This window comes from Bacteroides sp. 44_46, assembly GCF_001915465.1.
GTDB classification, from domain to species: Bacteria; Bacteroidota; Bacteroidia; order Bacteroidales; family Bacteroidaceae; genus Bacteroides; species Bacteroides clarus.
Genome location: NZ_MNQO01000016.1, coordinates 57,672 through 115,342, shown reverse-complemented (window position 1 = coordinate 115,342; position 57,671 = coordinate 57,672). Strand labels below are relative to the sequence as shown.

The following is a 57,671-nucleotide window of genomic DNA, read 5'->3' as shown; positions in this document are numbered from 1 at the left end:
CAGGATTTCGTCCACCTGCTCCTGCGTCAGACGGAAAGTATAGGGCGCTTTTTTAGCGCCTTTTTTCTCCTTGAAGAAGTAACCCTGCAATTCTTTCAGATGCTCGGTCACGGCGTCCTCCGCATATTTCTGCATGCGGGAATCAATCGTGGTATAGATTTTCAGCCCGTCCGTATACAGGTTGTATTTGCTTCCGTCTTTCTTCGTATTCTTTTCGCACCAGCCGTACAGAGGGTTTGTTTCCCAGTCGAGCGAATCCTCGTAATACTTCTGCATCTGCCAGCCCCGGTAATCCGATTTGTCGGGTTTCCTGGCATTCAGTACGCCGCGCAGATATTCGCGGAAATACGTTGCAAGCCCCTCGTTATGGTCTACGCGATGATAGGACAGTTTCAGGGGCAAAGCCTGCAAAGAGTCGCGTTCCTCAACGGTGATATATCCGGCCTTGCGCATTTGGTCGAGCACCACATTGCGGCGTCCGCGCGAGCGTTCGTTATAACGTACCGGATTGTAAAGCGACGGATTCTTGCACATACCCACCAGCGTGGCGGCTTCCTCTATCTTTAATTCTTTCGGCTCGCAACCGAAGTAAGTATAAGCGGCGGTTTTTATACCTACCGCATTGTTCAGGAAGTCGAACTTGTTGAGATACATCGTAAGAATCTCCTCTTTGGTATAATAGCGTTCCAGTTTCACGGCGATAACCCATTCGATGGGTTTTTGGAACAGACGCTCCATAATGTTATCGGCGCTCGGAGAATAGAGCTGCTTGGAAAGCTGCTGGCTGATGGTGCTGCCGCCGCCGGCATTCTTCTGCATCAGGATTCCCCGCTTCACCACGGCGCGGAACAGCGCGATGGCGTCAATACCCGAATGTTCGGCGAAACGTACGTCTTCCGTCGCGATCAGCGCATTGATGATATGGGGGGACAAATCGTTATATCCCACAAAAACGCGGTTCTCCTTACTATAAGAATAAGTACCCAGAACTTTTCCGTCTTCCGAGAAGATTTCCGTTGCAAATTTATAATTGGGATTTTCCAGGTCTTCCACAGGCGGCATATAGCCAATCCAACCTTTTGCTATCGAGAAGAAAATAATAACGCATGTCAATGCTATCAGTGCTATGAAAATCCAAAGGACTTTTACGACTCTTTTTATCATGTCCGGTTCTTAAAATTCGTTGGTTCAATATTCAATAATGGGGCAAAGATACGGAAATATATCAAAACAACTCTCACAAATTTGATAGAAAACTCTAAATACTCCCAAAACTGCGGAAGCCCCGGAATCCTGCGGTTTACACAGGCTTCCGGGGCTTCCTTAGCTCATTGCGGGCTTTGAGAATCAGCGAAGAGACATAATTTCCTTTGTCTGCTTATCTGTCAGTCTCACATTCTCTATCCATTTCCTGAAGGTTTCCAGATTATGCAAATCCGTCCCTACCATATTATACATACCTTTTTCCAGTAAGGATTCAGCTTTTTTCATCACCTGTTTTCCATAATAGCCGGAAAGCGAAAGTAAATTTAACTGTAACAGGCAATCCTTGTTCTTAAGCTCGCAATAATCGCTGTACCTCATATAAAGATAACGTTCGGGATGCGCAATCACCGGAGTATATCCGGCAAGCGACACATTGTACAACAACTCGTCCAGGTTATTTGGAGGAGAAAAATAAGACGTCTCTACCAACATACAATCCCCATACAAAGGCTGCACTCCCTTTTCAAGCCTCTTCTGGAAACCGGAATCCAGCATATATTCAGCCCCCAGCTCGAGCGCGATTTCTCCGGTATAACGCCTGCGCAACGTATCGAAAGCCTGCAACACATCCTCCCAATGCTCCACGCCGTTCATCACATGAGGTGTCAACCTCACCTTCTTCACCCCGAGCGAATCGAAGTGCGCCAACACCTCCAAAGACTCCTCTATCGTCTTTATGCCGTCGTCCACCCCCGGAAGGATATGGCTGTGGCTATCCACAAAGCCCCTAAAAAAGCCGGTATCCGCCAGCCGCTTTTTATGCCGTAAGAAAAACATACACTTATCGTTTAAATCCCGAATATCCTCTTGTACAGCGGCTTCTTGTTCTTCCGCTCCTCATCGTTCCCGTAATTGCCGTAACCATACCCGTAACCGTAGCCATAACCCGTCTTTACATAATCTATTCCGTTCAGCAAGAGACTCATATTCTTCATCTTTCCCGAATCATACAGCTCCTGCAATTCCGGTAACATCCGTTTGTCGAATAAGCCTGAGCGCACCACATAAATCGTCTGGTCTGCCAGCCGTCCGCATAACTGCGTATCCGCCACTATGCCATAAGGCGGATTATCCAGCAGGATATAATCATAGTTCTTTTTCAGCTCCTCTATCAGCCGGTCGAGCCTGCCGCTTTTCAGCAATTCCGCAGGATTGGGCGGCAACGCTCCCGAAGTAATGATGTGTAGCCGGCTATCTTCCCCGCAAACCTGTACCAGTTCTTTCACATCATCCACCTTGCCGCTCAAGTAGTTCGATATACCGATCTTTTTCATTCCTATGCCGACACACTTGCTCAAAGAACCTTTCCGTAAGTCCAGATCGAGAATTACCACCCTTACATTAGCCAACGCCATACTCATAGCCAGGTTCAGCGTGATAAAGGTCTTTCCCGAATCGGGATTGGCAGAAGTTACCAGCACCACCTTTCCTGCCGTTTTCTTCTCCGTATCCATAAAGTCCAGGTTATCGCGTACTATCTTGAACGCCTCGCAGATGCTCTCCCTACTGCCCTCCTGCACTACGATATCCTTCTCGTGCTTGCTCTTCTCGAGCGGCACTTCACCCAGGAAAGGAATACTCACACCCGTTTTCAGCTCCTTCTTCGTATGCACGCTGGTATTGAGCAGCGAACGGATATAAATCCACAAGGCGGGCAGCATGATTCCCGCCAGCAAAGAAATCAGTATCACCTGCGCCTTCTTGGGAGCAACCGGTAAGTCCACTCCTTCCGCCGAGTCTATGATGCGGCAATTACTCTCCGTAATAGAAAGATGGAGTTCATTCTCCTCCTTCTTGTTCAGCAGGAACAAATACAACTCCTCCTTTATCTTCTGTTGCCGTTCGATGCTTACCACATATTTCAGTTGGGTAGGCACGAACGCTATCTTATCGCTGTTCTCGCGCTCCTTGTTCTTCATATTGGCTGCCTGTATCTCCAGGTTCGCTATCAGGTTGTCCACAGCCTTCGCGATAGACAGACGCATGGACATCAGCGTACCGTTCAAGTCCCGCACGAGCGGGTTGCCCTCACTGCTGTTGGCTATCAGCTTATTCCTCCGCGTCAACACCGTATTGTACTCCATAATCAGGTTCTGCACCCCCATATCGTCTATCCCGATACTGGCAGGAATAGGGTCTGTCGTTTTCGAGTTATCCTGCAAATACTCCTTCATGTACTGCGCCATGTTCAGTTGGTTTTCCACACTCAACCCTTCCGTGTCCAGCATGCTCGAACTTTGCAGGTACAAGGCACTTTCCGAGGCAATATCCGTCAGTTTATTCTTTTTCTTATAATTCTCTATTTCCGCATCCACGGTAGCCAAGTCGGCTTCTATGATTTCCAACCTATCGTTTATGAATTTGGCTGTATTTATCACAATCCTGTTTTTGTCCTCGATAGCATCGTTCTTATAAACCTCAATCAGCGTATTCAGCAAATCCTCCGCCCGCTGCACATTCTCGTCCTCTATGCTCAGGGCTATCAACGACGACTGCTTGTTCGTCACTCCCGCGTTCAGAGCCTTGTTGTACTCCTCCGCTACCTCCTTCAAATTTCCTTTTGCCACATAGACCGATTTGCCTATATAACTCTCGTTCGTAAACAACGTAGGCTGCACTGCAATCTTTCCTACCGGAGTATTCACCGTATCCCCCGGTTGTACGGTCAGGCTTTCGTCGAATTCCTCTTCTTCCAGCTCGTTTTGCAGAACCATGTCCGTCAAGGTCACCTTTCCGTTATCCGTCATCGTAACGGTAAGGCTTATCTTTTGTGCGGGGTCTGCATCGAGAAAATTAACGGTAAACGGCGTAGAGGTGTAAAGTTCCTTCTTCCTCAACCCGTCCCACTCTTTATAACTTACATTCAGATGCAGCGTCTCGACTACTGTCCGCATCAGCCGCTTGCTTTTAAAGATGCCCACCTCATTATCTACCGTGCTGCCGCCCAGAGAGAATAAATCCTGAAAGGCCGCCGCACCATTGACACCCCCGCCTTTCTGCTCGTCCTTCACCAGTACGGTGGCAGTACGCAGAAATATTTTCGGGGAACTTTTCAGATACAGAAAACCTATCAAGACACACACCACCACGGACAAGATGAACCATTTCCGGTTGCGATACACCGCCGACAACATATCGGCAATCACCGTGCTCTCCTGCTGGCGGCTGTCATTAAAATCTATGAAGTCCAAATCTTCAAACCTATCTTTTCCCATAAACTTTTTTCTTTACTGTTTTTTTATTTGAATATAAGCACTGCCAAGGATACCATTACCGATAGAATGGAAGCGAACGTGCCTATGGTTCTGTTCTGGTTAATCTCCCGTTGCCCCGCCTTTACCTTATTAGGTTCTACATATACTACGTCGTTCTGTTGCAGGTAATAATAAGGAGACGATAATAAATCTTTATTTCGCAAATCCAGCGAAGCCACTACCCGTTCTCCGTTTTCTTCCCGGATAACCTTTACGTTTTCGCGCTGCCCGTAAACGGTCAAGTCGCCTGCAAGACTCAATGCGTCCAGCAAGGTAATGCGGTCGCTGGTAATTTCGAATGTACCCGGCCGGTTCACTTCTCCCAATACCGACACTTTGAAGTTCAAGAATTGAATGGTTACGATAGGGTCTTTCATCAGCCCCTTTTCTATCAATTGGTTTTTGATATATTTTGTCAATTCGGTACGTGTCATCCCTTGTACCTTGATAACTCCCAACTGCGGGAAGTCGATGTACCCCTCTTTATCCACCAGATAGCCCAGTACTCTATTCTGTCCCCCTGCATATCCGGTATTGCTGTTGGCAATCTGGTAACTCACCATTGGCAGGTTGAACATCTGTGCCAGTTCGGGGTCTTTGCTGTTCACCATGATAGAAAGCAAATCATCCGGATGAATCTTAAGGTCATAATCCTGTGTTATCTTTTGCCGATAGTCATCCGGCACATTTTGCAGGTACGAAATCTGTTTTTGAGACGCACAGCCTGCCAGGACACATAGCACGAAGGCTATACATCCCCACTTCTTCATGTTCTTTACCATATTATTTTATCGATTGTTTTTTATTTTTTCAGCGCATAAAAGCTACGAGTACTTTTTTTATCACATTCTTTGTTTAATGATTTTAAATGCGAACCCATTATTCTCTCCTTTTTTCAAGCTCATTTACAAATGAATACATATACTCATTTATATCTATAAATAAGCGGTTTATAGTGCCTCGAATATTTTCCTGTTCTTTCTTATAACTCAAATTGGCTTTAAAACATTCTATCCATTCTTCAAAATCCATACTTTTTCGATTGTGTAGCACTCCCAATCGAGAAGCAGCATAGTTCGCCGGCATATCATATCTAATTCCTAAATAATATGAGGGAACCCCCAATAAAGCAGCTTCACGCGCCATGCTATCTCCCGAAGATATTAAAGCGCAACTATAATAGATAAGAGAATGAATACCCTCAACCGGTTCTTCCAACAGTATCCAGTCCTTAGGATACATATCTTTTATAGATTTATCTTCCAAAGAGAACAACACTTTCTTATCTTGAGGTATTTTTGAGGCAATATCCATAACAGCCCCCGCACTCTGTCCCGCATAATTAACCGTACCTACCGATACCTCCCTTACAAAAAAATATTCTTTAGGTTTCAGTTTATATTTATCCAAAAATTTCATATCTGGTACAAAAACATTCGGAGCCAGATATGCCCATTCTTTAAGGACTGGCAGAACTTTTACCTTGGACGACAAAGTATAACCGGGCGGAAGTTCGTAAAGACAGTAATGAGATATCTTCGAAAACCACATTTTAGGTTTAAAAGCAAGTGTCTGCGGGTCGTCGTCGAATGTAAATGTAGGAAAATCTCTTACTTTTCCTATAAGGGCACTCAAAAAAGCATTGGAATAGGATATATCTATCCGCTTATTCAATGACCATAAAAACAGTTTGACAATCCGTATTAAATTAGCATCGATTATAGCCGACCATTTAACGAGCCTATGCTTTCCTATAATATAAATCTTTATTGTAGGATATGCAATCAACTCTTTTTGAATTATCAAGGGCATCTTCCCCCTATTCAAAACTGTGATATATACCAAATGGCCTTCTTCAGCCAAACGAATAATAAGATTCTTATAGAAATTGTATTGCGGAGTATGGCATATATCAAACCATACATGTACCTTTTTCCTACCAACAGATTCCTTTATAACCATTCTCACCCTCCAATTCCTTTATCCTGACCAGGTCAATTACCGTTTGCCCTTTTCTTATTTTTATAGCCTTAAAAGCCTCGTCACTATTAGCAATAATGATAATCTCTGCCCATTTTACCAAAGACTCCATATCGTCCTGTAACATACTATTCAGATGTGGCAGTTTTTCGGTAATTACACTTTTATTTTTCCCAATCAAACGAGCCAGAGAAACATTTTTATCATAGATTTTAATCTCGTACCCTTTACCATGCAATGTTTCTATTACATTTATAATAGGACTATTTCTCATATCGTCCGTTCCCGCTTTGAAACTCAATCCTAATACACCGATTTTCTTATATCCTATAGTTTGAATCCATTCTATGGTATTTTCTATATGATATTGGTTACTGTTTTCTATGGCATTCAAAACCGGAGCTTCCACATACAAATCATGAGCCATTGTTTTCAAAGCCTTTAAGTCTTTAGGCAAACAACTGCCGCCGTATGCAAATCCCGGTTTAAAATAGTAAGGAGAGATATTAAGCTGCTTATCCATACAGAAAATACGCATCACCTCATGCGAATCAATTCCACACGATTTGCATATCCTTCCTATTTCATTAGCAAAAACCACTTTGAGAGCATGATAAGAGTTGTTTACATACTTTATCATTTCAGCAACTTCTATAGGGACTATTTCGAGGGGTGCAGCCATAGGAGCATACAACTCCGTCATAATATCCCGTGCCTTTTCACAATCCGTACCTATTACAGTCAACGGTGGGTTCATGTAATCCTTTACGGCTGTTCCTTCTCTTAGGAATTCAGGATTAGATACAACAGCAAAATGCACATTCCTCGTTTTTCCGGATATTCCTTCTATTATTTCGCTTACTTTTTTATTCGTACCGGGAAATACGGTTGACCTGATAACAATAACATGAAACCCGTTTTTCTCTTTCAAGGCCTCTCCTATTTCTTTAGCAGTCTGATAGATATAACTCAAGTCCAAATGTCCTTTGTTAGTAGAAGGAGTACCTACGCATACAAAAGAGATATCACTTTCTTTCACAGCCTCCATATAGTCATGTGTAGCACTGATTCTCCCTTGTAAATGTTGTTCTTTGATGATTTCGCCTATTCCCACTTCCACAATTGTAGGTATTCCTTCATTTATATTTTTTATTTTTTCAGGAGAAATATCTACCCCGATAACCTTATGCCCATTCTGCGCTAAGCATCCCATGCCTACACACCCTACATAACCTAATCCAAAAAATGAAATGTTCATTATTCTATCTTTTATAATTTGACTATTCTAAATATTTCATATAATATTGTCTGACTTATTTAAACTAACATCATACTTGTTAGCAGCAAATTAGCCCTATTATGTATATATCCTTTTATCAATTACTATATCATTCATTTTACTTTAGCATATTTGGTACAAAACAGAATAAAATCACTCATTCGGCTCATGATTCCTCTTAAATTCCGGTTTTTCGGCTCACATTGAGCTGTATTTATTAATTTTTATCGTATATTTGAGCCGAATCAACACTATATCATCATGAAATTGCATAGCGAAATACTTGAATACCTTCATTATCATCCAGAATCTTCCAGAAGCGAGATTACCGACGGTATTGCAATCAAAGCAAGTCCCGCCACCCTTAAACGGGCAATATCCGAAGCTGTGGAACAGAAGCTTATTCATGTCACCGGAAAAGGAAAAGCCACGAAGTATAGCATTACTCCGCAAGCCCATGTGCTGATGACGTTTGATATCGACACTTATTTTGAGAAAGAAATCGATGAACGTACCATACAGCAAGGATTCAATTTCGAATTGATTCAGAATATATTACCTCGTGTCATTCTGTTTTCCGATGAAGAACTTCATCATTTAAACGGTTTGCAAGCAACATTTACAAAGAATATATCCCAATTGTCCCCCCTCGAATATGCTAAAGAAATGGAGCGGTTAGGCATAGACTTAAGCTGGAAATCCTCACAGATAGAAGGCAATACATACTCCTTGCTTGAAACAGAACGCTTGTTGACCGAACGTGAAGAAGCAAAAGGCAAAAGCAAGGAAGAAGCCATTATGCTGCTCAATCATAAAGAAGCCTTAAAATTCATACTTCAAGAACCGGATTATTTAGAGACCCTAACCATAAGCCATATCGAAGACATTCATAGTATTCTGACCGATAATTTGAATGTAGACCGGAATATCCGTTCCCGTCGTGTCGGCATCACCGGCACTAACTATCGTCCGCTCGACAACGAATTTCAAATCAGGGAAGCGATGCAGGATACCTGTAAACTGATTAACGCCAAATCCTGCGTTTTTGAGAAAGCATTGTTAGCACTGGTTCTATTATCATACATACAACCATTTACCGACGGCAACAAAAGAACTGCACGTATCGTAAGCAACTCATTGCTGATTGCCAATTCATATTGTCCCATTTCGTTCAGGACTGTCGATTCTATCGATTACAAAAAAGCAATGCTTATTTTCTATGAACAAAATAACATTTCTGCTTTTAAGAGAATATTTATGGAACAATTCGAGTTTGCGGTGAACACTTATTTTTGATAAATAGTACCTTCCCTTCTGTTTCTAATACAATCTCTGTGTTTAATACAACAAAACATAACGAGCAAGTGATAGGTGTTTTGCAAAAAATAACTACCACTTCTCTTTTTATATGTATCTTATAATTTTAGATATAATAAAATTTATTTTCCAGAAAAGTCATATTCCGAAACACAATAATCATCCTTTCCAGAAGGCATTTTAGGAATTTCTGCAACAAAATTCAGTTCAATCTTTGAATCCGGAAAGTTTTTAGCAAAATTATCAACTACATAATCAAATGTGGATATGGGCTCATTTTCGTTTTTAGGTTTAATCAGTATACATATATCTCCCGAACTATCTTGACGGACTTGAAATTGGTCTATTTTTTGATAAAGCTCTGCATGTTCTGCTTTATGGTAATCCATATTTTTAAACATCATATTATCTATAACTATAGAGGTAAAGGGGTGACCTTGTTTATTAAACAAAGTTTTCCCTGTTCTACCTACGATATGTTCTATCAAGCGAGAGGAACGTCCACACGAACATTTTTGCTTTTTTATTGTTGCCATATCTCCTATCTGGTATCGGATAAAAGGAAACACATAATTATTTAAGTCGGTTGTTATCACAAATCCTGGATTTCCATTTTTTACTATATTACCTCCTTTATCTACTATTTCAACTATACACTGCTCCTCGGTTATGTGTAATCCTTCGTGCATATAACATTCATGGGATACTACTCCTCCGTCTCCTGCTCCGTATTGGTCATATACAGGTACGTGGAATACTTTTTGTATAGTGTATCGGTGTTGTGGTAATAACATTTCTCCTGTTGTCAACACCATACGAATTTTAGGAATAGCTAATTTATTTTCTTCTATGAACTTACTTAGATTATAAATAGCTGCCGGATAGCCACGAATAACTTTTGGATGATAATTCATCAATTTTTCATAAATCTTACGAATCCCCTTATTAGACATATCCGAACAATCACACTTTAAATTATTCATTATAAACTTATCAAAAATATCTTTTTTAGTAAGTTTATTCCTCTCTGCCTTTGTCTTTACCAATGAATTACCACCAAGTGTGAAAATTTTTTCACCTAAAGAAAAACCATACCACTCCCAGGCTCTGAATGAAGATGACCACCTGATTCCCCATGTTGCCTTATCCGTCATAAAATTTAGTGGTATTCCCGTACTTCCACCAGAGGTTTCTTTATGAGCTTTGCGTTGAGAAACATCCAAACTAATCATATCGTCATAATTATCCCTGATTATCTGTTTTGTCAAAATCGGAAGTTTTGCTAAATCAGCACGGCATTTTATGTCTTCTGGTTTTAAATTAAGTTTATCAAAAAGTTTGGTGTAATAAGGGACATTCATATAACAATGATGAATTAAACGCTTCAATTTTTCATTTTGCAAATTCATCAATTGTTCCTCAGAATACCAATCAGTCCGTTTTAGACGTACATATTCCTTTAATATGTCGCTTTTTTGTATTTTAGCCGCAACAGGTAATAGTACATACCTGTCTATTTTACTATATAAACTCATAAGCATATTTCTATTAAACAACTTCTAATAATTATTATATGTCAAATTTCACGCACTATAAATGCTTTATATCAAAACGTCATTTTTCGTAAAATAATAATAGATTGGATTTTATATTTTCCCACGAATAATAAGATAGACTTTTATAAGCCTCTCTCGTCATCTTTAATACCCTCTCTTGATTATTCACTGCCCAAAGCATTTTTCCCGATAGCTCAATAAAATTATCACTTTCAAATAGTAATCCTGTCCTACCATTTTCTATCATATACGGTACACCTCCCACATTACTCGATATAACTAGTAAACCTGCATTAAATGCTTCCAAGACAGACATCGGTTGGTTATCGATTACCGGAGAAGAAATAAATATATCGGCTTTATTAAGATAGGAGTATATCTCACAATTATCCACATGCCCACAAAAGCATATATTCTTTATACCTTTTTGCTCAACCATAAACTCCAATTCTTTCCTGCTGCATCCATCTCCGACAATATACAGTTCGGATGTAGGTATTTGTTTCTGTACAATTTCAAAAGCTTTGATAATACATCCTATATTATAAGTCGGCGAAAGTGTACGAATGCTAATGAAACAAGGACGAACGGCAGTACGTTCTCTAAAATACTTGTTATCTAACTCTAAGATATTGGAAACAATCCGGTAAGGTATACGGTGTTTTTCAAATATAGAAGCTATAAATCCGGATAATACGATATTTACATCTGTTTTACGTAAAAAATAATTCACCAATACTGGATGCCTTTTAAAAAAAACATCTGCTTCTCCACCATGATAAGTTAAAATAATTCTTCTATTTAACAATCTACCTATCATGATTCCTGCTATTGCCGGCAAGAACCCCCAATGGGAACAGGCATGAATATGGAAAACGTCATATCTATAACCGACAAATATCAACCTTAATGGCAGGAATAATCTAACAAAAGAATTATACTTCATTGAAAAGATTCGGGCAGTAACCCCCTCTTTCAAAAGTTTTTTATATAACAGTTCAACCTGTCCGGATATGCCACCAATACTTGATTTATAGTTAGCTATCAATAATACTTTCATGTTATTAGTTTTTATAATTTTAAAGTAGGCATATCAATTATTCGACTATCCGAGAAGTTTTTTCAGAAAAAAGAAGCTGGGTATTTCCATTAACCGTATCACAATGTAACTAAAAACAAAAGCCGAAATAGCCGCTAATACAAACTGCGGCAAACCTGTATGAATTTCCGGAAAAAAGTGTATTAAAATTGCCACGAAAAACATATGGGAAAAATAAATTAAAGTACTCATTTTCCTATACCATGGAAAAGAATTCCTATCAGGTAGCTTTATCGAAATTACTATAAGTAAAGTGCAAAAACAAAGTAAATGTTTAGAGAAAGGCAAGCCATACAAATAGACAATTGCAGATACTAATGTCATAAAAAAAGCCCATGCAAAATGTTTCAAAAAAAAATCTTGCCACTTACTCAAAAAAAGCCCAACAGCAACAAATCCAAAACCAACAAATAAGCCGTTTCTCGTAGTAGAAAAAATCTTTTCATACACATATATAAAATTTCCACATATACCATCCATATGTTCTACTTGCAAAATATTATTTATCCCCCAACCAATTATTGTAAAACAAAGTCCGCAAGTCAATATCCATTCTATTGTAAATTTCCACTTTATTAATATTTTTACAATAAACGAAGCCCAAACCAAAGCCAACAAATACCATAAAGGCCAACTCATATAGTTCTCGCCGACAAATATGACATTTCTACAAAAGATTGCAAATGCTCTTACTAAACTATTACCCTCAATTATGCATGAGCCATAAAAAGTCAATGGTAAATATAATACCGTCCATAAGAAATACAGTTTTAGCAATTTGACTATATACATATTAATTGTCCAATCCACACAATTGCTATTACCACAAGAAATATACACACTCATTTTTTTCTGTAACAGAAAGCCTGAAAGAACAAAAAACATGGGTACTACCAATGGGCAAATAAACCCTGTAAAAAAGGTATGGTCATAATCAGTATGTATTGCCACAACGAAAAAGCTCATGAAAAACTTCAAGAGGTCTATACTGTTATAATGTTTCATTTAAGTAATCCGATTGTTATAAAAAAACAACTTCAACATATTACAAAATCCACTCCAATTATAACTTTTATACCGTAAATGGATTGTTCCTATCTTTTCACTAATGATAATCGGAATAGAAACCGGCACGTATTGCATCAATCCGATACATATAATCACAAAAAACAGTGGGTCTTTAAACTCTATACTCGAAAATGACCAAGCACAGGTCATCATGAGTAATAATATGCGGCTAAACAAAGACAAGTCATGTTTTAAAGTTCTCCAAAATCGCCAGATAAGTATAGGAAAAAAGATTAAAAAAGAGACTCCCCAATGAATACAATTATTCAGTAACGAACCTGACCCCTTTATTACAACTCCACTACTTGTTTTCAATAAACCATTATCATTCAGACCATATCCCCAAGGCCATTTGTAAACATTACTTTTAGTAACTAAAAAATTAGGTATTCGGCTAACATTTTGCCCTTCAACGAGAAAATCATAATCGGAAATCTCTTTTGTTTTTACATCATCCACAATTAGATTTATTTTCTTCATTCCGAATGATGATGCATAGAAGGAAAGCAAGAAAATTCCTACTCCTAATATACTTAAAACCTTATAAGACACCTTTTTCTGATTGAATGCAACGAATGCAAATATCATAATCAGACTAATCAAATAGGTCGTTGAAAGTGTTGACAGTCCGATAATCATTACTATCCACATTTTCCTATCTATTTTTATATTATTCCTCGTTAGGCGTAAACATATCCAAAAAGATAGTATAAAGCCGAAGAATGAGGGTTCGGAAGTAAATCCACTGTTCCTCAATAAACCATCTGTCACCCACGAGGGATATGCTGTATAAACCAGGAAACTCCAACGTTCCCTTGAATCATCATCGACCGTTAAATTTATAAAGTTCAGATAATCATGGAAAAAGGAAAAATCAAATAACTGTACCAACCAAAACGGAACGCTTATTAAAGCAAGAATGTATACGGTCTTATCATAAAAAGAAAAGAAATTGGCGATGACATATTTTAAAAAGAAATAAGCTGTTAGGAATCGGATATTATATCCTACATAATTACTTAAGAACTCCACGGACAGACCTCCCCATTTCAGTACTGATATAAAATTTATCAAAGCAAATACCAAAATAGGAATTAATATGATAGCATCGAACCTTTGTTTGCTTTCAATCGCAACAGTAAGCCCATAAAAAAAGAAAAATAGCAGAACAATGGCATTCCCCGCAAAGATGTTAGGGTTCGCCCCGATATAAATGAGTACATAGGCAATACTTATTACATGCTTTAGAACCGTATTATTCATACAATTTTATCTTAATTTATCTGTCCCTATCGTTTTCCTCAGAAAGTCTTTTATCCTAAAATACGGCTCTGCAAGAAGTGAGTAATAGATGCTATCACCAACAATCCGCTTTAGTAAATACGGAAAAGTTTTTTTCTCTTTTGCAGTCCAACTCCCTTCAAAATGATGAATTGAATACGTTTGGGGGGTAATCCGAATCTTATTGGTTCTATTATCCTTCGGAGAAAAATAATAATGCGGAAATACCGACACAACTTTATCTGAAAAATCAAATTGCGTTATATCCTTGATTCTTTTTACCTGATAGTTATATTCTTTAAAACATTTCATTATTATGACCGGTAAGGGCGTAGTATCCATTTCTCCATTATTCGATATAAAAGACCGTTGTTCATAATATCTCAACAACATAGAAAAAAGAGGATGATTTTTTTCAGTCCCCAATACCGCAGCCTCCACTGTATTGGTTAACTCGTATCTTTCTATACCTATAAAATATGGCAGTTCCAATAAATCATCGAACTTTTTTAGAACCTCCACATCTAAATCCAAATATATACCTCCGTAATTCTTTAATGCCCATATTCGAATATAATCTGCTGCAAAGGCATATTTTTTTCTTTCAAAGGCTTGTTTAGTCCAAGTTACAGAGTCAATATCAAAGCTATCCCTATTCCATAGAATAAATTTATAATCCGGTAAGTATCGGTGCCAGCTTTCCAGGCACTTCCTTATTTTATCCGGGTAAGGGTCATTACTAAGCCAACAGTAGTGAATAATTTTAGGTATCATATAAATAAATGGGGTTACATTTTTTTTATAATCAATGTCTTTAACTTCGAACAGTAAAAGTCAAACTCTTTAATTTTAAACAGTTTAGAAAAAAGAACGTACATGGCAATATAAGCAAAGGCCTGGATAATAACCTGCCAAACAGGTGCAACAATGAAAAAGGAAGATGCCAAATAAACAAAAATTGCTGGTAATACCGCAATGAATAATGTAAGGAAAAGGTCTCCGAATTGGGCTCTAAAATCATAGTGAATCAGTTTTCCCACATACATGGAAGCTCCGATATAAAACAAGAACTGAGACAACGTATATCCTATAAGTAGGCCAATCATGTCAAACTTAATGCTGATAACAATAATAATCAGCCCTATCGTCCTAAGTACAAATTCTAAAATAAAGACTCCCTTACTTTTTCCTAAAGATTTGATGACATTCGTATGAGTTTCGAACAGAGTTGTCAGTAAACCGGCGACAGTAAGAAGCTGAAAATAGGGAATCATCGGAAGCCACTTACTCGTAAACAAAACGGTAATCAATGGTCGTGCTACTATAATCAGAATCATCGCCATTGGAAAATAAACGAATGCTATCGACCTGATACATTTTGAAAAAGCATTTTTTAGTCTTGCTATGTCATCTTGGATACCCGAAAAGATAGGGAAAGTCACATTTATAACAGCCGAAGAAATACAGTTCCGCGGTACATCCTGCAACTTTCCGGCTTGAGTATAATACCCCAATTCCATAGGTGAGAAACACTTCCCGATAATCAATGAAAGTACATTATAATAAAGGCGATTCAATATCGAATTGAAAAACATGAAACTACCGAAATTCAGTAAGCCGGTAATAGACTGCCAGTCAAATACCCACAACGGTCTCCAACGGTTATATCTCCAATATGCCAAACACTGTACTATTCCTGTAACAAGTAATTTTGCAACTAAGCTCCATACTCCTGCCCCCCAATAAGCGAATAAAATTCCTACCGAAGTACCGAAGATAACGGAACTCAAATTAATTTTAGCGATTCGTCCGAATGCCAGTTTCTTTCTCAATACATTCTGCTGTACCTGCATTAAAGCATTTATTACGAGAATAATACCTTGTATCTTCAATATATCGCTCAGCAAAGGAATCTCATAAAAGTCAGCTATCAAAGGAGATGTTAAAAACAACGTTGCATACAACACAAATGATAAACCCAGATTCCAATAAAACACTGTCGAGTAATCTGTTGCAGTTGGATTTTTCTTTTGAATCAACGCACTTCCGAAGCCACCGTCGACGATAGCGTCGGATATGCTGATAAAGACCAACAGCATACCGATACATCCGAAATCATCCGGAGACAGTAAACGGGCTAATACAAGGTTGGAAACAAATAAGAAAAATGACGAGCCAAAGCGTTCTACCGCATTCCATATCATTCCTGATATGGCTTTTTGCTTCAATGATTCGGGCATTGAAAAATATATAAGGATATGGTTAAGGAGTTAAATGAACCTATCTCCTTTTTATTTATTACACGTTCAAAATTTATAGCATTTTCTTAAAGCGCCTCTTTGTCATCTTCGACTCTTTCAAGCAATCTTTTAAAGCAGAAAACTGTTCTTTGGTCAGTTTACCCATTAATTCGACTTTGGTTTCTCTGTTCTCAATCCTCCCCTTCCACCTTTCGATATCGGCTTCCGCAACCGTACGGCCTACATCATACCTCACGTATTCGTCTGTCCTCTCCTCGCAGCTGTGGCTGTTCCGGATACGGCTCACGATAAAGTCCGATTCCTCAATCATCACGAAACGCTTGCCATCCATCAGACAGAAAACCGAGATGTTGCCGTTATAATGGAAAATCTCGTGTATTAGGTAGGCGGAGCGTTCCAGGGCCATCCTGCACTTGCCGCAGCAGTAAAGGTAAATGCCGCGTAGGTTATTGCGCTCTTTCTTAAGCATTTCCAGGACTTAGTCGCGGAGAAAAACGATAGCGGATATTTCTTTTTATTGCATAATCCGGAGGCGGATATGACAGGTTGCCACCTTTTTTATAACTTTTCGTTACGCGCGCGAGAATTTATTGATAAATGTAACGATTACATTTATCAATTTTAAAACACATACCCCTGTAAAAGTTGGAAATATGGCTGGCAACCTGTCAACTACGGGCGGGGAACATGCAGTCGCATATAGTCCGCCCCGAGCCGTAAGTCCAACTCTGTCAATACGTTACACAGTTCTGCGGGGTGATTTTTCAGCTCTTCCCGGTAGATGCGGAACACGCTGTAATACTGGCTCAGTTTTAAACTTTCGCCCTTTTTACCTTGCCATAGGTCTGGGGACTCATCGAGATTTTACGGCAAATCTCTTTGTCGCTCAGGCGTTTGCCACCTACAGGAATCGTGTTCTGGAACAGTTCTAGGTAGTCACCGAGCTCCAAGTGGACGAATTCCGGATTTAGATTTTGAGTCATCTATAAATGTTTTTAAAAGTTAATAATGTTAATATATCATCTGTCCGGTTCCCACATGCGGGAACCTCCATTTTCCGTATCCGGCGCTTTATTCGGAACTTCACTCCGTAAAACCCTAATAACGACAATAATGAAAGAAACTTCAATCAGCCTTTTCAAAGGTTACTCGGATACACATCCGCAGGACAGCACGTTACAGGAAATCGTAAACCTTATCCGCAACGATGCACTGGTGCGCGACCGCACCGAGAAACACCGCTATTACAGCCATAACGGGCAAAGGGCTGCCGCTGCATGGGAGAAAGCCGCCTGCCCGTGTTTTGCCGTTGCCGTGTGCTTCGGAGACGGCAAGCAGGCAGAGAACATCACGGGCTGGACTTCGCTGGCGCTGGCAGACATCGACCATATCGACGCCGACCGCCTGCCGGAACTTATCGGACGTGTCCGCGCCGACAAGCATACGCCGCTGTCCTACACCACTATCAGCGGTACGGGGCTTCGCATTATCTACCGTACGGACTGCCTGACGGCCACTCCGGAGAAGAACCGGAAAATCTATTCCAAAATCTTCGAGCAGGGCAACCGCTATTATGCCGGCCTGCTGGGTTGCGAATGCGACCTGAAATGTAAGAATATCACGAGGCTCAGCGGACTGGCGCACGACCCTGATGTCTATTTCAATCCTGATGCCGTTGCCATGCCCGTCGAACTGAAAGGCGACAAGAAAGAGCAGCCCGCCAAACCCTCTGTCCGCAACAGGCGGCTGGAGAAAGCGGTTGCTGCGGTAGCCGGCGAGCTGGCAGGACAGGGCATCGTTTACGAGGCACACCAGCGCAACCAATATATCATGCGTATGGGGTATCTGCTCAACGCTTACGGAGTGGCGCAAACCAGCGCTACCCAGTGGGCGGTGAAACGCTTTGCCGACTACGACGGGGATGTAACCGCCGTCTTTCGGTCGTGTTACCAGCGCACCGAGGAGCACGGTTCCCGTCCGTTGCACGGACGGGAACCGAATGCCGGCGGCAACGACGGATTTGCCAGCGTGGAAGACATCGAACATTTCCTCGACACGCAAGCCCGTTTCCGGTACAATGAGGCTACCGGGAAATGCGAGACGGCTGCTGCCGGAGCGGACGGCGCCGAAGGGGAATATACGGAGATAGACGACCGTTTCGTCAACACCCTATGGAGCCGTATGAGCAAGCAGGGAAAGACCGTGCGTATCAATGATATCCGTGCCATACTGAACTCGGAATATACTGTTTTGTTCAATCCTTTTACCGACTACTTCGAAGGGCTGAAACCCTGGGACGGGGTGACCGACCATATCGGACGGCTTGCCGCTACGGTGCACGTAAAGAGCGAGCAGTCCGTATTCGAAGGTTACTTCAAGAAATGGCTCGTAGCCTCCATTGCCTCCCTTTTCGACCGGGAAACGGTGAACCACGAGATTTTCGTACTGATTGGGCCTCAGGGCAGCTACAAGACTACCTAGCTCAACAAGCTGTTGCCGCCTGCGCTGCAACGTTATTTTTACATCAAGTCCAACAATAACCGCATTACCAAAGACGATATGTTTTCGCTGGCGGAATTCGTCTTTATTTGCATGGAGGAAATAGACGAGCTGGGGGCGTCGGAGCTGAACCAGATTAAGGCGATGACTACCCAGAAGGTGGTGAACGAGCGAATGGCTTACGCGCATTATAAGGAGCACCGCGCCCACATTGCCAGCCTGTGCGGAACCACCAACAACGTGCAGTTCCTGACAGACCTTACGGGCAACCGCCGCTGGCTGCCGTTCGAAATCAGCAGCATAGACAATCCTTATACGCATCCCGTGGATTACGAGGGGGTGTACTCGCAGACGTATGCGCTTTGGAAAGGCGGCATGCGCTATTGGTTCGAGGACAAGGAGATAAAGCTCGTAAACCTGCACAACCGCAATTTCGAAGTGCCCAGCATGGAGCGCGAACTGATACAGGCTTATTACCGCCACCCCTTGCCGAGCGAAAAAGGTACGTTCGTATCTACCACCGATATTCTGAGTCGCATAAACTCTGCCGTGAAGCACTACCTCAGCCCCGTAAAGATAGGGCTTGTGATGAAGCAGGCGGGCTTCGAACTGACAAGGCTGAACGGAAAGCGGGGTTATCGCGTGGTGGAGCTGTCGAGAAACTAAAGGGCTGTACTGCGGCGCTAAAGAGCTATACTGTGTGACTAAAGAGCTATACTGTGTGGCTAAAGGTCTATGTTACGATGCTAAAGGTCTATACTGTCGTACCTTAATCTCTGTTGCCAAATTCCCGGCTTCCCTCCCGTTCCGTTGTCTTGTACAGGCGATTCCGTTCCCTATACTGCCTGCTTTTGGGGAGGAGGAGTTTTTTATGGTTCGCCCAGCGCCTCGACTATGAGCCGTACTTGCGCCGGCGTGTATGTCCGCGTTTTGTCCGAGGTTACCAGTGCATGGAGGCTGCCCCGCAGTGTGGGGTGGAAATCTATCCACTGGTTCAGCTTGCGGAAGGCGGCTTGCGGGCAAAGTCCCGGACAGTAGAGCTGGGCGAGCTCCGTGCGCCCGTATGTACGTATTTTGAAAGTTTCCATATCCTTTGAATTCTTTGTTTTTATATAAGCCAAAGATACGGAAATATCTCCACACCACAGCCGTTATATCCGTATATAACGTACTGTAACGAACCGTAACGGACGAAAAGTGATAAATGCCCTTATGCTATGTCGTATCTTCGTATTGTTGCAACAAGGATATAGGATTTTTTAATTGTGAACTAAAAAAAACAAAAGATTATGATTCGTTACAAAAAGTATCAAATGACCGGCGAAAAAAGCCCGTTGAAAGGACTGTGGTATGCACGTCCGCTGATTGAGGACACTTTCGATACCGAAAGGCTCGCCAAGCATATGGCTAACCATAACACGCCCTATTCGGAGGGGCTGATTAAGGGGGTGCTGACCGACATGATTTCCTGCACCAAAGAGCTTATCCTGGACGGCAAAAACGTAAAGCTGGACGACCTCGCCATTTTCTCCGTAGGCATCGTGAGCAAAAAGGGTGCTGCCTCGGCTGCCGCCTTTACGCTGGCGGACAATGTGAAAGGTCTGAAACTCCGTGCACGCGCCACGGGCGAATTGAGCAACGCCCAGATTAATTTGGAAGGTCAACTGAAAGAGGCTTACAAATACAATGTGGACGGCAGTGAGTCCGGCGGTGGAAACAAGCCCGGCGGTAATGACGGAGAGGAAGAAAATCCGTTAGGATAACGCTCCCTTAAGGCGGCGGGGCGGTAAAAAGCTGTTGCCTTACTGCTTTGCCGCCTTTGCTTCACTCTATCGTTTTTATCGCTTTCCCTAATTGTTTCACCATTGTTTTATCATTACTTTATCATCGTTTTATTTTCATTATCAATTACTTATTTTTTACATTAAAACCAAACAACATGAGCACAAAATCAAAATCGGTATGGGGCGTCGTCCTCAAAGTAATCATCACAGTAGCCACTGCCTTAGCAGGTGTTTTCGGTATCACGTCTTGCATGAGCTGACCTGATGAGAGCCGGAAGTTTCTATCAGAACTATCGGGAGGTACGCCTCCTGGTAGTTCATTGCAGCGCAACACGTTACGACCGTGATTTCCCGGTGGATGCCCTGCGCCGCTGTCATCTGCAACGCGGATTTGCCAGCATCGGCTATCACTTCTACATCACCCGCGACGGCGAAGTACACATCTGCCGCCCCGTACACCAAATCGGCGCCCATGCCACGGGTTGGAACGACAAGAGCATCGGTATCTGCTACGAAGGCGGTCTTAACGAACGGGGATGTCCCGCCGACACGCGCACGTATGCCCAGAAATGTTCCCTGCTCGACCTCCTGCGGCAACTGAAAACCGACTACCCCACCGCCCTCATCTTAGGTCATTACCAACTGAGCCGCTCCGTCCGCAAGAGTTGCCCGTGCTTCGATGCGAAGGAGGAGTACGGAGAGGTGTGATTTATGGTGAACTTCATCCAACCTTATTTGCTTCTCTTTCCCCGAAACACGATATTGCGGAATGCTTTCCAGAAGTAGCGCCAGTCGGTGAGGAAAGGGCTTTTGAAATAGAGTTCCAGGTATCTGCGTTCGCTTTCCTGTATTTCGGCCAGGGTGACGGGCATATCGGCGTAGAAGGGCGGTACAAGACCCGGTTTCGCCTTGATGCGCAGTTCCCGGAGCTCTTCGGAATAAAGGCTGAAGTAATGGTTGCTGAGCGGGCGGACGCCTACCAGCTTCAAATCTCCCTTTGCCCAGTTGAGCAGCATGGGCAGCTCGTCCAGCCATGTTTTCCGGAGAAAACGGCCTATGGCGTTCACCCGGTAATCGTCGGCTATCTTTCCGCCGCTGCACAATCCCTCCTGCTTGTAGATGTAAGGCTGCAAATACTCCGAATAGGCATGCATCGTCCTGAACTTGTACACGCCGATGAATTTTCCGTTCTTGCCTACCCGCTTGAGGCGGATAAGCACCCCGTTGGAGGGACGGTCATCGCGGATAGGTTCCTTTACCTTCGCGGCGATAACGTAGAATTCTCCGTGTACGATTTCCTCGTGCAGCACGTCGAAGCCGGCACGGTACAATCGCCCCAAGACCTCGACACGGGTAAGGGCACGTGTCTTACCTTTCGTTACCCAGTAGTAAAACTCTTTCGTAAACGGGAGCTTCGGAATGACCCTATGCCAACAGTAGTCCATAAAAAAGAGGATACGGTTGATAATGACCGGATTCTGCCGCATGATTTTCTCCCGGCGTATGCCCGAAGTGGTGCAATGGCAGGCTACGAGCCCTCCATTCTCCAGGCAGTAGTTGCTGTAAGAAAGGAGTGTGTTGATATGTCTTACCTCGTTCAGCGAACGCCGGTGGATGATGAACCGGGGCAGCCGCACTTTATGGGCAAGCACCGTTTCCGGATTGCGCGAATCGATAACCACCGTATCGGGCGAGAACGCCCTGCCGTCCTGCTGCACCCGCCGAAGTACTTCCGCGCTGTTTTCCGCCTCGTGCGTGAGGCTCAACAGCCGGGTTACATCGGCATTCTTCAGCAAATCCGCCTGCTCCATTCCGGTATTGATTCCCACCTCCGTAACATCGTCCAGCAGGGGTTCTTCGTAGAAATAGGGAATTTTGCGGTAGACTAATTTCCTTACGGAATAGTACAGCCCCCATTCGAGCACGATGATGATGCCGGTAGCGAGGATAATGGAATTATCGTACTCGTAGCCGGGCACGCAATGGCGGTAGAGGGTGTAAAGGAACAGCCCGGAGAGAATGTCCAGGGCAAAGATACCCGAAACCGCGTAACGTATTCTTTTGTAGGAACCGAATTGCAGCTTCCGCGATACGATGCCCAAAGCTACCCAAATAACGGCCGACAGCACCAACCAGTACCAACGTGGCAGGTCACCGAAATAGCGTGCCAGCCAGAAGGAGAACAGGGATATGAACAAATCGAGAAAGATGATTACCGTATGACGGCGGAAAGTGGAGAAAGGCAAGGGATACAGGAGTTAGGATTTATGAATGATGAATTGTGATTTTGCTGCCGGGACAAGTGTCCGGTGCAGCCGGTCAGATGTGGCTGCAAACGGTTTCTATGTCTTCTTCCGTGATGTAGGGATGAATGGGAAGCGACAGCACGGTATCACAAAGTTCCCGGGCTACGGGACAACAGTCGTCAGGAACATTCAATGTTTTATAGGCGGTTTGCCCGTGCATAGGGGTGGGATAATAGACCATGGACGGGATGCCTTGCTCTTTGAGGCGGGCTTGGAGCGCGTCGCGTTCTTCCTTGCTATCCAAGCGGATAGTGTACTGCGCCCAGCTCGAATAGTAGCCTTCGGGAACGACAGGGGTCTTTACCTTGCCGCTCAGCTTGCCGGTGTAGAGGGCAGCGGCTTTGTTGATGTCCCGCAACTCGTATTCGTGGAAGGCTTTGAATTTTATTTTCAGGATAGCGGCTTGCAGGGTGTCCAGGCGCGAGTTCATGCCGATACGGACGTTATCGTACTTGAACATGCCTTTGCCGTGTACCCGGTAAGAATCTGCCAGCGCAGCCCATTCGTCGTTGTCGGTGAACACCGCTCCGCCGTCGCCGTAACAGCCCAAAGGCTTGGCGGGGAAAAAGGAGGTGGTAGAGATGTCGCCGAAACTGCATGCACGCTTGTTGCCTATCATACCCCCAAATCCTTGCGCACCGTCCTCGAGAATGAAAAGCCGGTGGGCATCGGCTATCTTACGGATAGCGGGATAGTTGGCGGGAAGACCGAATAAATCTACAGTAACGATGACTTTGGGCGTCAGTCTGCCTTCTTCTACGGTACAGGCAATCTTCCGTTCCAAATCCGAGGCATCCATATTGAATGTATCGCGGTCTACGTCTACAAAGACCGGAGTGGCTCCTTCCAGTGAGATAACCTCTGCCGAGGAGAAAAAAGTGAAATCGGGCACGAATACGGCATCTCCCGCACCGATGTTCCATACTTTCAGGGCGAGGGTCAGCGCGTCCGTGCCGTTGCCGCACGAAATGCAATATTTCACTCCTACATACTCCGCCAGCTCGTTTTCAAGCTCTTTTACGGGTTTGCCCATAATAAAGGCACTCGATGCCGCTACGTCTACCATAGCGGCGTCTATGTCCCACTTCAATACTTGATACTGTTTTTTTAAATCTCTGAATTGCATAATGCTGATGTTTGTTTTAATTCTCCATTTTCTTCCTCATACCTACGCCCGCACGAACATGTAAGCGAAGCATCCAATCGGGCGCCGCATTCGCATACCCAACCGATACGGCGGGCAGGGACTCCCGCCATAAGCGCATAGTCCAGTACATCCTTCGTTACTACAGCACCTGCGGCAATGAGCGCGCTTTTGCCTACAGTATGTCCGCAAACCACGGTAGAGTTGGCTCCTAACGAGGCGCCTTCTCTAATCAGGGTCTTGGCATATACGCCATGTACGGGGAAATGCGCCCGGGGAGTCACGACGTTGGTGAATACGCAAGAAGGGCCGCAAAATACGTTGTCCTCCAGTTCTACGCCTTCGTACACCGACACGTTATTCTGAATGCGGACGCCGTTGCCTACCTTTACGTTATTCGCTATATTCACATTCTGTCCCAGCGAGCAGTTTTCTCCGATAACCGCTCCTTTCTGGATATGTGAGAAATGCCAGATTTTGGTTCCTTTTCCCACTGTTGCACCCTCATCTACATAGCTGCTGGGGTGAACGAAACAGTCATTCTTATTGTCCATTATTTTCTATGATTTGTTGTACGGTTTCCAGTACTTTTACTACTTCATAACCTGCCTCTCCACTGTTTATCCCGATAGTGGAGTCGAGGTGTTCTACGAAGTATTTCAGTTCTTCTTCCAGGGGCATCTTTTTCTCGTAGGGGATAATCTCGTCCGGCGCCTCTATCTTGACGGGAAGCCCGTTCTCGAAATCGATTCGTTTATTATAGAAATGGATTTCCTTTTCGCTCGTGGCGTCATCGAAGGAGAGCATGCCTTTACTGCCTATCACCACCAGCAATTGCTGCTTGTAGGGATGTAGCCAGGACACGTAGATGTGTGCATGCACGTTGCCGGGATATTCCAGTTGGGTTAGCGTACTGTCGTACACCTTGTCTTGGAGGAACTTCGCTCCTTTTGCCTCTATCTTGCATGCCGGGCTGCCCGTGAGGTAGTCCAACACCGAAATGTCGTGGGGCGCGAACGAGGGGAATACGCTTTCTTCCGTGCGTACCGTACCCAGGTTCAGCCGGTGGGAATAGAGGTAGAAAAGCTTGCCCAGCCTGCCGCTGTCTATCACTTCTTTTATCTTGCGGTAGGCCGGATGAAACAGCAGTACATGCCCTACCATGAGGCGTGCGCCCGTATCCCGTGCCAGCTCCACCAGTTCGGCGGATTGCGCGGCGGTGAGTGTCATTGGCTTTTCCAACATAACGTTCAGCCCTTTTTCCAACAGTTTTTTACCTGCCGGATAGTGAAGCTCCGCCGGAAGCGCAACCGTATATCCGTCATAGCCGCAGGCAATGGCTTCGTTTATATCCGTATATCCTTTTATTCCGGGATATTGCTCCGTGTATTCTTTTAGCCTGCCGGCATCTGCCTCTACCACGGCGGCAAGGCAGCCGAGTCCTGCCAATGTGCGGATGTGGTTCTTCCCCCACCTACCGCCACCGATAACGCATATATTTTTTTTCATGGGAAAAAATCAGTGGTTTCAAATTTTAAAGTACTTCGATATTGTTTCTTTCTTTTACTTCTTTCATCACATTCTTCGTATCGAAGACGGCTTGTGCATGCCGCTGCACGAAATCGTAGTCGATGTTGGTGTGTGCGGCGGTTACGACTACGAGGTCGGCATGCTGCAACAGCTCGGCAGTAAGGGCGGTTTCGCCTTTGTGCAATTTGCCGTGTTGTTTGTATTGGGGGATGTAGGGGTCGTAGAAGGACACCGATGCTCCGGTTTTCTCCAGCTCTTCGATGACGCGCAGGGCGGGACTTTCGCGGTAATCGTCTATGTCTTGCTTGTACGCCACGCCGAGAACCAATACTTTGGAGCCGTTCAGCGCTTTGCGGTGGCGGTTGAGTATTTTGCCGCAGCGTTCTACGGTGTATTCGGGCATGTGGTCGTTTATCATCATGGAAGCTTCTATCATCGAGGTGTGGAAGCCGTATTCGCGGGCTTTCCAAGTCAGGTAATAGGGGTCTAAGGGGATGCAATGCCCGCCCAGCCCCGGTCCGGGATAGAAGGCGGTGAAGCCGAAAGGTTTGGTCTTGGCGGCTTCTATCACTTCCCAGAGGTCGATATTCATACGGTTGCAGAGAATTGCCAGCTCGTTAATCAGGCCGATGTTGATGTTGCGGTAGGTGTTTTCCAGGATTTTTGTCATCTCTGCCACGGCGGGCGAGGAGACGGTATGTACCTTATCGCCCAAGACGGCTCCGTATATGGCGGCAATCACTTCTTGGGCGTCTTTGCCTACGGCTCCTACTACTTTCGGGGTGTTCTTGGTTTTGTAAACTGCGTTGCCCGGGTCTACCCGTTCGGGGGAAAAGCCCAGATAGAAGTCTTTGCCGCACTCCAACCCGGAACCTTTTTCAAGAATCGGCTTTATGAGTTCTTCGGTAGTGCCGGGATAGGTCGTGGATTCCAGTACCACTACCGTGCCTTTGGTGAGATAGCCGGCTATCGACTTCGCCGAATTCTCCACATAGCTGATGTCCGGTTCCTGGTGTATATCCAACGGGGTGGGTACGCAAATGGCTACGAAGTCCACTTCTTTTATGAAAGAGAAATCGGAAGTGGCGCTGAGCATGCCGTTGCTTACCAATTGCGCCAGCTCTGCATCGACCACGTCGCCGATGTAGTTGTGTCCGGCATTCACCTGTTTTACCTTTTCTTCCTGTACATCGAAACCGATAGTTCTGAATCCGGCTTTTGCTTTTTCTACAGCAAGGGGCAGACCGACATAGCCTAAGCCGACAACCCCCACAGTGATTTTCCTTTCCGCAATGCGGGAAAGTAGCTCTTCTTTCATTGTCGTTTATTATTTTAGATTGGTTATTTCTGTCGATATCTTCACACGGATGTTATTCCTGAAAGATGTACGGAAGCGTTATTCTATCACTTCGCAGTACCAACGGGAAATACGCATCATGACCCCGACGCCGGCAAGTGTCTTGATGAAGTAGTAGCCGCCCCGGGTACGGTGTAGCTTGCCTGTTATACCGGAGAACGGTCCGTGGATGATACGGACGTTTTTTCCGGGTTTTGCCTCTGCCTCTTGGTGGGTGATATATAAGGTGTCCTTGAAATCGGGGTCGCACAGCACGCGGAATTCTGTCATCTGGCTGTCGGGTATCTCGCAAAGGTGTCTCGTCTCTTTGTTACGGAGCACGTTGAACGGTACGCCGCATTCCTCGAGCATGCCGAGCATTGCCTTCTGGCTTTCGTCTTTCTGTAAGAAAATCAGATTGTGGACTACCGGGACGAGCATTCTTTTCATCTTCCCTTCCCTCTCCTTTTCGGCGTAGGTCATCGGGATGAAATGTACTTTCCCTCTTTCTCTTAAAAAATCGCTAATTTTCAATTCCTGACAGTTGAACGTACGGACTGCATACCAGGGGTTCTGCTTATTTTGATTATTCAAGTCGTTTATGCCGGTCATGATTAGCTTCTTGTTTTTTTAATGTATATCCTTAAAGAAAAGAAAACAACTTCCTCTCCCCACCTGTGCGACACAGCCGGGAAACGTTATTATCGATAAGGATATAGCCTTTTTATACCACCTCTGTACAAGAGGCCGCCTCTGTACAAGAGGTGCGATAATAGATAATCAGTTAAAAGCCAAGGATAACCATAGTATCAGTAGGGAGAAAGAGTAATATCAAGTAGTACAAATGTTGAAAAAAAAAGATGTTTTTGTTTGTTTGTTTTAGTTTATCTACATACTTTTGCAGCCGTTATAGTGCTCTATTCCTATTTCTGTGAGTTCTCACTCTTGTACAGAGGAATGCTCTTCCAATACTTCATTCAATAGTTTTTTATTAGCCCAATTCTGTTTATCATTTCCAATATCTTCTACATAAATCTGTGTAGTCTTGATATTGGTATGCCCCAAAGCTTGCGCGATGACTGGCATGTCTACCGATGACATGAAAGCGAGCGTAGCCCATGTATGGCGTGCCACATATGAGGAAAGCGCCTTGTTTATTCCCGCCTGCTTCCCCAGTATTTTCAGCACCTTATTATAATAAGTGAATTTTCGTTTGTACTCCCGATAAGCCGTATCTTCATCCTGTGAAGTAAGAAAAGGGAAAACATAGCTGCGATCGTCCGACCGGTAGCGATTGATAATCTCCTCCATGCAAGGCTCCAGCTTGATTTGTACGAACTGATTGGTTTTGCGACGATGATAGGCGAGAACACCATCCGTAATCTGCGACTTCTTCAGGAAAGCCACATCCACGAAAGGCATGCCGCAGGCATAAAAGCAGAACAGAAAAACATCGCGCACCAACTGCATGAACGACCCCGGTTTCACCTTTACATTACGCAGTTTATTGATGTCCGTTTTTTCTATCGAACGTTTCCTGGTGCGGGAGATGCCCGTAAACACATTTTTGAAGGGTTCTTTCTGCTCCGTAAGCCCGTGTTCTACCGCCTTGTTGTAGATGGCACGCAGGGAACGCATGTAGCAAGAAAGCGTATCCTTGCACACCCCTTTTCTCTGAAGCCAGGCTCCATAAGCGTCTATCAGCTCGCATCCCATATCGGAAAAGGTAATATTCTTGTCACCATGAAATTTAAGAAGCGAACGCAAAGCGGTAGCATAATTGCCGGCGGTGCTGTGGCGGTGCATCCGGCGGGTACGTACAATTTCTTCTCTGGCAAACGTGGAAAAACTCCCGGAAACTACGGAGCTAGTCTCCTCTTCTTTTCTCTGTTCCGGTGAATGATTGCTCCGCTGGATATTCACCTTAAAAACAATACTGATTCTCAACATAATCTCTAAATTATTTAATAAAAATTGAACATTAATTGTGAAGTCCGTGCCAAACAAATTTCAAGCAGGCTCCAAACGGCGAAAGTTATGGAAAAAGAATAATTCTATTCACTCAAAAAAGTTCGCGGAGATTTTTATAACCCATATTTTTTTTGCAACTTTACACTCTCGAAAAGTAAAATGAATATCAACGATATGGAAAACAGAAGTTTAGTCACTATCGCCGAACACAGCAAGGAAAAAATCCTCTACATGCTCGAAATGGCGAAAGAGTTCGAGGCAAAGCCCAACAGGCATCTGCTTGATGAAAAAGTTGTCGCCACCCTATTTTTCGAGCCGTCCACCCGTACCCGTTTAAGTTTTGAAACTGCCGCCAACCGTCTCGGCGCACGTGTCATCGGTTTCAGCGACCCTAAAGCCACCAGCTCGTCCAAGGGCGAAACGCTGAAAGACACCATCAAAATGGTAAGCAACTACGCCGACATCATCGTGATGCGCCACTATCTGGAAGGGGCTGCCCGCTATGCCAGCGAAGTAACCTCGGTGCCTATCGTCAATGCCGGAGACGGAGCCAACCAGCACCCCTCGCAAACGATGCTCGACCTCTACTCCATCTACAAGACGCAAGGCACGCTGGAGAATCTGAACATTTACCTGGTAGGCGATTTGAAATACGGCCGCACCGTACACTCCCTGCTGATGGCAATGCGCCACTTCAACCCCACCTTCCATTTCATCGCTCCCGAAGAACTGAAAATGCCGGAAGAATACAAGATTTACTGTCGCGAACACGACATCAAATTCGTGGAACACACCGACTTCACGGAAGAAATAATAGCCGACGCGGACATCCTCTACATGACCCGTGTGCAGCGTGAACGCTTCACCGACCTCATGGAGTACGAACGTGTAAAGAACATCTACATCCTGCGCAACAAGATGCTGGAACACACCCGTCCCAACCTGCGCATCCTGCATCCGCTGCCCCGTGTCAACGAGATAGCCCTCGATGTGGACGACAATCCGAAAGCGTACTATTTCCAGCAGGCGCAAAACGGACTTTATGCCCGCGAAGCCATCCTCTGCGATGTACTCGGCATCACGCTGGACGATGTTAAAGTATAAAGCATGGAACATGAGGTATACCGCTCTAAACGTTATACTTCTTTTACGCTTTCTACTTCAATATTTTACACTTCATACTTTATTTAGGACATGAAAAAGCAAGAATTACAAGTAGCCGCGTTAGAAAACGGCACTGTCATCGACCATATACCATCCGAAAAGCTGTTTACAGTAGTGTCACTGCTCGGACTGAAACAGATGAACAACAACATAACAATCGGCTTCAACCTCAAGAGCAAGAAGCTGGGAACAAAGGGTATCATCAAAATAGCGGATAAGTTCTTCTGCGACGAGGAAATAAACCGCATCGCCGTAGTTGCCCCCAACGTAAAGCTGAACATCATCCGCGACTACGAAGTGGTGGAAAAACGCGAAGTGAACCTGCCCGACGAATTACGCGGCATCGTAAAATGCGCCAATCCCAAGTGCATCACCAACAACGAGCCGATGCCTACCTTGTTTCATGTGGTGGACAAGGATAATTGCGTAATCAAATGCCACTATTGCGAGAAAGAACAAACAAGAGAGGACATAGAGATAATCTGATGAAAGAAGACTGGAAACCGGGAACCATGATTTATCCGCTGCCCGCCGTACTGGTGAGCTGCGGAAGCACCCCGGAAGAATACAACATACTGACTGTCGCATGGACGGGAACCATTTGCACAAACCCGCCCATGTGCTATATTTCCGTACGTCCGGAACGTCACTCCTACGACATCATCAAGCGTAACATGGAGTTTGTCATCAACCTGACAACCAAAGATATGGCACGCGCCACCGACTGGTGCGGCGTACGCTCGGGCAAGAACTACAACAAATTCGAGGAGATGAAGCTGACACCCGGCAAGAGTACCGTTGTCAGCGCTCCGCTCATAGAGGAGTCTCCTTTGTGCATCGAGTGCAGGGTAAAGGAAATCGTCGCCCTCGGCTCACACGATATGTTCATCGCCGATGTGGTGAATGTCCGTGCCGATACATCCCGCCTGAATACGGAAACCGGAAAGCTGGAGCTGGCGGAATCCAATCTGCTGGTCTACGTGCATGGCGGTTATTACGGGCTGGGAGAGAAAATCGGAAAATTCGGCTGGTCGGTAGAGAAGAAAAAGTGATAGATACTATCTGATACGTCCAAGCGTGTCGTTACATTAATAATTTAAAGACAATTATGGGAAGAAGAGGATTACTTTTCGGGTTTTGTTTGCTGGCTTTCTCCGCAACCATGTGGGGTCAACTGCCGGTCGTGCCCGGAACGGATGAACCGGAACGCCCCCAGCACACCCACCGTCACGACCGACGGGTGAACTTCGGTATCAAGGGCGGATTCACCTCTTCACTTTTCCTCGTATCAGACCTGGTGCTTAACGGCACCGTCATCGACGAAGTGCAGAACAACTACAAGATAGGCTATTTCGGCTCGTTCTTTATGCGGATAAACTTCAAGCGCCACTTCCTGCAACCGGAACTGTCGTACACGATAAACCGCTGCAATATCACCTTCGAGAAGCCACTGCCCGAAGACGCGCCCGAAAACAGTACGCCCGAAATGGCCTCTATCACCTCGTCCATCCATAGTTTCGAGATTCCCGTAATCTACGGATACAACATCATCAAGGAAGGGCCTTACAGCCTTGCCGTATTCGGCGGACCGAAAATACGCTATATTTGGGACAAGCAGAGCAAGGTCACTTTCGAGAATTTCGACCAACGGGATATCGAAGAAGAGCTTTATCCGCTGAACGTCAGCTTCACGGCCGGCGTTGCCGTAACGATTTCACGCGTATTCTTCGACTTCCGCTACGACATCGGACTGCACAACATTTCAAAGCGCATCAGCTACAAGCCGGTTTACGATGAAAGCGTCGGCGAGGAAATTACTCTTGCCAACCAAATACGCTTCCACAGACGGGATAATGTACTCAGCTTTTCGCTCGGGGTGTTCTTTTGATAGGAAATTTCTTACTTTTCTTACAGTTTATTCATTTATTTCCTTTAAATTTGTGCGCTTAATAAGAGAACACAGAATTATCAAACTTATCTAATAAGCAAGAATGAAAAGAGACGATTTAATTTTCGACATCATCGAAAAAGAACATCAACGTCAGCTCAAAGGCATTGAACTGATTGCATCAGAGAACTTCGTAAGTGACCAAGTTATGCAGGCGATGGGCTCCTGCCTCACCAACAAGTACGCAGAGGGCTATCCCGGCAAGCGTTACTATGGCGGTTGCGAGGTTGTAGACCAAAGCGAACAGATTGCTATCGATCGTTTGAAACAGATTTTCGGTGCAGAATGGGCTAACGTACAGCCGCACTCGGGCGCACAGGCCAATGCCGCCGTATTCCTCGCAGTGCTGAATCCGGGCGACAAATTCATGGGTTTGAACCTTGCGCACGGCGGTCACCTCTCTCACGGCTCATTGGTTAATACTTCCGGTATTATCTATACTCCCTGCGAATACAACCTTAATAAAGAAACCGGACGCGTAGACTACGACCAAATGGAAGAAGTAGCCCTGCGTGAGAAACCGAAAATGATTATCGGCGGCGGTTCTGCTTATTCACGCGAATGGGACTACAAGCGCATGCGCGAAATTGCCGACAAGATAGGCGCTATCCTGATGATTGACATGGCGCATCCTGCCGGACTGATTGCCGCCGGTGAACTGGATAACCCCGTGAAATACGCCCATATCGTAACTTCCACCACTCATAAGACGCTACGCGGCCCTCGCGGCGGTGTCATCATGATGGGTAAGGACTTCCCCAACCCCTGGGGCAAGAAAACTCCGAAAGGCGAAATCAAGATGATGTCCCAATTGCTCGACTCTGCCGTATTCCCCGGTATTCAAGGCGGTCCGTTGGAACATGTCATTGCGGCAAAAGCCGTTGCTTTCGGCGAGATTCTGCAACCGGAATGGAAGGAATACGCCAAGCAGGTTAAAAAGAATGCCGCTACGCTGGCGCAAGCCCTGATAGACCGTGGCTTTACAATCGTTTCCGGCGGTACGGACAACCACTCCATGCTGGTAGACCTGCGTAGCAAATACCCCGATTTAACAGGTAAAGTGGCTGAAAAGGCATTGGTATCTGCCGACATCACCGTAAACAAGAACATGGTTCCGTTCGACAGCCGTTCCGCATTCCAGACTTCCGGTATCCGTCTGGGTACTCCCGCCATCACAACCCGCGGCGCAAAAGAAGATTTGATGCTGGAAATCGCTGAAATGATCGAAACCGTTCTCTCCAACGTAGACAACGAACAGGTCATCGCAGACGTTCGCGCACGTGTGAATGCCAAGATGAAAGAATATCCGCTGTTCGCTTACTGATTATTAAATTAAGAATTGAGAAATAAAAAACAGGCTGCGCAATGTTCACTCGAACTGCGCAGCCTGTTTTTTTTCACTTCTTATTGTAGAAACTATTATTTCTCACTTCTTAATTCTCAATTCTCAATTTTTAAGAAAGTCCCTCTATGTTACCGTCCACAATGTCGATGTGCTCTGCTTGCGGAACTTTGGGCAGCCCCGGCATACGGAGTATCTCACCGGCAATGGCTACAAGCATTTCCGCGCCGTTATTGATAACGATGTCTTTGATGTGGAACTCGAAGTTATTGACTGCGCCGTATATTTTGGGGTCGGCGGAGAAAGAGTATTGCGTCTTGGCTATGCAGATGGGATAATGCGCGATGCCCATTTCTTCGATGAGCTTCATCATCTTGCGTGAAGCGCTGCTATAAGTCACCACGCTTGCTCCGTAAAGGTTGCAGGCTACTTTCTCTATCTTCTGCTGTACGCTATCGTTTTCCCCGTAAGTGTATTGCAGCGGGGCGGAAGGTTTCTTTTCGATTGTTTCCACGACAAGGTTAGCCAGGTCAATGGCACCTTCCCCACCCTCGGCGAAAGCGTTATTGATGGCGAAGCCCACCTTCAAATCATCTTCACAATGACGGCGGATAGCTTCTACTTCTTCGTCGGTATCACTGGCAAAACGGTTGAAAGCGACAACAACGGTCTGCCCGAAGTAGCGCAGGTTACGAATATGTTTGTCAAGATTACCGAAACCTTCTTTCAGGCCTTCCATATTCGGTTCCTTGATACGGTCAAGGCTGACGCCGCCATGCATCTTCAGGCCTTGCGCAGTGGCAACGATAACAGTGAGCTTGGGTTGCAGTCCGCTTTTACGGCATTTGATGTTATAGAACTTTTCCGCTCCCAAGTCCGCGCCGAAGCCTGCTTCCGTCACTACATAATCGCCGAAGGTCATAGCCATTTTGGTGGCGAGAATGGAGTTGCAACCGTGCGCTATATTTGCGAACGGACCACCATGCACAAAAGCAGCCGTTCCTTCGGTGGTTTGTACCAAATTGGGATGGATGGCGTCTTTCAGCAATACGGTGATGGCACCGGCTACACCTAAGTCTTTAACAGTAAACGGTTTGCCGTTGAAATCAAAGCCGAGTATGATGTTCTCGATTCGCCTGCGAAGGTCTTCCGTATCTTTTGACAGGCAAAGAATTGCCATAATCTCCGATGCAGGCGTAATATCGAAGCCGGACTCCATGGTAACCCCGTTGGTGCGCGGACCGAGACCGGTGACGATGCTGCGCAAAGAGCGGTCGTTTACATCGAGCACGCGTCGCCAGATGATTTCTTTCAGACCGAAGCCGTCTGCCTGATGCTGGTAGATATAGTTATCCAGCAAAGCGGAAATCATATTGTGAGCGGAAGTGATGGCATGAAAATCTCCTGTGAAATGTAAGTTTATTTTCTCCATGGGAAGCACCTGAGCATAGCCGCCGCCTGCCGCTCCGCCTTTCATTCCGAAGCATGGGCCGAGTGAGGGTTCACGCAAGGCTACGATGGCTTTCTTTCCAATCTTATTAAGTCCTAATGCCAGGCCGATAGAGACGGTAGTTTTGCCAATGCCCGCCTTGGTTGCCGTGATAGCGGTTACAAGAATCAGGTTACTCTGTTTTACTTTCTCCTCGTCAATCAGTTGTTCGGGAATCTTGGCGATGTAACGGCCGTAGTTCTCTACTTCTTCACGGGGAATACCCACACTTTCAGCAACCTGCTTTATCTTCTTCAGCTCTATGCTGCGCGCTATTTCAATGTCTGATTTCATACAGGGTCTTTTCTTTAAATAACAACTTTGGTTTTTGAAAGTTGCAAAAGTACAAAAAAGAAGGGAAAATGCAGGTATATAAAAAGAATTTAGTGACACGCCGAGTTGTTTCGTCGGTAAGGGGAGAATGCCATATAGTATAATGGAATAATTTAATACATAGAATAGCCTGATTGTAGAGTAACCTGAGGCTGAAAACCTTGCATCTCTAAACCCGGGGTAAGCCTCCGGGAACGTATATATGACCAACATTACGCCCTATAAAGGCAAAATCTTTAAACATTAATCTTTTGCCCTTACAGGGCGCAGAAGACCGAGGACATTTAGACCCGGGGTGTTACCCCGGGTCTAAATGATAAAAGCCTTTCAGGCTTAGAATTAATCAAATCAACTACAAAATCATATTTAATTGACAAGCCATACCTATATTATCAAGACATATTTAATATCAACTTATACTTAATATCAAATCATACCTAATATCAAGTTATATTTAAGACCAAGTTATACTTAATATCAAGGCATATCAAGGCATATTAAGTATAGACTAACCTAAGGCTGAAAGCCTTACATCTCTAAGCCCGGGGTAACACCCCGGGAACGTATATATGACTAACATTGCGCCCTGTAAGGGCAAAATCTTTGAACATTAACCTTTTGCCCTTACAGGGCGTAGAATACAGAGGACATTTAGACCCGGGGTGTTACCCCGGGCTATATGCTGAAAGCCTTTCAGGCTTAGAGTTTGTCAAATCAACTACAAAATCATATTTAATTGACAAGCCATGCTTAACTACCAAATCATATTTAATCGCCAAGTCATGTTCAATTATCAAGTTACACTCAATCGTCAAATCCTCCTTTATTACTCAATCCTTCTCAATTCTCAAACAATCATTAACAGCCAAATAATCATTTAAATCGTGATGTATCCACCCCTTCCCTTTGCTTTTCTTTATAGCCACCGAATTTGTATGTGAACGACACTCCCAACTCGCGAAAACACGAGTAATGATTGGTTACGTTCTGTGTCCGGAAGCGGATGCGCGGAGAGATTTGCCCTGTTTCGAATATATCGTTGCAATACAAATTCAGTATAGCCTTTCCTTTGGCAAATCCATAGCGCAGGGCGGCGTTCACATTGCCGGAAACAGGCAGGTCGTAAATCCCCTGAATCGCTTTGCTATGTACAAATCCGGTGAGGGTCAGTTTCAAATCGGGTTTGGTAGAAAGGGTGAAAGTATTGTTCATTTGAGCTATGCCGTAACACTGTTTGCGATTGAAAGGGATATCCCAAAAGTCATTGTCTTTCTCGTGATGCCATATCCCGATAAGCGTCAGGCGGGAATTCAACCAATTCTTTATCTTAAACGGCACTGACGCCTGTATACCAGCCTGTTGCTGATAATCAAAATTCATATACTTATAAATCTCGACCAACCGTTGCGAGGATTGGTAAAGCGTCTGCGTCGAGTAGTCTTTGGTATGGCTGAACCAGGTGCTGAAGATATATTTTCCCTTCAAAACGTAGTTCATCTTAAACTCGTAGCTTTGCGCAGGCTTCAGCAGAGGATTACCGTGAATCTCGGAATACCCGCCGCCGATATACGAAACGGCATCCTGCACAGCCCAATAATCGGGATAGTCCTTATCACTGCTCAACGCAAGTTGCAGGATATGTCCGGGAGCAGGCATATAGTTCAGATTGATGGCAGGATACAAATCCCACTGGTTCCATACGGGCGTTTTATAGCGTTCTATGGCTAAGGATGCGTCCAGCGAGAGCTTATCGCCGAAACTCTTGTTGAAGCCCGCATAGATGTTCAGTGTTTCTTCCCGTTTGCGTGATTTCATGTTGCTGAGGTTATCGGCGGAGTTATCACCGGCTGCCAACGAAGTTGTGTTTTCATCTCCCAGCTGCTCTCCGGTCTCCGGGTCGTAGTAATATTGGTAGCTGTTGTCGGTGCTGGTGGTATAGACGATGCCGTAATTCAATCCCCAGCCCTTGCCCAGACTGTGTTCCTGCGCCAAAAACATTTTCCAGCGGTTGATGCGCTGGCAGTCTTGCGTAAAGAAGTCGAGTTCATCGCTCTCCAGCAGACGGCTGTTCAACAGCTGGTCGGACGGAGAACGATAATAGGTCAGTTCCACGCCCGCTTTCAAACCGAAGGGAGTACGGTAGTCCAGACGACCGTTGTGAAGCCAATCCGTACTGTTACTCAGCGTGGTGGACTGCTGTGAACCGTTGATATGCATCCGGTTGTGATACGTTTGATAGTTACCGTTATAAACAAAGCTCAACTGATGCTCTTCAGCGATATTGTAATCGGCTCCCACCCGGAAACTATGCGTATGCGAACGGCCGCGGCGCACCTCATCGGTAGTCATCGGGTACACCGAGCCATCCGCCAGAGTGTGCATAGCCTCTTTGTCCGTCGTATTGTAAGTACGGCCATGTTTGTGCGAGTAAAGAAAATCCGCTGAGAACTTATTTCCGTTATATAAGAGGCTGGCACGCTCTTCAAAGTTTTCGTAATACTTCTGGTTGTACTTGCCATAAAGCTCGCCTTGCCAGGAAGAAGGGCCGTCTGCGGTCTGCTTCAATTGTATGTTGATAAGGGCGCCGCGCACTTGGTAGCGGGCGGGCGCATTGTACATCACTTCGGCTTTTTCTATACGGCTCGCAGGGATGCTCCGCAGCAATGAATACAACTGTTCGACGCTGAGGGTGGTTACCTTTCCGTTCAGAACGACGGTGACGCCCTGCCCCGCCAATTGCAAAGCGCCGTTCATCTCGGTTACGCCGGGAAGCTCCTTTACGGCATCATAAGCGTTGTCCACAGGCAGATCGCGGATAAGCCGCGGCAAGTCATAAACCAGTTTGCCTTGCGATGCTTTTACTACGGGACGCTCGCCGGTTATCATTACTTCGGGCAGACTTTGGTAGATGCTGTCCAGCCGGGCATCCGAGGTTATAATACTGTCAGCGCTGAGAGTACGCTCTTCGCCGGTGCTTTCCTGGGCGGAAAGACTGATACTTGTCAGGCAAATGGCTGATAACAGATAAAATCGTTTCATATCAAGTCAGTGTTGAAATTTAATTTATAGTCAGGCATATTTTAATTGACCTCCGCAAAGTACGGCATTAGCCGCGTAACTCTGTGTTATCACCGGCTTACCAAGTGTTATCTACTGTTATCGGAAGTGTTATTTAGTCTTACCGCATGATACAGCGCACGATATAACTCCTTATATTTGCCTGCGTAAGCATTAAGCATAAAGAAACTGCCATGAAACTGCCTCTGAAATACATTGCCATACTCGTTATCCTGTCTTTGGCGGGCATCTTCTCCTACCAGGCCTATTGGCTCGGCGGGCTGTACCGTACCATGCGCAATGACCTGGAGCGCAACATCATAGAAGCCATGCGCATGAGCGACTATAATGAAATGATGCTACGTGTGGAAAGGATGCGTAAGGACAGCACCGACCATGGAGAAGTGAGCGTATCCGCCGGATTCGAGAAAGACGGAACGCAAAACAAAGCCTATGTACGCAGCACCACCAGTATAGACCGCAACGGTGAGAAAGAAGAAACCACCACCCAGCAGGTCATCCATCAAAAGAGTGATACCATTTCGATGAATATCTCGGACAATTCTTCCGTACAAGCTATTGTCACCCGTGATGACATTGCCGCCTCGGACTCCGGTGACGTGCTTTTCATAGAACGAAACAAAGACCGGAGCAAGGCTCAATGGCTGAACCCCGATTCAGCCCAAAAGAAGCTGGAAGCCGCCGTAAAAGATACCGGTAACTCGCCCCAAGCCGCCCTGAGAGCCAAAGACGGACTGGATGTGATTCTGCGCGACCAGAACAGCATGCTGGAACTCGCCACCTATTTCCAACGAGGTCTGCACTCCGGTCTGGACATTATCTCCGACCCCGACGTCCTCGTGTACGACAGCCTGCTGAGCCTTCAACTGAAAGACCGGGGCATCACGCTGCCCTACCGTTTGGAGCATATCTACACGAGCGACAAAGACGCACCTTACACATTCGTGGACACGCTGGCCGTTGCCGGTACTGCCGGATATACCCCCGGCCCTGACGCCAAGCAATACAACTACGCCTTCGACCTCAATACCCACCAAAGCTACCGTCTTTGGATAGAGCCCGTCACGCAACTGGTGTTGAAGCAGATGTCGGGCATACTGGCTACCTCGCTCGTCATTCTGATTATCCTTATCTTCGCATTCTGGGTACTTATCCGCACCATTCTGCGGCAAAAGACGCTGGAAGAGATGAAAAGCGACTTCACCAACAACATCACCCATGAGCTGAAAACCCCTATCGCCGTCGCCTACGCCGCCAACGATGCCCTGCTGAACTTTAACCAGGCGGAAGACAAGACGCAACGCGACAAATACCTGCGTATCTGCCAGGAACAGTTGCAGCGGCTCAGCGGACTTGTCGAGCAAATACTTTCCATGAGTATGGAACGCCGCAAGACCTTCCGCCTGCATCCGGAAGTACTGTCCGTTGGAGATATCCTCGAACCGCTCATCGAACAGCACACACTGAAATCGGAGAAGCCCGTGCATATATCGGTAGATATCGAGCCGGAAGACCTGGCCCTTACCGCCGACCGCACTCATTTCAGTAACATCATCAGCAACCTGATAGATAACGCCATAAAATACTCGCCGGGAGAAGCGGAAGTAAACATCCGTTGCCGGCAAATCAACGCAGCGGAACAAGGAGAACTTGTCGAAATCGCCATCAGCGACCGTGGAATAGGTATCGCTCCCGAAAAGCAGAGCCACATATTCGATAAGTTCTACCGCGTTCCCACCGGTAATCTGCATGACGTGAAGGGCTACGGGCTCGGTTTGTTCTACGTCAAGACCATGGTTGGGAAACATGGCGGGAGCATATCCGTAAAGAGCGAACCGGGCAAAGGCAGCACCTTTGTTGTAAGATTAAACAAGCAGACGGATGATTGAAATCTGTATGGGACAAAAAGCTTCAACGCACGAAACAAAGTGTTTTTTACGTGTTTGAACACTTTGTTTCAAGGCATGAAAACAGAATGTTCCGCATAGCGAAACAAAATGTTCACCGTAGGGAAACAAAGTGTTTCAACGGTTGGAACAGTCTGTTTCGCCGCTGAAAACCGACATCCGCCTCAGGAGTAACAAAATTCGGCTTATAATACAGAATAAATAAAGGACTATGGATAAAATAAAAGTATTATTGGTTGAGGATGAAGAAACCCTTGCCATGATTATAAAAGACACGCTTGAAGGGCAGAACTTCACCATCCACACCGCTGCCGACGGTGAAGAGGGATTGCGCCGGTTCTTCGACCTGCGCCCCGATGTACTCGTGGCCGACGTAATGATGCCCCGCATGGACGGTTTTGAAATGGTACGCCGCATCCGCCAGACTGACAAGCATACGCCGGTACTGTTCCTTACCGCCCGCTCGGCCATCAATGATGTCGTAGAGGGCTTTGAGCTCGGCGCCAACGATTATCTGAAAAAGCCTTTCGGCATGCAAGAGCTGATTATCCGTATCAAAGCGCTGGCGGGCAGGGCTTTCAGCTTCACTGACGCCGCACCCAAAGAAGTCACCGACTTTGAAATAGGCGATTACCGGTTTAACTCCGTCACGCAACGGTTGTCGTATATAGGGACTACCGTATCTCCGCACACTGACACGGATATGGAACTCTCCCACCGTGAATCGGAAATACTGAAACGCCTCTGCGAAAACCGTAACCAGGTTGTCAACACCCAGAATGTTCTGCTCGAACTTTGGGGAGACGACAGCTTTTTCAACTCCCGCAGCCTGCACGTGTTCATCACCAAGTTGCGCCACAAACTGGCGCTGGACGACCGAATCCGCATCGTAAACGTACGCGGAATAGGATATAAACTGATAGTATAACAGAGTATAAGTGAATGAGACGAACACTCCCGATGCAGACCGTCCCTCAATATTTACTTAAAGAAATTTCGAAGAATGACCGGAAAGGTTTATCTTTGTAATCGGGAGACGGGGAATTAAAGAATGAAGGAGCGAAACCGCCGGATTGGTGAAAGCTCCATTAAGAATAGTTGAATGGAACAATGAAACGAGTTTGCTTTTTTATCATCGCACTGCTTGCAAGTATCGCTTCGCTATATGCCCAAAGCGAAGTGAAAGGCGACAGCGTACGCTCCCTGCCCGACGGTACTCCGCCCGATGGCGTATTCCTGCCCGAAACAAAGAATTACAACGGCTTTCTTTTGGATATGAGCCTGATGAAAATGGAAGCTCCCCGCCTGCCTGAGTTTACGCTGGAAATACCGGACGCAAGCAAGGATTACAGCAGCATATTCCGTCTTAATCCGGACGTTACCTACTCGCAAGGGCTTTCGAATGTATTCTCACTGACCAATTCCACCGTTTACAGCATGAATCCGTTCGGGCTGACCGGATTCTGGTCGTCACCGGAGAATCTGCAGATGGGCAGCTTCAAACTGAAAAACGGTATGCGTATCAATACCTATGGCGAATATGACAAAGACGGCTGGAAAGTTCCCAACCGCTCGGCGCTGCCATGGGAGAAGAACAACTTCAAGGGCGCATTCGAGATGAAATCTTCCAACGGAGCGTTCGGCATACGCATCGAAGTGCAGCAAGGTAACAGAAGCCCGTTCTGATATAATCTTTTAAAATGTGAATAAAGCGGATACGGACTTCTGAAATATAGGCACAGCGGCATGAATAAAATAATATGGTATCAAACGGTTCTCTTGGTTGTCATAGGGCTCCTTGTCAAGAGGTTTCCCATTTTAATGGCAGGCTATAACACCATGACAGCGGAACAGAAGAAGAATGTGGACGCCAAAGGCGCGGCCGATTATCTGTGCCGTGCCTTTTGTATGATTGCATTGGTGGGAATCATTTTGTTTTATGGTTTGCAACTTACCGGCATGACGGAGAAAGTGATTACTATCCTGACGAGTACGGTCGTTCCCGTCATCGGGATATTAATCACGCTTGTGAAAATACAGAAGTTCGACCATACTCCTAAAGCATGAGTTCCGGCTCTGCCAATCCTTTCTCCTTGCGGTATCCATGTACCATTTCCAAAATAATATCCCCGTATTTTTCCACTCCTTTCTTTCCGAAATAAGGGATGCGGACAAGCATGGCTTTATCGGCGGGCAGCAGGTTGCTGATGCCTAAAATGGCTTTTTGTTGGATAACCGTATAGACGGGCAGCCCCAGCCGGGACGCTTCCGAGTTTCTCCATGCCACCAGCCGGTCGTAAAGTTCGGGATGTAACACGTCCGAAGGAACTTGAACAGCAGGTGTTGCCGATTCTTTCTTTTTCCGTTCCCGTATATTCTTCTCCACCGCATCCAACAGTCCTCTTCGTTTCAGGTCTTCTTTACCGGAGAGAGCGGAGTCACCGATGGAGAGTATCGCTTTCTGCCTTAAATATTCGGCTGTACGGAATCCGTGCGCTATGACGTAAGCCAAGAGGTCGTCTTTCAGCAAGAAAAGGGTGTTCAGCTCTTCTTTCGCGGTATTCAACTGTTTCTTCAGTTCCTTGTTGTCCGTGGCAAGAACCCGTTCTTTTATCAATACGAGATACTGAGGCTCCATTTCTTTTTTGAAGTAACCGGCTCCCGCAGCAATCCGTTCCTGCAATGTTTCGTCCGTAGCATAGTTCTGCGCGGCGTCAATCAGACGGTTGTATTGCATACCGAACTTCTGCGCCACTATCACCACCTTCTCGTGAAAACGTTCCGCTTCTGCTTTGTATGCTGCCAACTGCTTGGGATAGAGTTTATAAAGATGCTCGTCAATCAGGCGTACATAGCGCTGAAGCGATTGCTCCAACGGCCGGAAATCGAATAGTCCCGACAACAGTTCATGGAAATAGGTTCGCTGCAACGAATGGAAGCGGTCTTCATCCGGTTCGTTTCTGCGTGCTTCTTCCGTAAAGCGGTCTACCGCCCGGTCGCTGATGACGGCTTTTGCGGAAAGCGGGGCGCTAAGCACCAAACCTTCCAATGTCTTGCAACGGCTCAGAGCCACATACGTCTGTCCGTGCGCAAAGGATGAGCTGGCATCGATAATGGCACGTTCAAACGTAAGCCCCTGGCTTTTATGAATCGTAATGGCCCATGCCAGTTTCAAAGGGAACTGCCGGAAAGTACCTTCAATATCTTCCACAATCTCCTTGCTTTCCTCGTCCAATACGTATTTTGCGTTTGCCCACTCCTCTTCTTGCAGCAGGAAGGTAGCGGTGCTATCTTTGGCACGCACTTCGATGCTGTCGGCGGAAAGATCGGTGACTTCACCGATCATACCGTTATAGTAGCGGTGCTCGCCGGACGAGTCGTTCTTTACAAACATCACCTGAGCGCCTTTTTTCAGCTCCAGGAGTTCGTCCGTGGGATATGAATACTCGGGAAACTTTCCGTCAATCGTGGCACGAAAAGCGTAAGAACGTCCCGGAAGCTGTTCCAGTTCGTAATTGTTGATGCGCTGCGCCTGGTAGTTATGGGTGACCAGACGGATATAACCCTCTTCCTTCCGGGGTTGGAAATCGGGAAGATAGCGACGGTTCAGGGCTTCCAGGACTTGAGGGTCGCAATGATTCTCGCGAATGCGGTTCAGTAAGTCCAAGAAAGCTCCGTCACTCTGCCTGTATACGGTTTTAAGTTCGATAGTGCAGTATTCCGTCTGCTTCAGCGCGCGGCTGGAGAAAAAATAGGGAGTATCGTAATACTTCTTCAGCATCTGCCATTCCTCGTCCTTCACTACGGGAGCCAACTGCTGCAAATCGCCAATCATCAATAGTTGCACACCGCCAAACGGCTTGTGACGGTCGCGGTAACGGCGGAGCATTTCATCTACCGCATCCAACAGGTCGGCACGCACCATACTGATTTCATCAATCACCAGCAGGTCCATACTGCGTATGATATTGATTTTCTCCTTACCGAAACGGAAACGATAGGTTGCCTGTCCATTCGTACTGAACGAGCTTTCGGGCACATAAGGCGCGAACGGAATCTGAAAGAACGAATGGATTGTTACACCGCCGGCATTAATGGCCGCGATACCGGTCGGCGCGATAACGACCATGCGCTTAGGACTTTCCCGCTTGAGTTTACGTAAGAAGGTTGTTTTACCGGTTCCGGCCTTACCGGTCAAAAAAAGATGAGTGCCTGTATTTTCAATGAACTGCCATGCAAGCGCTAATTCAGAGTTTTGCTCCATTATTCCTTTCAGTTTGTTGTAACAGGTGGTAAAGGTAGCACAAATAAATAAAGGAAAGGGGATGTTGGCGGAATGTTTTTTATGATAGGAAAAGAGGATGTACCGAAAGCGCTTCGGTACATCCTCTTATTCCTATGCAAAACTTATTTCAGGCTGCCGCCGATTATATCCAGCAATTCATTCGTAATCGCCTGTTGGCGACTCTTGTTATACTGCTTCGTCAGGTCCTGAATCAACTCGTTAGCATTGTCCGTAGCGGCCTGCATGGCAAGCATACGGGCTGCATGTTCGGAAGTATTCGAGTCCAGCAGAACCGTATAAATCTTCTGGCTCAGTACTTTAGGAAGAAGGTCGGCTATCAACCGGGCTGCGGAAGGCTCTACAATATAATCATTATTGAAGTTGCTCTTTCCGGCGGTTTCCGTCGCTTCTTCGGCCACCTTATCCAAGTTGATAGGCAGATACTTATCTCTCGTCAGGATTTGCGACCCGGTAGATTTGAAATGATGATAAATCAGCTCTACCTTGTCGATGCGTCCCTCCAGAAACTCTTTCATCAAGAGTCCGGCAAGCTCGTAAGCCTGCACATACGAAGGTTTGTCGGCCATTTCCTGATAGCTGCCTTGCGGCTCGTATCCCAACTTCTTTACGGCTTCTTCCACCTTCTTGCCTACGGGATACAGCAAGATGTTCTCTTTGCCCAACGATTTATAGTCTTCCAGTGTGCGCTCCAGCATCTTCGCCACGTTGGAATTGAAAGCGCCGCATAAGGACGAATTGGACGAGAACGCCACAATCGCCACTTTCTCTACCGGACGTTCCTCGGTATAGGGTGGCTCTATCGTAGCATCCGTACTCAAGAAGTTTGTCAGAATCTCATTCAGCTTCCGTTGATAAGGTAGCATATTCTCAATCCGCCCCTGCGCCTTATGCAGTTTGGCAGATGCTACCATCTTCATCGCCGAGGTTATCTGACGCGTACTCTTGACGGAGCTTATTCTATTTTTTACCTCTTTCAGTGAAGCCATTTCATATAGTGATTAGGGGTTGGTGATTGGCGATTAGTCGTTGTTGAATGCCTGACCGCCATCTACATAAATTGCTTGGCTGTCTTTGCCGCCGTCTCTTCTATCTTCTTGCAGACATTATCATCAATGACACCCGTCTTCAATACATCGAGCACTTCCATCTGATAATCTCTTTCAAGGAATTCGAGGAAACTGCGTTCAAACTCGCTCACTTTGTCCAAAGGCACGTCTTTCAACAAACCATGCGTACCGCAATAAAGAATGGCAATCTGCTTCTCTACGGGCATCGGGCTATACTGAGGCTGTACCAGCAAACGGGTATTCTTTTGCCCTTTGTCGATAGTCAGCGCAGTAACAGGGTCCATATCACCGCTGAATTTGGTAAACGCTTCCAGTTCGCGATACTGAGCCTGGTCTATCTTCAATGTACCCGCAACCTTCTTCATCGCCTTAATCTGGGCATTACCGCCTACACGGCTCACGGAGATACCTACGTCGATAGCCGGACGGTTACCCTGGTTGAAGAGGTTGGTGTCGAGGAATATCTGTCCGTCGGTAATGGAGATTACGTTTGTAGGAATGTAAGCCGACACGTCACCGGCCTGCGTTTCGATAATAGGAAGCGCCGTTAATGAGCCGCCGCCTTTTACTCTGCCTTTCAGGCTTTCGGGCAGGTCGTTCATCTCGCGCGCCACCTCTTCCTGGCTGATAATCTTTGCCGCACGCTCCAACAGACGGGAATGCAGGTAGAAGATATCACCCGGATAGGCCTCACGTCCCGACGGACGGCGCAAAATCAAGGAAACCTCACGATAGGCTACCGCCTGCTTGGACAAGTCGTCATAAACAACCAGCGCATGACGGCCGGTATCACGGAAATACTCACCGATTGCAGCGCCGGCAAACGGAGCATAATACTGCAATGCAGCCGGATCGCCTGCCGTAGCAGCCACAACGATGGTGTAATCCATCGCACCGTTTTCACGCAATGTGTTTACGATGGATGCTACCGTAGAGCCTTTCTGACCGATGGCTACGTAGATACAGTACACAGGGTCGCCCGCTTCATAGTTGGCACGCTGGTTTATGATAGTATCGATGGCAATCGCAGTCTTACCCGTCTGGCGGTCGCCGATAATCAACTCACGCTGCCCGCGGCCGATAGGAATCATGGCATCGACAGCTTTCAAGCCGGTTTGCAACGGCTGGTTTACCGGCTGGCGGAAAATAACGCCCGGAGCCTTACGTTCCAACGGCATCTCACAAAGCTCGCCGCCTATCAGGCCTTTGCCGTCCAACGGTGCGCCCAACGGGTCGATAACGCGTCCCAACATACCCTCTCCCACCATGATGGAAGCGATACGCTTGGTACGTTTCACCACGAATCCTTCCTTGATTTTATCCGTAGGGCCTAATAATACGGCGCCCACGTTGTCTTCTTCAAGGTTCATCACGATGGCTTTGATACCGTTGTCAAATTCCAGCAACTCGTTTGCTTCGGCATTGCGTAATCCGTAGATACGTGCCACGCCATCGCTGACTTGCAGTACCGTACCGATTTCATCCAGTTGCACGCGGGTGTCGATGCCTTCCAACTGTTTGCGCAGAATATCGGAGACTTCGCTTACTTTTATATTTTCAGACAACATTTTAGTATTTACTATTTAACGATTTACTATTTTACTTTCTGAAGAAACGAATCATATACCGCTTTTGACCTCTTACAACTTACCCGTCACAATACTAAATAGTAAATTGCAAATTGTCAAATCGTAAATCACACGATTCTTCTGTTCTTATCAATGAACTGTTGTTTCACTCTCTTTAGCTGAGTAGCAATACTGGCATCCAGACGGAAATCGTTGACGTCGAATATAAATCCGCCTTCAATAGATGGGTCGACATCTGTCTGTAACTCCATTTCGGCATGTAGCAGATGGGAAGCGCTGTTTCGGATACGTTCCCAAATCTCATGGCTTACGGGTACGGCGGTCGTCAGTTTCGCAATCCCGATATGCCTGCTCTTTCTGTATAAATCCAGATAGCTCAGACAAATATATTGCAGAAACGCCTCACGCCTGTTTCTTAATACCAGCGTAATGAAACGGGCCAACTCACGCTCGGCAGGAGCATCCCCCACGGCCGCGGTACAGATAAGCGAGAATTTCTCCCGTACCGACAGTACCGGATTCTCCAATGCCGTACGCAAATCAGGATATTTCTCGAAACTCCGGCTCAACGTACGCATTTCAGTATATAGTCTGTCTTCCGTACCCGTGCTCTTGGCATACTCCATAAGAGCCTTTGCATATCGCATCGAAACAATTCCTATATCCATTTCTTCTAAAGATTAATGATTAGTGATTGGGCGTCAGCATCTCATCCAGCATACGGTCAATCATTTCCATCTGGTCTTGCTTCTCGTCCAGATTACGACGGATAATCTTCTCCGCAATATCTACCGATAGTACAGCAACCTGACGGCGAATATCGCGGATAGCTTCTTCCTTCTCTTGCTGAATCTGCTGTTTTACATCATCCAGTTCCTTCTGCGCAACGGCTTCCGCATGTTTACGCGCTTCGACAATAATCTTGTCACGCTCGTGCATTGCTTCCCGCATGATGCGTCCCTGCTCCTTGTTCGTGGCAGCAATCAGCGCTTCACTCTCCTCTTTCAGTTTGGCGAGTTGGGCGTTTGCCTGACGTGCCACTTCCAGCGACTGGTCTATGTAGGTCCTACGGCCTTCCACCATTTTAGTAATGACGGGAAAGCCGTACTTGGCCAATATCACAAAAACCACGCCGAATGAAAGGAGCATCCAGAACAGCAGACCACTATCAGGTAATAACAATGACATAATTTTATCTTTTTATAAGAAGAATACCAACAGACACACAACAACTGCCAACAATGCGACACCTTCAATCAAGGCGGCGGCAATAATCATGTTCATACGAATATCTCCCGATGCTTCCGGTTGGCGTGCGATGGCTTCCATGGCGGAACCGCCAATCTTACCGATACCTACACCTGCGCCGATAACAGCTAAACCAGCACCAATGGCTGCACCCAATTTACTAACTCCAACACCTGCCGCAGCAGCTTGCAATAATACAGATAGTAACATAACTTTCAGTTTTTAAATTGTTATTCTATTAATGTTTATTTTCTCGATTTTATCACTCCATCACTTTATAGCCTTCTCCTCCGCTTTCTCTTTGTGTTCCTCTTGCGCCAGACCGATGAACACGGCCGACAGCATCGTAAACACATAGGCCTGGATAAAGGCTACCAATAATTCCAATGCGTTCATAAAGATATTAAACAGCACCGAAGCCACCGTTAATGTCCCGTTCAAAGCAGGTCCCATACTCGCCGATATGAATATCAAACAAGTCAGCACCAGCATTGCCATGTGTCCCGCCAGCATATTGGCAAAAAGACGTATCATCAGAGCAAACGGCTTCGTAAAGATTCCGAAGAATTCTATGAACGGCATCATGGGTACAGGCACTTTCAACCACCAGGGTACATCTGGCCAAAAAATGTCTTTCCAATATGTTTTGGTTCCAAAAATATTGACGGCAAGGAACGTACAGACAGCCAGGACCATCGTAATGGCAATGTTTCCGGTGACATTCGCCCCGCCCGGGAAGATAGGAATCAATCCCATGAGGTTATTTATGAAGATAAAGAAAAACGCTGTCAGCAGGTAAGGGGCAAACTTACGGTACTTTGGTCCCACACAACTCTTTATAATGTCGTCGTTCACCATCATAATGAACATCTCCATAAATCCTATGAAACCGCCCGGCGCCGCACTGCCTTGAGGATGCTTGCGATACCATTGGGCCACGCTCAGAATAATGACAAGCAATAAGACGCTATTGATAAGCAGTGCCAACGTAACTTTCGTAATGGATATATCCCAAGGACGCACCTCATTACCTGCGGCATCGTATTCTACCAATTTTCCCTCGTACTTACTGCCTTCCGGAGCGATGGACAACCCCTCGTAGCTTCCGCCGTTTTCTTCCAAACGGGAAGAAAGGAAAGTGTGCCATCCTGTTGTACTGCTATATACAATGACAGGCAACGGAATGATAACATGCGTTTCCCCAAAAGCTGTAATATGCCATTCGTACGAATCGCCAATATGCCCGAATACGATTTCCTTTACATTCACCGTATTCTTCTCTTGCTCTGCAGAGGTTACATCATCACGTTGGGCTATACTGTCGAGTTCGGCCGCAAGTCCATTTTGTGCAACAGGAATACTGTCGGCCTGCACAGAGGCGGATAACAATAATCCCCACACCAGCAACACCCCGGTTAGTATGTTACGCAATTGTTTCATTTTTTTGTTTCATTTTCTTTTTCAACTTCCGGTTAGCTTCAAAAGTGAAGAAAAACCAAGAGTCATAAATCAAATATATCAGATAGTTCGCGATAAACGTCAGCAGGAATTCTTTCGCTTCTTCACGCACGGCAACGCAATATACCAGCATCACAATGATAGAAGCAAGCATTCGCATAACGCGCATCAACAGGTATATCTGCAACATCCGCCCCGGCATCCGGTGACGGCAGCTTTCGACCATGCTTATCATAAACACACCGAAAACCAAGAAGAAAATCGGTATCAACGGATAACCGCCAAAATAGTGATGCGGGAATACCGAATAATAAGCCCAACCGCCTATACCGCCTACCAATACCGTTAAGAGCGCTACCTGCCACAAATAATTTCGTTTTGTAATACTCACATCGATTCAATTTAAGGTTCAAAATCAAAAGGGGTCAGTCTACGCAAACCGAAACTTTGTTGCCGTTCATCTCCACAAAACCGCCATGAATATCCTGTACATGCTCTTCTCCGTCTTTTGTTACATAAGCCAGTGTACCGGCTTTGAGCGAAGACACGATGGGCGCATGTTGCGACAAAATAGTAAACGAACCAAGCGTACCCGGCAATGTAACACTGTCGACCTCGCCATTGAAGATTTCCTTATCCGGCGATACAATATCCAAATGCAGTCCCTTCATTTTTTTAGTCTATTGAAATTTAAATATTCAAACTACTTCTTTGCCTGTTCCAACAACTTCTTACCTTTCTCTATCGCTTCTTCAATAGTTCCGACATTCAGGAAAGCCGGTTCGGGCAGATAGTCAACTTCACCGTCCAGAATCATCTTAAAGCCTTTGATGGTATCTTCGATAGAGACCATCGTACCGGGAACTCCGGTAAACTGTTCGGCTACGGCAAAAGGCTGGGACAAGAAACGCTGTACGCGACGAGCGCGATTTACCAATGTGCGGTCGGCATCCGAGAGTTCTTCCATACCGAGGATGGAAATAATATCCTGTAATTCTTTGTTGCGCTGAAGAATCTGCTTTACACGTTGAGCTACTTCGTAGTGTTCCTGACCTACAATGTGCGGGTCGAGAATACGCGAGGTGGACTCCAACGGGTCGACAGCCGGATAAATACCGAGCTCGGTAATCTTACGGCTCAATACCGTTGTTGCGTCCAAATGCGTAAAGGTAGTGGCAGGCGCAGGGTCGGTCAAGTCGTCGGCAGGCACATAAACAGCCTGTACAGAAGTAATAGAACCGTTGCGCGTAGAAGTAATACGTTCCTGCATAGCGCCCATTTCCGTTGCCAGTGTCGGCTGATAACCTACGGCCGAAGGCATACGTCCCAACAATGCGGACACCTCGGAACCTGCCTGAGTGAAACGAAATATATTATCAATAAAGAACAATATATCGCGCGGGCCATTCGTCTCGGAACCCATATCACGGAAAGACTCGGCTACCGTCAGACCGGACAATGCAACAGACTGACGTGCACCCGGCGGTTCGTTCATCTGACCGAATATCAAGGATACCTGCGATTTAGCCACTTCGTTATAATCAACTTTGGAAAGGTCCCAATGACCTTCTTCCATTCCTTTCTTGAATTCTTCGCCATAGCGGATCACACCGGATTCAATCATTTCCCTCAGCAGGTCGTTACCTTCACGGGTACGCTCTCCTACTCCGGCAAACACAGAAAAACCATTCTGTTTCTTGGCGATATTATTGATTAACTCCTGAATTAATACAGTCTTACCTACACCTGCGCCACCAAACAAACCAATCTTACCGCCCTTACTGTATGGTTCCAGCAAGTCGATAACCTTGATACCCGTATAGAGAACTTCCTGTACGGTAGTCAAATCTTCAAATTTAGGGGGTTCGCGGTGAATGGGATAAGCGCCGGCACGATCCAATTCTTTCATTCCGTCGATAGAGTCGCCCACAACGTTCATCAAGCGGCCTTTGATTTGTTCTCCTATCGGCATGGTGATAGGTCCGCCTAACGGGTAAACTTTCATACCTCTCTGTAAACCGTCCGTACTATCCATAGCTACGGTTCTCACGGTGTTTTCACCAATGTGCTGTTGTACTTCCACAATCAGTCTCTTACCGTGGTTCTTTTTTATTTCCAGCGCGTCGTGAATGCTTGGCAGCATCAGTTCTGCCTCTGTACCTTCAAAATAGACGTCTACAACAGGTCCGATAACCTGAGAGATATGTCCAACAATCTGTGACATAAGCAATCTTTTTATATTCTGTTTTCTTAATTATTATCCAGTAAAGTTGTAAGTCGTCGCGTAAATCTTCTACCAGCCATGTCGCGTCCTTCATCATCCAATTTCACTTGCTCTCTTAACATTTGCGTCAGGCTATTTGTTCATTTAAAATAGTTACATAAACAACCTCGCAAATGTATAAACAAATCACGTCTAATTGTTCTCCTTAAAAGCTTTTTTTCTATAAATTATACGATTTTGAACGATTTATACTACAATAGGAACAATTTGTTCCATATACAATAACGTTGGTTAACAATTAGTAATGCACCTAATTATAAAAAACAGTTAATTGCGCCTCATATTCCACCAATAAATATCGGCGAACAAGATTCTAAGTTTATTTCAAAAAGAAACTTGGCATAAGAAATACATGTATGTTTCTTATGCCAAGTACAAATATATTCAATTCCGTATGGGAAGAATATTCAAGATAATCAATGATTGCAGACCTTGGTAACATCTACCGTAAATCCATTGCCGGCAGGCATAAACTTACCTTTCATTTTAAGAAATTCAATAAGAGTATCGATGTCCATATTATCAGCCGAACAAGCATAGAACCGCTGGTCTTTACCGAACTTGCGAACGATTGCTTCTTTTAACGACAATTCCGTATAACTGTTGCCTTCCATCATGTGAAGAACTTCATGAGCGTGTAACTGTTCCATAATCTTTTTTCTTGCAAAGATAAAGCAAGGAAGAACTCCCGATTGTAACAAATGTGACAAAACTAATGAAAAAAACAAAAAATAAGCCCTGTCTCGCGACAAGGCTTATTCACAACACAAACACAAAATAAAACACGACAAAACTACTATGCAATCTTACCTGTCTATGCCGGGGAGGCATATGTACTAATTACGGATATTCACATATACATAAGCAGCTTCAGGCTGATTTGCATGTAATAAACAAATGCGGGGAAGCATTTGTTTATTTTCTATCTGTTAAAAAACACAAATCCGTTTATTCTTATTGAATACCTCTTTCACGAAGTTTCAACTGCCAATTCCATGCGGAACGTAAAGTATCTTCAATACCCTCTTCCGCTTTCCAGCCTAATTCATTGTTAGCCAGTTCAGGATTAGCCCATACTTTTTCAATATCTCCGGCACGACGGCCCACAATCTGATAATTCAACTTCACGCCGGTAGCCTTCTCAAATGCGTTAATCAGCTCCAATACGGAAAGACCCCGTCCTGTACCGATATTGAATACTTCAACTTTCTCTTTCTGTTTCTTCTCCAAAATACGACGGATAGCTACGACATGAGCCTTTGCCAAATCCACCACATTAATGAAATCGCGGATGCAAGAACCGTCAGGAGTATCATAATCATCACCGAACACACTCAGCTTCTCACGGATACCGATAGCAGTCTGAGTAAGATACGGTATCAAGTTCTGCGGCACACCGTTAGGCAATTCACCAAGCAATGCCGTAGGATGAGCGCCTATCGGATTGAAATAACGCAGCAAGATAGCATTGATAGGAGCGCCGGAAGCAACTGTATCACGAACAATCTCTTCGTTGATTTGCTTCGTATTTCCGTACGGGGATTCCGCCTTCTTTATAGGAGCTTCTTCCGTGACAGGGAGTTGGTCGGGCTGACCATATACAGTACAAGAAGAAGAGAATACAATACCCTCCACTCCATGTTTAGGCATCAGTTCGAGCAGATTTATCAAAGAAACCAAGTTGTTGCGATAATACAGCAACGGCTTTTCCACAGACTCTCCCACAGCTTTGCTCGCTGCAAAATGAATAATTGCTTTGATACCTTTATATTTAGCGAACACAGCGTCAAGACCGGCATAATCCAAGCAATCCAATTTCTCAAATACGGGACGGATACCCGATACTTTTTCGATATTGTCTACAACATCTGCGCTGGAATTTGACAGATTATCAATAATAACAACTTCATAGCCTGCGTTTTGAAGTTCTACAACAGTATGAGAACCGATATAGCCGGTTCCGCCTGTAACCAAGATTTTCTCTTTCATATTAAATAGATAATTTAGCTTTTAGGTTATCACTAGGCCACAAATGTAAGGAAATAAATTCATAAAGTATATACATGGCGGAGAAAAATTAGCGAAAGATTACTCCACCCTGACCGTGCGCGATAACTCCTCATATAAAAGACAAAGCGAAAGAGCTATCCTCTTCTTTTACAAAGAGAACAGCTCTTTCGCCTTATCTTGACTTCCAAGTATATCTTAGATTTTAACTACACCGGAGAAGCCCATAAATGCCATAGCCAGCAAACCGGCGGTAATCAAAGCTATCGGAGTTCCCTGCATGCCTTTCGGTATGTTTACCAAGCTCATCTGTTCGCGTAAACCCGCAAAGAGTGTCAACGCTAAACCAAAGCCAAGGGCAGTGGAGAATGCGTAAACCACACCGGTCAGCAAATCGTAATCTTTCTGGATAACGAGAATAGCTACACCGAGAATACAACAGTTCGTCGTAATCAAAGGCAAGAATACACCTAAAGCCTGATATAAAGAAGGGGATACTTTTTTCAGGATAATTTCCACCATCTGCACCAATGCGGCAATCACAAGGATAAAGGTGATGGTTTGAAGATACCCTAAATCGAAAGCATCGAGCACATACTTCTGAATGAGGAACGTTACGATTGTTGCAATGGTAAGCACGAAAGCCACCGCTGCCGACATACCCAACGCCGTCTCCACTTTCTTGGACACACCCAGGAACGGACAAATACCCAAGAACTGCGACAACACAATGTTATTGACAAAGATTGCCGAGATAAATATCAATATATATTCCATAATATCAATTCTAATTATGAATTACAAACTACGCTTTCTTGAAGCTGTTAACCAACGCAATGAGGTATCCCAACGCAATAAATGCACCCGGAGCAAGTACAAACACCAACATTCCGTATTCTTCGGGAAGAATCGTAAGATTGAAAATCTTACCCGTGCCCAGGAATTCGCGAACAGCGCCCAGCAAAGTCAAACCTAAAGTAAAACCGAGTCCCATGCCCAAACCATCGAACATAGAAGCCACCGGACCGTTTTTGGCGGCAAAAGCTTCGGCACGTCCCAGCAGGATACAGTTTACCACAATCAACGGAATAAATAAGCCTAACGTCGCATACAATGCAGGAACATAAGCTTGCATTATCATCTGCAATAATGTTACGAATGATGCGATAACGACCACAAACGCAGGAATACGTACCATATCCGGAATAAGATTCTTAATCGCAGAAATCACCACATTGGAACATATCAGTACGAATGCCGTAGCCAAGCCCATACCCATACCGTTGATGGCAGATGAAGTAGTACCCAGTGTAGGACACATACCAAGCAGGAGCACAAACGTAGGATTCTCTTTAACAATCCCGTTCATCAATACTTTAAAATTATTCATATCTCTACTCCTTTCTTATTTAGCACTGACAGAATCAGTGAGTTCAACTTTAATGGTAGCTCCCGTAGCCGTATTGGTATCAGCGGCTTCTTCCACATTCTTTTGAGTAGCTCCCGTAGCTCCATCGGCTGTGTTTTGACCGGCATACGCAGCGTATGCAACATTTACAGCGTTCAGGAACGCACGTGAAGTAATGGTTGAAGCTGTAATAGCGTCTACTTTACCACCGTCTTTACTTACAGTCAGAGGAGCTTCACCGGGATTCATACCCGTAATATCTCCCTTGTTTCCTTTCTTAAACCAATCGGCAGCCTTGGAACCCAATCCCGGAGTTTCTACGTGCGACAGCAAGGAGTAATCGATAATCTTGCCCTCAGCATCGAAACCGACCAGGACTTTCAGTTCACCGCCGAAGCCCATGGCTGCCGCTTCAACAGCCGCGCCAATGAATTTACCTTCTTTGGTGGCGGGATATACGGAGTATTCAACACCGTTAACCTCTTGGGTTTTCTTTTCCGCAATCGGGTCATTGTCAAAACCGGGAACAACTGCACTGACTGCATCGCTCAAGGTCTTGGCATTGGCTTGCGCAATAGGTTCTTTTGTCAATTCGTTGACATAGGCCAGCAAGGCTACGGAAATAGCAGTAACTCCCGTAAGCACCAGCAACATATTCTTTAAGGATGATTCTAACTTTTTCATTTCTTCTTCGCTACCTCCCCAAAGCGTTTAGGTTTAACATACGTGTTAATCAGCGGAGTGAACGCATTCATAATCAGAATAGCGAACGACATACCTTCGGGATATGCACCGAACAGACGGATGATGACTGTCAGCAAACCGATACATACGCCGTAAATCAACATTCCCTTATGGCTCATCGGAGAAGTGACATAGTCCGTAGCCATGAAGATAGCACCCAACATCAAACCGCCGGACAGCAGTTGTATCACCGGAGACACATAGATTTCCGGATTAGTCCAATACATGATACCGGAAAAAACAAATACCGTTACCAAGATGGAAACAGGAATATGCCAGGTTATAATCTTCTTCCACAACATATAAGCCAATCCCAATAGCAGAGCCAATGCGCTGACTTCACCCAAACAACCGCCGTTATTACCGATCAGCAGGTCGAAAGATGCAGGAAGGTCGCTTAAAGACATTCCCGGAGCACCGCTGATTACACCTTTCATAATAGCCAACGGTGTAGCAGCCGTAGTGGCATCCGTATAAGCGGTCAACTGTCCCACGGCAGGCCATGTAGTCATCTGCACAGGGAATGACAGCAGCAAGAACACACGTCCTGCCAATGCCGGATTAAAAGGATTACAGCCCAGACCACCGAAAGACATTTTGCCTACGCCGATAGCAAACAATGCGCCTAAAATGATAATCCAGATAGGAAGATTGGAAGGCAGGTTGAAGGCCAGCAACACACCGGTGATAATGGCAGAGCCGTCACAGATAGTTGTGGTTTCTTTCTTCATCAGGAATTTGCCGATAGCCCATTCAAAGAACAAGCAGGCCGCTACGGAAGTAGCCGTAACAATCAGTGCGCCCAGTCCGAAAAAGTAAAGCGATACAAGAAATGCAGGAATCAATGCTATAAGCACGCCGTACATATTCTTCTTTACGCTATCACCGCCGTGAACATGGGGCGAAAGGGATACGATTAATTTATTCATAAGATTATACTAAATTAATTCTTTCATTTTTTTACTTGACGTGCACGTATCATCGCTCCTACTTTTCCCTTACCTAAACGGATGTAGTCCAACATCGGACGGTTGGAAGGACAAGTGAACTGGCATGAGCCGCATTCGATACATGACATGATATCTTCTTTCTCTACTCTCTCAAAGTCTCCGTGAGCCGATACAGTAGCAAGCAAGTAGGGTTCCAGTCCCATCGGACAAGCACCTACGCATTTGGCGCAACGGATACACGGTTGTACCTCACCGCGCTTAGCCTCTTTATCGTTCATAATCAGAATACCGGAACTGCCTTTAGCTGTCGGCACATCGGTATTTACCAGAGCTTTACCCATCATCGGTCCACCGCCGATAACCTTACCCGTATCTTCGGGCAAACCGCCACAAGCATCAATCAGCTGCTTCATCGGCG

56 protein-coding genes (2 of these 56 cut by a window edge) are annotated in these 57,671 nt (G+C 45.4%); 15 read left to right on the top strand and 41 right to left on the bottom strand.

Annotation, left to right across the window (positions count from 1 at the left end; translation table 11 throughout):
- The 6 genes from BHV73_RS08605 to BHV73_RS08580 form a co-directional block, all read right to left on the bottom strand.
- On the bottom strand, window positions 1–1,164 hold the 5' portion of the coding sequence (locus tag BHV73_RS08605) for a transglycosylase domain-containing protein (RefSeq protein WP_039950353.1). Its footprint begins 1,158 nt before the window's first position; the window shows 1,164 of its 2,322 coding nt (coding positions 1–1,164); it begins with the start codon at window positions 1,162–1,164; the stop codon falls past the left edge of the window.
- 183 nt (window positions 1,165–1,347) lie between these two features.
- Window positions 1,348–2,043, bottom strand: a complete 696-nt coding sequence (locus tag BHV73_RS08600) for a tyrosine-protein phosphatase (RefSeq protein WP_286737953.1) — start codon at window positions 2,041–2,043, stop codon at window positions 1,348–1,350.
- 11 nt (window positions 2,044–2,054) lie between these two features.
- Window positions 2,055–4,481, bottom strand: a complete 2,427-nt coding sequence (locus BHV73_RS08595; RefSeq protein ID WP_286737951.1) for a GumC family protein — start codon at window positions 4,479–4,481, stop codon at window positions 2,055–2,057.
- Between the two features lie 23 nt (window positions 4,482–4,504).
- Window positions 4,505–5,302: a polysaccharide biosynthesis/export family protein gene (locus BHV73_RS08590; protein ID WP_087411919.1), complete on the bottom strand. Its 798-nt coding sequence runs from the start codon at window positions 5,300–5,302 to the stop codon at window positions 4,505–4,507.
- A gap of 97 nt (window positions 5,303–5,399) precedes the next feature.
- Window positions 5,400–6,482, bottom strand: coding sequence for a hypothetical protein (locus BHV73_RS08585; RefSeq protein WP_087411918.1), 1,083 nt, complete (start codon window positions 6,480–6,482; stop codon window positions 5,400–5,402).
- Window positions 6,457–7,758, bottom strand: coding sequence for a UDP-glucose dehydrogenase family protein (locus tag BHV73_RS08580; protein ID WP_087411917.1), 1,302 nt, complete (start codon window positions 7,756–7,758; stop codon window positions 6,457–6,459). The genes BHV73_RS08585 and BHV73_RS08580 overlap by 26 nt, the downstream gene beginning before the upstream one ends.
- Before the next feature lie 282 nt (window positions 7,759–8,040).
- On the opposite strand from BHV73_RS08580, the gene BHV73_RS08575 reads away from it, so the two are divergent.
- A complete protein-coding gene (locus tag BHV73_RS08575) occupies window positions 8,041–9,075 on the top strand; it encodes a Fic family protein (RefSeq protein ID WP_087411916.1) in 1,035 nt (344 codons plus the stop codon).
- Between the two features lie 143 nt (window positions 9,076–9,218).
- Here BHV73_RS08575 and BHV73_RS08570 read toward each other — a convergent pair whose 3' ends face one another.
- From BHV73_RS08570 to BHV73_RS08535, 8 genes are all read right to left on the bottom strand, one after another.
- The gene (locus BHV73_RS08570; RefSeq protein ID WP_143269459.1) at window positions 9,219–10,631 is read right to left on the bottom strand and encodes a phenylacetate--CoA ligase family protein; all 1,413 of its coding nucleotides are present in this window, start codon (window positions 10,629–10,631) and stop codon (window positions 9,219–9,221) included.
- A 79-nt stretch (window positions 10,632–10,710) separates the two neighbouring features.
- Window positions 10,711–11,712, bottom strand: coding sequence for a glycosyltransferase family 4 protein (locus tag BHV73_RS08565; RefSeq protein ID WP_087411914.1), 1,002 nt, complete (start codon window positions 11,710–11,712; stop codon window positions 10,711–10,713).
- Between the two features lie 45 nt (window positions 11,713–11,757).
- Entirely contained in the window at window positions 11,758–12,756 is a 999-nt protein-coding gene (locus BHV73_RS08560) for an acyltransferase family protein (RefSeq protein WP_087411913.1), read from the bottom strand.
- Window positions 12,757–14,082 carry a hypothetical protein gene (locus BHV73_RS08555; protein ID WP_087411912.1) on the bottom strand — a complete coding sequence of 442 codons (1,326 nt, stop codon included), beginning with the start codon at window positions 14,080–14,082 and terminating at the stop codon, window positions 12,757–12,759.
- A 6-nt stretch (window positions 14,083–14,088) separates the two neighbouring features.
- Window positions 14,089–14,874, bottom strand: coding sequence for a glycosyltransferase family 32 protein (locus BHV73_RS08550; RefSeq protein WP_087411911.1), 786 nt, complete (start codon window positions 14,872–14,874; stop codon window positions 14,089–14,091).
- A 14-nt stretch (window positions 14,875–14,888) separates the two neighbouring features.
- Window positions 14,889–16,340 (bottom strand): lipopolysaccharide biosynthesis protein, encoded by a 1,452-nt coding sequence (locus BHV73_RS08545; RefSeq protein ID WP_087411910.1) that lies wholly within the window; start codon window positions 16,338–16,340, stop codon window positions 14,889–14,891.
- Between the two features lie 73 nt (window positions 16,341–16,413).
- Window positions 16,414–16,767 (bottom strand): hypothetical protein, encoded by a 354-nt coding sequence (locus BHV73_RS08540; protein WP_143269458.1) that lies wholly within the window; start codon window positions 16,765–16,767, stop codon window positions 16,414–16,416.
- A 406-nt stretch (window positions 16,768–17,173) separates the two neighbouring features.
- Window positions 17,174–17,344, bottom strand: coding sequence for a hypothetical protein (locus BHV73_RS08535; RefSeq protein WP_164470616.1), 171 nt, complete (start codon window positions 17,342–17,344; stop codon window positions 17,174–17,176).
- A gap of 130 nt (window positions 17,345–17,474) precedes the next feature.
- On the opposite strand from BHV73_RS08535, the gene BHV73_RS08530 reads away from it, so the two are divergent.
- Together BHV73_RS08530 and BHV73_RS08525 are read left to right on the top strand one after the other, a co-directional pair.
- Entirely contained in the window at window positions 17,475–18,842 is a 1,368-nt protein-coding gene (locus BHV73_RS08530; RefSeq protein ID WP_229116266.1) for a BT4734/BF3469 family protein, read from the top strand.
- A gap of 12 nt (window positions 18,843–18,854) precedes the next feature.
- Entirely contained in the window at window positions 18,855–19,526 is a 672-nt protein-coding gene (locus BHV73_RS08525; RefSeq protein WP_229116265.1) for a VapE domain-containing protein, read from the top strand.
- A 203-nt stretch (window positions 19,527–19,729) separates the two neighbouring features.
- Here the strand turns inward: BHV73_RS08525 and BHV73_RS08520 are convergent, their stop codons facing one another.
- The gene (locus BHV73_RS08520; RefSeq protein ID WP_022218848.1) at window positions 19,730–19,948 is read right to left on the bottom strand and encodes a DUF4248 domain-containing protein; all 219 of its coding nucleotides are present in this window, start codon (window positions 19,946–19,948) and stop codon (window positions 19,730–19,732) included.
- 201 nt (window positions 19,949–20,149) lie between these two features.
- Here BHV73_RS08520 and BHV73_RS08515 point away from each other — a divergent pair, with 201 nt between their 5' ends.
- The 3 genes from BHV73_RS08515 to BHV73_RS08505 all read left to right on the top strand — a co-directional run bounded on the left by BHV73_RS08515 (window position 20,150) and on the right by BHV73_RS08505 (window position 21,352).
- On the top strand, window positions 20,150–20,623 hold the full coding sequence (locus tag BHV73_RS08515; protein ID WP_087411908.1) for an HU family DNA-binding protein: 474 nt from the start codon (window positions 20,150–20,152) through the stop codon (window positions 20,621–20,623).
- 176 nt (window positions 20,624–20,799) lie between these two features.
- Window positions 20,800–20,904 (top strand): smalltalk protein, encoded by a 105-nt coding sequence (locus BHV73_RS08510; protein WP_022218846.1) that lies wholly within the window; start codon window positions 20,800–20,802, stop codon window positions 20,902–20,904.
- Between the two features lie 4 nt (window positions 20,905–20,908).
- A complete protein-coding gene (locus BHV73_RS08505) occupies window positions 20,909–21,352 on the top strand; it encodes an N-acetylmuramoyl-L-alanine amidase (protein WP_018666769.1) in 444 nt (147 codons plus the stop codon).
- A 23-nt stretch (window positions 21,353–21,375) separates the two neighbouring features.
- Here the strand turns inward: BHV73_RS08505 and BHV73_RS08500 are convergent, their stop codons facing one another.
- From BHV73_RS08500 to BHV73_RS08470, 7 genes are all read right to left on the bottom strand, one after another.
- On the bottom strand, window positions 21,376–22,890 hold the full coding sequence (locus BHV73_RS08500) for a sugar transferase (RefSeq protein WP_087411907.1): 1,515 nt from the start codon (window positions 22,888–22,890) through the stop codon (window positions 21,376–21,378).
- Between the two features lie 73 nt (window positions 22,891–22,963).
- Window positions 22,964–24,076: a DegT/DnrJ/EryC1/StrS family aminotransferase gene (locus BHV73_RS08495; protein ID WP_118468295.1), complete on the bottom strand. Its 1,113-nt coding sequence runs from the start codon at window positions 24,074–24,076 to the stop codon at window positions 22,964–22,966.
- Window positions 24,058–24,648, bottom strand: coding sequence for an acyltransferase (locus BHV73_RS08490; protein ID WP_087411905.1), 591 nt, complete (start codon window positions 24,646–24,648; stop codon window positions 24,058–24,060). Before BHV73_RS08490 ends, BHV73_RS08495 begins: the two co-directional genes overlap by 19 nt.
- The gene (locus BHV73_RS08485; RefSeq protein WP_087411904.1) at window positions 24,638–25,603 is read right to left on the bottom strand and encodes a Gfo/Idh/MocA family protein; all 966 of its coding nucleotides are present in this window, start codon (window positions 25,601–25,603) and stop codon (window positions 24,638–24,640) included. The genes BHV73_RS08490 and BHV73_RS08485 overlap by 11 nt, the downstream gene beginning before the upstream one ends.
- A 25-nt stretch (window positions 25,604–25,628) precedes the next feature.
- Complete coding sequence (locus BHV73_RS08480) at window positions 25,629–26,942, bottom strand: nucleotide sugar dehydrogenase (protein WP_087411903.1); 1,314 nt, start codon at window positions 26,940–26,942, stop codon at window positions 25,629–25,631.
- A 78-nt stretch (window positions 26,943–27,020) separates the two neighbouring features.
- Entirely contained in the window at window positions 27,021–27,572 is a 552-nt protein-coding gene (locus BHV73_RS08475) for a UpxY family transcription antiterminator (protein WP_087411902.1), read from the bottom strand.
- 327 nt (window positions 27,573–27,899) lie between these two features.
- Complete coding sequence (locus BHV73_RS08470; RefSeq protein ID WP_087411901.1) at window positions 27,900–28,910, bottom strand: tyrosine-type recombinase/integrase; 1,011 nt, start codon at window positions 28,908–28,910, stop codon at window positions 27,900–27,902.
- A 195-nt stretch (window positions 28,911–29,105) separates the two neighbouring features.
- Here BHV73_RS08470 and pyrB point away from each other — a divergent pair, with 195 nt between their 5' ends.
- From pyrB to glyA, 5 genes are all read left to right on the top strand, one after another.
- Entirely contained in the window at window positions 29,106–30,035 is a 930-nt protein-coding gene (gene pyrB, locus BHV73_RS08465; RefSeq protein WP_022218837.1) for an aspartate carbamoyltransferase, read from the top strand.
- Window positions 30,036–30,125: 90 nt separating this feature from the next.
- Window positions 30,126–30,581, top strand: coding sequence for an aspartate carbamoyltransferase regulatory subunit (pyrI, locus tag BHV73_RS08460; RefSeq protein WP_009121013.1), 456 nt, complete (start codon window positions 30,126–30,128; stop codon window positions 30,579–30,581).
- Window positions 30,581–31,147: a flavin reductase family protein gene (locus BHV73_RS08455; protein WP_009121014.1), complete on the top strand. Its 567-nt coding sequence runs from the start codon at window positions 30,581–30,583 to the stop codon at window positions 31,145–31,147. The genes pyrI and BHV73_RS08455 overlap by 1 nt, the downstream gene beginning before the upstream one ends.
- Window positions 31,148–31,203: 56 nt before the next feature.
- A complete protein-coding gene (locus BHV73_RS08450) occupies window positions 31,204–31,983 on the top strand; it encodes a porin family protein (protein WP_009121015.1) in 780 nt (259 codons plus the stop codon).
- Window positions 31,984–32,086: 103 nt separating this feature from the next.
- Window positions 32,087–33,367 (top strand): serine hydroxymethyltransferase, encoded by a 1,281-nt coding sequence (gene glyA / locus BHV73_RS08445; protein ID WP_009121016.1) that lies wholly within the window; start codon window positions 32,087–32,089, stop codon window positions 33,365–33,367.
- 130 nt (window positions 33,368–33,497) lie between these two features.
- Here glyA and BHV73_RS08440 read toward each other — a convergent pair whose 3' ends face one another.
- Both BHV73_RS08440 and BHV73_RS08435 read right to left on the bottom strand, forming a co-directional pair.
- On the bottom strand, window positions 33,498–35,168 hold the full coding sequence (locus BHV73_RS08440; RefSeq protein WP_009121017.1) for a formate--tetrahydrofolate ligase: 1,671 nt from the start codon (window positions 35,166–35,168) through the stop codon (window positions 33,498–33,500).
- A gap of 912 nt (window positions 35,169–36,080) precedes the next feature.
- Window positions 36,081–38,246, bottom strand: coding sequence for an outer membrane beta-barrel family protein (locus BHV73_RS08435; protein WP_009121018.1), 2,166 nt, complete (start codon window positions 38,244–38,246; stop codon window positions 36,081–36,083).
- A gap of 212 nt (window positions 38,247–38,458) precedes the next feature.
- Here BHV73_RS08435 and BHV73_RS08430 point away from each other — a divergent pair, with 212 nt between their 5' ends.
- From BHV73_RS08430 to BHV73_RS08415, 4 genes are all read left to right on the top strand, one after another.
- Window positions 38,459–40,174 carry a sensor histidine kinase gene (locus BHV73_RS08430; RefSeq protein ID WP_087411900.1) on the top strand — a complete coding sequence of 572 codons (1,716 nt, stop codon included), beginning with the start codon at window positions 38,459–38,461 and terminating at the stop codon, window positions 40,172–40,174.
- Window positions 40,175–40,403: 229 nt separating this feature from the next.
- A complete protein-coding gene (locus BHV73_RS08425) occupies window positions 40,404–41,120 on the top strand; it encodes a response regulator transcription factor (protein WP_087411899.1) in 717 nt (238 codons plus the stop codon).
- A 182-nt stretch (window positions 41,121–41,302) separates the two neighbouring features.
- Entirely contained in the window at window positions 41,303–41,878 is a 576-nt protein-coding gene (locus BHV73_RS08420) for a hypothetical protein (protein ID WP_009121021.1), read from the top strand.
- A gap of 60 nt (window positions 41,879–41,938) precedes the next feature.
- Entirely contained in the window at window positions 41,939–42,259 is a 321-nt protein-coding gene (locus BHV73_RS08415) for a DUF3784 domain-containing protein (protein WP_087411898.1), read from the top strand.
- Here BHV73_RS08415 and BHV73_RS08410 read toward each other — a convergent pair.
- From BHV73_RS08410 to rsxC, 17 genes are all read right to left on the bottom strand, one after another.
- Window positions 42,249–44,456 carry an AAA family ATPase gene (locus tag BHV73_RS08410; RefSeq protein WP_087411897.1) on the bottom strand — a complete coding sequence of 736 codons (2,208 nt, stop codon included), beginning with the start codon at window positions 44,454–44,456 and terminating at the stop codon, window positions 42,249–42,251. The genes BHV73_RS08415 and BHV73_RS08410 overlap by 11 nt on opposite strands.
- Before the next feature lie 143 nt (window positions 44,457–44,599).
- Window positions 44,600–45,484 (bottom strand): F0F1 ATP synthase subunit gamma, encoded by an 885-nt coding sequence (locus BHV73_RS08405; protein WP_087411896.1) that lies wholly within the window; start codon window positions 45,482–45,484, stop codon window positions 44,600–44,602.
- 62 nt (window positions 45,485–45,546) lie between these two features.
- Entirely contained in the window at window positions 45,547–47,130 is a 1,584-nt protein-coding gene (atpA, locus tag BHV73_RS08400) for a F0F1 ATP synthase subunit alpha (RefSeq protein ID WP_087412039.1), read from the bottom strand.
- 131 nt (window positions 47,131–47,261) lie between these two features.
- The gene (locus BHV73_RS08395; protein ID WP_286737933.1) at window positions 47,262–47,822 is read right to left on the bottom strand and encodes a F0F1 ATP synthase subunit delta; all 561 of its coding nucleotides are present in this window, start codon (window positions 47,820–47,822) and stop codon (window positions 47,262–47,264) included.
- A 19-nt stretch (window positions 47,823–47,841) separates the two neighbouring features.
- Complete coding sequence (atpF, locus tag BHV73_RS08390; RefSeq protein WP_286737930.1) at window positions 47,842–48,342, bottom strand: F0F1 ATP synthase subunit B; 501 nt, start codon at window positions 48,340–48,342, stop codon at window positions 47,842–47,844.
- 12 nt (window positions 48,343–48,354) lie between these two features.
- On the bottom strand, window positions 48,355–48,612 hold the full coding sequence (atpE, locus tag BHV73_RS08385) for an ATP synthase F0 subunit C (protein WP_005829122.1): 258 nt from the start codon (window positions 48,610–48,612) through the stop codon (window positions 48,355–48,357).
- Window positions 48,613–48,672: 60 nt separating this feature from the next.
- Complete coding sequence (gene atpB / locus BHV73_RS08380) at window positions 48,673–49,842, bottom strand: F0F1 ATP synthase subunit A (RefSeq protein ID WP_087411895.1); 1,170 nt, start codon at window positions 49,840–49,842, stop codon at window positions 48,673–48,675.
- Window positions 49,826–50,251: a hypothetical protein gene (locus BHV73_RS08375; RefSeq protein ID WP_022218825.1), complete on the bottom strand. Its 426-nt coding sequence runs from the start codon at window positions 50,249–50,251 to the stop codon at window positions 49,826–49,828. The genes atpB and BHV73_RS08375 overlap by 17 nt, the downstream gene beginning before the upstream one ends.
- A 34-nt stretch (window positions 50,252–50,285) precedes the next feature.
- Entirely contained in the window at window positions 50,286–50,531 is a 246-nt protein-coding gene (gene atpC / locus BHV73_RS08370; protein WP_009121030.1) for an ATP synthase F1 subunit epsilon, read from the bottom strand.
- A gap of 32 nt (window positions 50,532–50,563) precedes the next feature.
- The gene (atpD, locus tag BHV73_RS08365; RefSeq protein WP_009121031.1) at window positions 50,564–52,084 is read right to left on the bottom strand and encodes a F0F1 ATP synthase subunit beta; all 1,521 of its coding nucleotides are present in this window, start codon (window positions 52,082–52,084) and stop codon (window positions 50,564–50,566) included.
- Between the two features lie 476 nt (window positions 52,085–52,560).
- A complete protein-coding gene (locus BHV73_RS08360) occupies window positions 52,561–52,794 on the bottom strand; it encodes a YecH family metal-binding protein (RefSeq protein WP_087411894.1) in 234 nt (77 codons plus the stop codon).
- Window positions 52,795–53,098: 304 nt separating this feature from the next.
- A complete protein-coding gene (gene galE / locus BHV73_RS08355) occupies window positions 53,099–54,133 on the bottom strand; it encodes a UDP-glucose 4-epimerase GalE (RefSeq protein WP_009121033.1) in 1,035 nt (344 codons plus the stop codon).
- 216 nt (window positions 54,134–54,349) lie between these two features.
- Window positions 54,350–54,928, bottom strand: coding sequence for an electron transport complex subunit RsxA (rsxA, locus tag BHV73_RS08350; RefSeq protein ID WP_009121034.1), 579 nt, complete (start codon window positions 54,926–54,928; stop codon window positions 54,350–54,352).
- Window positions 54,929–54,956: 28 nt separating this feature from the next.
- Window positions 54,957–55,541 (bottom strand): electron transport complex subunit RsxE, encoded by a 585-nt coding sequence (gene rsxE, locus BHV73_RS08345; protein ID WP_022218821.1) that lies wholly within the window; start codon window positions 55,539–55,541, stop codon window positions 54,957–54,959.
- Window positions 55,542–55,556: 15 nt separating this feature from the next.
- Window positions 55,557–56,243: an RnfABCDGE type electron transport complex subunit G gene (locus BHV73_RS08340; RefSeq protein ID WP_087411893.1), complete on the bottom strand. Its 687-nt coding sequence runs from the start codon at window positions 56,241–56,243 to the stop codon at window positions 55,557–55,559.
- Entirely contained in the window at window positions 56,240–57,232 is a 993-nt protein-coding gene (locus BHV73_RS08335; protein ID WP_009121037.1) for an RnfABCDGE type electron transport complex subunit D, read from the bottom strand. Before BHV73_RS08335 ends, BHV73_RS08340 begins: the two co-directional genes overlap by 4 nt.
- Window positions 57,233–57,255: 23 nt before the next feature.
- Window positions 57,256–57,671, bottom strand: partial view of an electron transport complex subunit RsxC gene (gene rsxC / locus BHV73_RS08330; protein WP_087411892.1) — the 3' portion only. The gene runs 922 nt beyond the window's last position; 416 of the gene's 1,338 nt are visible here — the last part of the coding sequence; its start codon lies beyond the right edge, outside the window; the stop codon is at window positions 57,256–57,258.

What these genes read in the sequence shown, in the direction of transcription:
- BHV73_RS08600 (WP_286737953.1), bottom strand. Translation starts at nt 2,043, where the DNA reads ATGTTTTTCTTACGGCATAAAAAGCGGCTGGCGGATACCGGCTTTTTT.
- BHV73_RS08595 (WP_286737951.1), bottom strand. Translation starts at nt 4,481, where the DNA reads ATGGGAAAAGATAGGTTTGAAGATTTGGACTTCATAGATTTTAATGAC.
- BHV73_RS08590 (WP_087411919.1), bottom strand. Translation starts at nt 5,302, where the DNA reads ATGGTAAAGAACATGAAGAAGTGGGGATGTATAGCCTTCGTGCTATGT.
- BHV73_RS08585 (WP_087411918.1), bottom strand. Translation starts at nt 6,482, where the DNA reads ATGGTTATAAAGGAATCTGTTGGTAGGAAAAAGGTACATGTATGGTTT.
- BHV73_RS08580 (WP_087411917.1), bottom strand. Translation starts at nt 7,758, where the DNA reads ATGAACATTTCATTTTTTGGATTAGGTTATGTAGGGTGTGTAGGCATG.
- BHV73_RS08575 (WP_087411916.1), top strand. Translation starts at nt 8,041, where the DNA reads ATGAAATTGCATAGCGAAATACTTGAATACCTTCATTATCATCCAGAA.
- BHV73_RS08570 (WP_143269459.1), bottom strand. Translation starts at nt 10,631, where the DNA reads ATGAGTTTATATAGTAAAATAGACAGGTATGTACTATTACCTGTTGCG.
- BHV73_RS08565 (WP_087411914.1), bottom strand. Translation starts at nt 11,712, where the DNA reads ATGAAAGTATTATTGATAGCTAACTATAAATCAAGTATTGGTGGCATA.
- BHV73_RS08560 (WP_087411913.1), bottom strand. Translation starts at nt 12,756, where the DNA reads ATGAAACATTATAACAGTATAGACCTCTTGAAGTTTTTCATGAGCTTT.
- BHV73_RS08555 (WP_087411912.1), bottom strand. Translation starts at nt 14,082, where the DNA reads ATGAATAATACGGTTCTAAAGCATGTAATAAGTATTGCCTATGTACTC.
- BHV73_RS08550 (WP_087411911.1), bottom strand. Translation starts at nt 14,874, where the DNA reads ATGATACCTAAAATTATTCACTACTGTTGGCTTAGTAATGACCCTTAC.
- BHV73_RS08545 (WP_087411910.1), bottom strand. Translation starts at nt 16,340, where the DNA reads ATGCCCGAATCATTGAAGCAAAAAGCCATATCAGGAATGATATGGAAT.
- BHV73_RS08540 (WP_143269458.1), bottom strand. Translation starts at nt 16,767, where the DNA reads ATGGCCCTGGAACGCTCCGCCTACCTAATACACGAGATTTTCCATTAT.
- BHV73_RS08535 (WP_164470616.1), bottom strand. Translation starts at nt 17,344, where the DNA reads ATGACTCAAAATCTAAATCCGGAATTCGTCCACTTGGAGCTCGGTGAC.
- BHV73_RS08530 (WP_229116266.1), top strand. Translation starts at nt 17,475, where the DNA reads ATGAAAGAAACTTCAATCAGCCTTTTCAAAGGTTACTCGGATACACAT.
- BHV73_RS08520 (WP_022218848.1), bottom strand. Translation starts at nt 19,948, where the DNA reads ATGGAAACTTTCAAAATACGTACATACGGGCGCACGGAGCTCGCCCAG.
- BHV73_RS08515 (WP_087411908.1), top strand. Translation starts at nt 20,150, where the DNA reads ATGATTCGTTACAAAAAGTATCAAATGACCGGCGAAAAAAGCCCGTTG.
- BHV73_RS08510 (WP_022218846.1), top strand. Translation starts at nt 20,800, where the DNA reads ATGAGCACAAAATCAAAATCGGTATGGGGCGTCGTCCTCAAAGTAATC.
- BHV73_RS08505 (WP_018666769.1), top strand. Translation starts at nt 20,909, where the DNA reads ATGAGAGCCGGAAGTTTCTATCAGAACTATCGGGAGGTACGCCTCCTG.
- BHV73_RS08495 (WP_118468295.1), bottom strand. Translation starts at nt 24,076, where the DNA reads ATGCAATTCAGAGATTTAAAAAAACAGTATCAAGTATTGAAGTGGGAC.
- BHV73_RS08490 (WP_087411905.1), bottom strand. Translation starts at nt 24,648, where the DNA reads ATGGACAATAAGAATGACTGTTTCGTTCACCCCAGCAGCTATGTAGAT.
- BHV73_RS08485 (WP_087411904.1), bottom strand. Translation starts at nt 25,603, where the DNA reads ATGAAAAAAAATATATGCGTTATCGGTGGCGGTAGGTGGGGGAAGAAC.
- BHV73_RS08480 (WP_087411903.1), bottom strand. Translation starts at nt 26,942, where the DNA reads ATGAAAGAAGAGCTACTTTCCCGCATTGCGGAAAGGAAAATCACTGTG.
- BHV73_RS08475 (WP_087411902.1), bottom strand. Translation starts at nt 27,572, where the DNA reads ATGACCGGCATAAACGACTTGAATAATCAAAATAAGCAGAACCCCTGG.
- BHV73_RS08470 (WP_087411901.1), bottom strand. Translation starts at nt 28,910, where the DNA reads ATGTTGAGAATCAGTATTGTTTTTAAGGTGAATATCCAGCGGAGCAAT.
- pyrB (WP_022218837.1), top strand. Translation starts at nt 29,106, where the DNA reads ATGGAAAACAGAAGTTTAGTCACTATCGCCGAACACAGCAAGGAAAAA.
- pyrI (WP_009121013.1), top strand. Translation starts at nt 30,126, where the DNA reads ATGAAAAAGCAAGAATTACAAGTAGCCGCGTTAGAAAACGGCACTGTC.
- BHV73_RS08455 (WP_009121014.1), top strand. Translation starts at nt 30,581, where the DNA reads ATGAAAGAAGACTGGAAACCGGGAACCATGATTTATCCGCTGCCCGCC.
- BHV73_RS08450 (WP_009121015.1), top strand. Translation starts at nt 31,204, where the DNA reads ATGGGAAGAAGAGGATTACTTTTCGGGTTTTGTTTGCTGGCTTTCTCC.
- glyA (WP_009121016.1), top strand. Translation starts at nt 32,087, where the DNA reads ATGAAAAGAGACGATTTAATTTTCGACATCATCGAAAAAGAACATCAA.
- BHV73_RS08440 (WP_009121017.1), bottom strand. Translation starts at nt 35,168, where the DNA reads ATGAAATCAGACATTGAAATAGCGCGCAGCATAGAGCTGAAGAAGATA.
- BHV73_RS08435 (WP_009121018.1), bottom strand. Translation starts at nt 38,246, where the DNA reads ATGAAACGATTTTATCTGTTATCAGCCATTTGCCTGACAAGTATCAGT.
- BHV73_RS08430 (WP_087411900.1), top strand. Translation starts at nt 38,459, where the DNA reads ATGAAACTGCCTCTGAAATACATTGCCATACTCGTTATCCTGTCTTTG.
- BHV73_RS08425 (WP_087411899.1), top strand. Translation starts at nt 40,404, where the DNA reads ATGGATAAAATAAAAGTATTATTGGTTGAGGATGAAGAAACCCTTGCC.
- BHV73_RS08420 (WP_009121021.1), top strand. Translation starts at nt 41,303, where the DNA reads ATGAAACGAGTTTGCTTTTTTATCATCGCACTGCTTGCAAGTATCGCT.
- BHV73_RS08415 (WP_087411898.1), top strand. Translation starts at nt 41,939, where the DNA reads ATGAATAAAATAATATGGTATCAAACGGTTCTCTTGGTTGTCATAGGG.
- BHV73_RS08410 (WP_087411897.1), bottom strand. Translation starts at nt 44,456, where the DNA reads ATGGAGCAAAACTCTGAATTAGCGCTTGCATGGCAGTTCATTGAAAAT.
- BHV73_RS08405 (WP_087411896.1), bottom strand. Translation starts at nt 45,484, where the DNA reads ATGGCTTCACTGAAAGAGGTAAAAAATAGAATAAGCTCCGTCAAGAGT.
- BHV73_RS08395 (WP_286737933.1), bottom strand. Translation starts at nt 47,822, where the DNA reads ATGGATATAGGAATTGTTTCGATGCGATATGCAAAGGCTCTTATGGAG.
- atpF (WP_286737930.1), bottom strand. Translation starts at nt 48,342, where the DNA reads ATGTCATTGTTATTACCTGATAGTGGTCTGCTGTTCTGGATGCTCCTT.
- atpE (WP_005829122.1), bottom strand. Translation starts at nt 48,612, where the DNA reads ATGTTACTATCTGTATTATTGCAAGCTGCTGCGGCAGGTGTTGGAGTT.
- atpB (WP_087411895.1), bottom strand. Translation starts at nt 49,842, where the DNA reads ATGAAACAATTGCGTAACATACTAACCGGGGTGTTGCTGGTGTGGGGA.
- atpC (WP_009121030.1), bottom strand. Translation starts at nt 50,531, where the DNA reads ATGAAGGGACTGCATTTGGATATTGTATCGCCGGATAAGGAAATCTTC.
- atpD (WP_009121031.1), bottom strand. Translation starts at nt 52,084, where the DNA reads ATGTCACAGATTGTTGGACATATCTCTCAGGTTATCGGACCTGTTGTA.
- BHV73_RS08360 (WP_087411894.1), bottom strand. Translation starts at nt 52,794, where the DNA reads ATGGAACAGTTACACGCTCATGAAGTTCTTCACATGATGGAAGGCAAC.
- galE (WP_009121033.1), bottom strand. Translation starts at nt 54,133, where the DNA reads ATGAAAGAGAAAATCTTGGTTACAGGCGGAACCGGCTATATCGGTTCT.
- rsxA (WP_009121034.1), bottom strand. Translation starts at nt 54,928, where the DNA reads ATGGAATATATATTGATATTTATCTCGGCAATCTTTGTCAATAACATT.
- rsxE (WP_022218821.1), bottom strand. Translation starts at nt 55,541, where the DNA reads ATGAATAATTTTAAAGTATTGATGAACGGGATTGTTAAAGAGAATCCT.
- BHV73_RS08340 (WP_087411893.1), bottom strand. Translation starts at nt 56,243, where the DNA reads ATGAAAAAGTTAGAATCATCCTTAAAGAATATGTTGCTGGTGCTTACG.
- BHV73_RS08335 (WP_009121037.1), bottom strand. Translation starts at nt 57,232, where the DNA reads ATGAATAAATTAATCGTATCCCTTTCGCCCCATGTTCACGGCGGTGAT.